Source organism: Sporosalibacterium faouarense (assembly GCF_016765695.1).
GTDB classification, from domain to species: domain Bacteria; phylum Bacillota; class Clostridia; order Tissierellales; family VENL01; genus Sporosalibacterium; species Sporosalibacterium faouarense.
Genome location: NZ_JAETGO010000025.1, coordinates 1 through 57,671, shown reverse-complemented (window position 1 = coordinate 57,671; position 57,671 = coordinate 1). Strand labels below are relative to the sequence as shown.

Below are 57,671 nucleotides of genomic sequence, written 5' to 3'. Positions count from 1 at the left end.
GTATAATTAAAATATAACAACAAACTACAACTGAGGTGATTAGATGCTAAAGGACTTACTATGTGATGATTTTCAGGAAAAAGTTTCAGATGTATTAATAAGACACAAAAGTATTTTAGATGTAATTACTAAACTAGGTGAATCAAATGCTCGTATTAATAGAGCAGTAATAAAAGCTTCAACTTCTTGTGGGTGTATTTCAATAAATTCTGAAAAGCAAGAGTATAATAAAGAAACCCTTGCAGAAGTCAAAGACTCTCTCAAAAGCCATGTTAGTGGCGAACTCTGTGATGTTTGTAAGGAAAAGATTGAAGAAGAAATCGGGGATCATTTATTTTATATAGCTTCCCTTTGTAATGCCTTAGATTTAAATCTATATGATATTTTAATTAAAGAATACAAAGAGCTAGACACATTAGGAGTATATAGCTTGTTATAATGCTACTAAAATAAATAGCGGCCCTTTGGCCGCTATAAATGTCTATCTAATAATGATTGTTCTTGTAGCCTTCTAAGCCCCTCTTTGATAGTTCTCGCCCTGATTTCTCCAATTCCTTCGACAGAATCTAATTGAGATATTGACGCTTTCAAAATTCCTTGAAATGAACCAAATTTTTCTATTACATTCTCGAGAACATTTGATGGTAATCTAGGTATTTTATTTAACACTCTATAACCCTTTGAGGAAACATTAATATCAAGTGAATTAATACCTTCATCATATCCAAGAGTACTAGAAATATTTATTAAATCAAGTAAGTCTTCAGACGAAAGATTCTTAATTTCTTTTTGTATATCTTCAAAGCTATTATTACTAGCCTCACAGCAATAATCTTTTATAACATTTATTCCATCTTCCTCTACATCTCCAGTTAATTCTTCCAACTGCATACTAATTAGCCTACCTTCATTTCCTAGTTCCAAAATATACTTTTCCATTTCAGCAACTACTCTCATTACCATTTCCGTTCTTTGCAAAACCTTAGCAACATCAAAAACTGTAACTAAATCTTCCAGCTCTAAAGCACTGAGATTTGCCATTGCTTGATTTAGAACAACCTTATATTTTTCTAATGTCTGTATAGCTTGATTGGCTTTATTTAATACTTCACTCATGTCTTTAATAACATATTTATAATTACCTTGATATAAGGTTATCACATTTCTTCTCTGAGAAATTGATATAACTAGTTTAGATGTTTGTTTAGCAACACGTTCAGCAGTCCTATGCCTAGTTCCCGTCTCTCTGGAAGAAATAAATGGATCAGGAACTAAATGAGCATTTGCATATAGTATTTTCTTCAAATCAGAACTTAAAATAATAGCACCATCCATTTTTGCCAACTCATACAAATGAGCTGGAGTAAAATCGCTATTTATATTGAAACCACCATCTACTATACTTAGAATTTCATCATCGTCTCCAATCAAAATCAATGCTCCAGTTTTTGCTCTAACAATATTATCTAATGCTTCCCTCAAGGGAGTTCCTGGAGATAACATTTTAATGGATTTATATATTCTTCTATTTTCAACCTTTTCTTCTAACATAATTACCCTCCCAAGATGATGTCTAGGGCCTCTCTCACACTATTCACACCTATTATTTCCATCTCTTCTTCAATATTCAACCCTTTAAGGTTAGCTTTCGGAACAATTGCAGTACTAAATCCTAATTTTGAGGCTTCCTTTATCCTATTCTCAATAAGATTTATAGTTCTAACCTCTCCAGTTAGGCCAACTTCCCCCATAACAACTGTTTTAGAATCAATTATCTTATCTTTGAAACTAGATGCTATAGCACATATAATTCCTAAGTCAACTGCAGGTTCTTTAATTTGAAGTCCTCCAATTATATTTATATAAGCATCACTATTTTGGAGCTGAAGTCCAGCTTTTTTCTCTAGTACAGCTATCATAAGAACTACTCTATTATAGTCTATGCCTGTTGCTACTCTTCTAGGCATACCAAATGCAGTTTGACTAATTAATGCCTGCATCTCTATAAGCATAGGCCTTGTACCCTCTATACTTGGCACTACTACACTACCTGAAGAAGATGTCGGTCTTCCCGATAATAGCATTTCGGATGGATTTTCAACTTCAACTAGTCCAACATCACGCATCTCAAATATGCCAATTTCATTTGTAGAACCAAATCTATTTTTTACTGCTCTTAATACTCTATAGGTATTATGCCTTTCTCCTTCAAAATATAGAACAGTATCTACCATATGTTCTAAAACTCTAGGTCCAGCAATTGAACCTTGCTTAGTTACATGTCCAACAATAAATGTAGCCATTTCTCTAGTTTTAGATAATCTCATTAGTAAAGCAGTTACTTCTCTTACTTGACTCACGCTCCCAGGAGCTGAAGTAATTTCAGGATTATAAACAGTTTGTATTGAATCTACTATCAATACATCAGGATTTAATTCCTCGACAGTTCTTCTGCCAATTTCTATATTAGTTTCAGCTAATATATATAAATCCTCGGACTTCACCTTTAACCTATCAGAACGTAACTTCACCTGCTTAGCTGATTCCTCTCCAGTTATATATAATACCTTTAATCCCCTACTGGCTATATTATGGGCTGTTTGTATTAACAAGGTAGACTTTCCTATCCCTGGATCTCCTCCAACTAAAATTAGGGACCCCTTTACTACTCCTCCCCCTAAAACTCTATCTAATTCATCAATATTAGTTGATTCTCTGTCCTCATCCTCCACTTGAATATCTTTTAGCTTTTGTATTGAACCCTCAGTGAACTCTCTCGAAACAACAGATTTAGATTTTTTTTCATATATCTCTTCTACTAGTGTATTCCATTGATTACAAGATGGACACTTTCCTAGCCATTTTGGTGTTTCATATCCACATTCCTGACATACATATTTACTCTTTAATTTACCCACAAAATACCTCCTAAATATTAGGTACATTTTAATTATTTACTAATATGCCAAATATTATAGTGTATAAAATGAAATATATCAATAATTTATACTATATTAATCATTTGAAAAAATTGCACATTTATCAATCAAAGATATTTTTCAAAGAACTTTAATATGTAATTTCTTCAACTATAATATTTTATTAAACTCTATGAAATCTCATCAATTTCTTCTTTAGTTGCTATACCTTTATCTATTAATAATTTTTCAATAGCTAATAATTTCTTATGTATTTTTGTTAGATAACCTAATTCTTCACTTTCATCATTCATTATATTTTCTTCCACTTCTTCGTACTCAATCAGTTCTAATACATAAATAAATTCTACTGGATCCCCTTTACTTACATCATCCGCAAGGTAATTATAACTAATTTCCCCTTCTCTCCCTATAAATTGAATGTCATCTTCAGGCACACTCACATCAAAGCACTCTTCTACTAATATATCCTTCAGTTTCTCATTATCTTCCCGACCTTTAACCGATATCTCAAATTTAATTCTTATTAATTTTTCGTTTGTATATTCACTTCTTATTAAGTCATGATAAAACTCTTTAGTATTAAATTCCATGTTACTTATAATAATTTTTGTCACCTAAAACCCTCCTATAAACCTCTAGCTTATATTTATCAAATTATACATTTAAAGAAATCACATATTTACAAATTAAGTATAAACTTTTTCACAAAATTTTAATATGAAATCTCCCCATTATGAAAATTATTAATATTTTAAACAATAAAAGTTTATTTAAAACCCTTTAAATAGATACCCCTTTAATTCACAAGATTATTGTTTGCATGAAATATATTTCATCATATGGAAATAATATTACTCCTATCTAATAAAGCTACATAAATATACTTTTCTTTTTTCTCCTATTAATTCCTTTATATAATAAGCACAAAATCAAAAATAGGAATTATTGCTTAAAAAAGACAGCACACCAAAATAATGCGCTGTCTTACAGTTCATTTCTATGTTTTTTACTTAGCAAACTCCTAATTTAGTCTCAAATACAAGCTTTTCTCCTTCATAATTAATTATAACAGTGTCATTCTTCTCAATATTTCCTTTTAGCATTTCTTCAGATAATCTATCTTCAACTAATTTTCTTATAGCTCTTTCCAGAGGTCTTGCACCGAAAGTTGGATCGAATCCTTCCTTTCCAATGTATTCCTTAGCCTTTTCACTTACTTCGATATTGATATTCATTTTCTTTAATCTATCCTCTAAATTTTTAATCATTAGATTTACTATTTCTTTAATGTGTTCTTCATTTAGAGGATGGAATACTATAGTTTCATCTATTCTATTTAAAAATTCAGGTCTGAATGTCTTTCTTAGTTCATCATTTATCATATCCTTCATTTTATCGTATTCAGCCTTTTCCTTTTCTTCTTCTGAAGGAGATGCAAATCCTAAAGTTTTTTGTTTCTTTATTTTCGATGCTCCTACATTTGAGGTCATTATAACTACTGTATTCTTAAAATCAACAATTCTACCCTTTGAATCAGTTAATCTACCATCATCAAGAAGCTGTAATAATATATTAAATACATCAGGATGAGCCTTTTCAATTTCATCAAATAATATAACTGAATATGGCTTTCTTCTTACCTTCTCAGTTAGTTGACCTCCCTCATCAAATCCAACATATCCTGGAGGCGAGCCCACTAGTTTAGACACTGAATGCTTCTCCATATATTCTGACATATCTAATCTAATTACAGCATCTTCATCACCAAATAAAGCTTCTGCTAAAGCCTTTGTTAGATAAGTTTTACCTACTCCTGTAGGACCTACAAATATAAAAGTTCCTATTGGCTTATTAGGATCTTTCAGGCCTACTCTAGCTCTCCTTACTGCACTGGAGATAGCTTTAACTGCTTCTTCTTGTCCTATGACTCTTTTATGGAGAATCTTCTCTAGATTTAATAATCTTTCTGATTCTTCCATAGTCATTTTCTTAACTGGAATTCCAGTCCATTCTGAAACTACATGGGCTATTTCTTCATATCCTACTTCATTCGAGCTAATTTGCTTTTCCTTTTTCCACTGATTTTTCTTATTATCTAATTCCTCTTTAATATTCTTTTCATTATCTCTAATCTTTGCTGCTTTTTCATAGTCTTGAGTACTTATAGCCTCTTCTTTCTCCTGAGATAGCTCTTCCAGTTTATCTTCTAATTCCTTTAATTCTGGTGGAGCTGTAATTACTTGAAGCCTAACCCTAGAAGCAGCTTCATCTATTAAATCTATTGCCTTATCTGGCAAGAATCTATCAGTAATATATCTTTTTGACAACTCGGTAGCAGCATTTAAAGCTTCATCAGTAATTTTCACCCTATGATGAGCCTCATATTTATCTCTTAACCCTTCTAAAATTTTCAAAGTATCTTCTGCTGTTGGTTCTTCAACTGTTATAGGCTGAAACCTTCTCTCTAAAGCAGCATCTTTTTCTATATGCTTTCTATATTCATCAATAGTTGTAGCACCGATAGCCTGTAATTCTCCTCTAGCAAGAGCAGGTTTTAAAATATTTGAAGCGTCGATAGCTCCTTCTGCTGCTCCAGCCCCTATTATGGTATGCATTTCATCAATAAACAGAATTACATCTCCGGATTGTCTTATTTCTTCCATAACCTTTTTTAATCGATCTTCAAACTCTCCTCTATATTTAGCTCCTGCAACCATAGAAGATAGATCAAGGGTTATAACCCTCTTATTTGTCAATAATTCTGGAACCTCTCCATCTGCGATTCGTTGAGCTAATCCTTCTGCTATAGCAGTTTTACCTACACCTGGTTCACCAACTAAACAAGGGTTATTTTTAGTCCTTCTACTTAAAACTTGAATTACTCTTTGTATCTCTTTTTGTCTCCCTATAACTGGGTCGATTTTCCCTTCATCGGCCTGTTTTGTTAAATCTCTTCCATATTTATCTAATGTAGGAGTTTTTCCACCTCTTTTTCCATATTCACTATTGCCACTTGGCTTACCATTATAATTGTTATTAAGCATTTTTATAATTTCTTGCCTAGTTTTCTCTAAATCTAAGCCTAACCTCTTTAATACGACAGAGGCTACCCCTTCTGATTCTTTTAATAGACCTAAAAGAATATGCTCAGTTCCTACATAATTATGATTTAAACTTCTAGCTTCCATAAAACTTAATTCAAAGACCCTCTTTGTTCTTGGTGTAAATCCTAATATTTCTTCTCCTTTATTTCCTTTTCCTACAGTTCCAATAATCTCTTCTTTTATTTTATCTAAACTTACTCCCATTTTTTCAATAGCTTTTGCTGCTACACCCTCTCCTTCTTTTACCAATCCTAAAAGAAGATGTTCAGTACCCACATAGTTATGGCTCAGTTCTTTTGCTGATTCTTGAGCTAGTAATACAGCCTTTTGAGCCCTTTCAGTAAACCTTCCAAACATTGCCATATTTATTCCTCCAATCTTTATAATTTTTCTCTTATTAATTCTGCTCTTTTAACATCTCTTTCTTGGGAACTCAATTCACTTTTAGCATATTTCTGAATATTAGCAGGTTGTGTTGTAATCATGAGATTATTAACAACATCAATATTTACATCCTTAATAATCCCCATATCAATTCCCATTCTTACAAACGATAGTAAATCCATTGCTTCTTTAGAAGTGATTATTCTAGAATTTCTTAAAATTCCCAATGATCTATATATTTTATCCTCTATACGAATACCTTGATTATTAAATAAACTCTCCCTAGAAGCTCTTTCCTTATCAATTATTTGCATCACTATATTTTTTAGTTTTTCAATTATCTCTTCTTCAGTTTTTCCCAAAGTAGTTTGATTAGATATCTGGAACAAGTTTCCCATGACATCTGTTCCCTCTCCATATAATCCCCTTACTGTAAGTCCTATTTGACTTACCGCCTGGAGTATTTTATTTATATAATTAGTTAAAACTAGAGCTGGTAAATGAAGCATAACTGATGCTCTTAATCCTGTACCTACATTGGTAGGACATGCTGTTATATATCCAAACTTATCATCAAAAGCATATTTAAGATTTTCATCTAATAAGTCATCAATTTTACTGCATAAATCCCAGCTTTCTTCAAGGCTCAATCCAGGATTTAAAACTTGTATTCTTACATGATCTTCTTCATTCATCATAACAGTGACCTTTTCGTCCTTGCTTATCAGAAATGCACTCTTATCAGGTTTCTCTAAAAGTCCAGGACTTATTATATGTTTTTCAACTAATATCCTTCTATTCAACAGATCAATATTCTCTATATTGAAATAGTTAAAATCTTTAGATATTACACTATTTCCATTTAATATTGCATCTTTAACTTGTTGTTTTACTACATTAGCTTCTTCATCATTCATTCTTTGAGAAAAGCTAGTATTTTCTAGATTCCTTGCAAGCCTAACTCTACTACTTATAACGATATCACTGTCAGGACCTTTGCCTTTTAACCACTTAGCCACGATATCACCTCTATTTCATTTCAATTTCTTTCTCAAGGTCTTTTATCTTGTCTCTAAGCCTTGCTGCTTCTTCAAATTCTTCCTCTCTAACTGCTATACTTAAATTCTTTCTTAGATCTTCGATATCTTTTTTAATTCTAATAATGCCACCAGCTCTCTTTGGTACTTTGCCTGTATGATTGTCATGACCATGAATACGTTTAAAAAGCGGTATTAGTTTATCCTTAAAGGAATTATAACACTCATTACATCCTAGTCTTCCTGACTGTCTAAATTTACTATAGGTCATCCCACAATTGTCACACTGAATTTTAGCTGATTGCCCCAAAGAAAGAGTACTATCATCTGTATTATCTAATAATCCTGCAAAAAAATCATGTATTGAAAATGTAGAATCAAAGTCTAACGTTTTATGTTTTTTAGCACATTCTTCGCATAAATGTACTTTGTTAACCTTTCCATTTATAATCTTGGTTAAATGCACTGTAGATTGGTTTTTTCCACATTCTTCGCAAAGCATATAATCACTCCTATACTATTTATTTGAAATAATCAGAAGCATATCCTTAAGAATTCTTGCTCTAATTTGATTCTTATATCCCGATGCCATATTCAAGGCTCTATCACTTAAAGCCGTTTTCATTAGCATACCTTCCCTGGCTGTTATTAATCCCTTTTCTATACAATTTTCAATAACATTGTAGGCTCTAGCTTTTGTAATAGATTCTTCTATATTATTATTTATAATATTACTTAGATATTTATTATTGTTTAAATCAACTCTAATTATTTTTACATAACCACCTCCACCTCTTCGACTTTCAATATAAAAACCATTACTAGTATTAAATCTTGTTTTCAATACATAATTTATCTGTGAAGGAGCACAATTAAAATAATCGGCTAATTCATTCCTCTTTATTTCTAATATACCATTATTTGTCTCTTTTAAAAGTGATTTTATAAATTCTTCAATTATATCACTTATTCTAGACATATAAACACCTCTCAATACAATACTTGCACAAATTAGACTTTGACTTTCTTTGACCTTAATTATATTAAAAAATATTAATTGCTATTTTGCAAGCCTTAATAATTATGATTATTAATTATTTTAACTTATTAGTGTTTATTATTATAATTTATCGATGTTTTTCTCATAATTTAACTATTTCTCTCAAGTATCCAGGCCAATCCAATGGATTGGCCCTTCATCTACATTAGTTATTTCATTGACATTAATAATTTATTCTTTCTTAAGGTGAGCTACTATAGATATTTGATTTCCACTATTAATTCCTTTGTTCAAATGGTCAAAGCCATTATTATCTAAAAACCTTGTGGCACCTTCTATCTTTCTATGATTATCAGCTGCTACATTTACTATAAGCTCATCGTCATATTGAATATTTTCTATTACATCCTTTAGCTTTTCATTAGGCCTTTTTTGTCCTTGAAAGTCTAAGTTAATATAATAGTCTGTCAATGATGTTCCTCCTTTATTAAGGTGGCTTATTTATATTTTCTGTTTATAGCAAACTTATTATTCTACCATTGGTCATAACAAAAATTAATTTAATATATAAAAATCATTTCTCTATCAACCTATAGGCGAATGAAAAAAATAGAGTTACTATAATTAATATTCCTACTTTTCATTCAAATTAATAATAAGAATTTTGGTTTCATCTTTAGTCGTACTCCTTGCAATATAGTGTAGATTTTCTATCGTTCTTCCAAGTACATAGGATCCTTCATTGGAGTCTAATTCTTTAGTTAAATTTGATAACTTCATCGTCTTTATATCTAATACTAATATATCCTTTGTATTCCAATCATTTATAAGTAATTTGTCTGATATCAAATCCATTGAAAATAATTTAATATTAAATTGCTCTGTATTAAATTTCATAGTCCTTTTAGTTTTATGTTCATATATGTACACATTGCAATTGTAGAAATTATCTTTCCACACTGTATAGTCACCATTGGAGTAAATAGACAGAGTATTTTGAGACATTCTTTCTATTTGAGTTTTTTCAGTATCTATAAGATTATCTACAACTAAAAAGTACTTTGAATTTTTTTGTGTCATATAAGCAATATTATTATTTCTTATATACGCCCTATCATAAGCAGAATGCATATAAACATCATGCTCTATATTCATAAAACTATCAGTTTCTTCATTATATATCATAAGTACATTCTTTTTAGTTCCATCATTTCCTTGAACTTCTTCATACCATGAAACAAAGATATTTGCAACGTCTAAAGATGGCGTGAAAGAAGAGTTGTTATTGGATCTTAATTCTTTTATTTCTTGATCTGCAAAATCATAACGTAGAATCTTCCATTCATTGTTTGGTGTATAGAACACCCAATATAAACCTGATGTTGTGCTTCTTAATTCATTTATGTAAAAAGGACTGCTTAAATTTCCTGTATCGTATATAATTCTTGTTTCAGAAGTATCTAAATCCTGCTCTATAATTTGAACTTGAAAAGTATAATCACTCATAGGTATAGGGTAAACCAAAACATAATATAACATTCCATCCCTATAAGCAATATCACCAACTACAGCTTTAGTAGGAACTTTTACTCTAAGTTCGGAAACAGTAAAATTATTTTTTTTATTCAAATTAACTTTTACTATTTTTTCTGAAATATCAACTACTTGACTTGAAAGACTTTGATTTTCATCTGAGTCTTTTTTCGATACTTGTTCATTGTTATTATCTATTTTACTAATATTTTCTTTTTCAGTATCATTGAATATAATTTCATTAATGTTTGAACTGCTTTCAAGACTTGAATTACAGCTTGCTAAAAATAGGCATAAACATGATATGAAAAATATTATAATTTTTTTTAATTCTATCTTCATTTTATTCCCCTTTCCCGACAATGTTTGCAAAAAAATACTTCTAATTAATTGTAATATTTTCCATTTTAATTGTCAATAAGAGCAATTCGTGGAAATATATGGACTATCCAAATAATATTCAAGTAATTAGCTAATTATATGTGTTTGTACTTGTTATAAAACTAACTAGTTTTTTGGAACTATTTTACATATTTATCAACATAGTCTTTCAAGGCAATAAGAATAATAAATATACAATTTTCTAAACTAATAAATTTTATTTTTTGTTAAATACTATAGATATTCAATATAGTTATTTATTTTATGCAATATTAGAGGTGAGAAATATGGACTACCTTTATCCACCATTTTGGATTCTATTAATAATTTTAATAATCTTAGGGTGTATATCCATAGGATTTCATAAGTTAAGCTTTGCTGATATCCAAATTATTATTATGACTACTGCACTAGGATTTGCATCTGATATGCTTTTATGTAAACAATTTGGCCAATATTATTTTGTGGCTAAAAACTATAGAGGCTGGTATAGTTTTTGGGCATGTGTAGGGATGAATCCAGCTTTAGCCCTCATATACATAAAACTATTACCAAAGAAGAGGATTCGTCTAATTTTCTACATTGGACTATGGTCATTAGCCTTAACTTTATTAGAGTTATTTATAGCTTTACCCTATGGTATAGTCCATTATCCACGTTGGCGTATCCTTCCATGGTCTCCTATATTATATATAGTAGTTTTTATTTGGGAATATATATATTATAAATGGCTAAAAAAGAATCTTAACTACTGAAATTAAGCATATTATAAGGGAGTACAGTTCTAACTGTACTCCCTTATCTAGCAATTATATATCAAATCTTCACTTACTCTCCTGCATTAGCTGTAGCTATGACTTTTTCTGCTATTTGTCCAGGAACTTCATCATATCTTGCAAATTCCATGGTAAAGCTTCCTCTTGCTTGAGTCATTGATTTTAAATCTATAGCATACTTAAACATTTCTGCTTGTGGTGCCTCTGCTTTTACTAATTGCATTCCACCTTTTTGTGGCTCCATACCTAATATTCTTCCTCTTCTTTTATTCATGTCTCCCATTATATCTCCCATATAATCATCTGGGATTAATATTTCAACATTCATTATAGGCTCAAGAAGTGCTGGTTTCGCTTCTTTCAATCCCTTCTTAAAGGCAACAGATGCTGCTATTTTAAATGCCATTTCACTTGAATCAACAGGATGATAAGAACCATCATGTAAAGTAGCCTTTAGTTTTACAACTGGGAACCCAGCTAAGACACCTTTTTCAATACTTTCTCTAAGTCCCTTTTCTACTGCTGGAATATATTGCTTAGGAACTGATCCTCCAAATATTTCTTCACCAAATTCAAAGTCTTCAGTTGAAGGCTCAAATCTAATATGAACATCACCATATTGTCCTGCTCCACCAGATTGTTTCTTATGCTTACCTTGTACATCTGCTCTACCTTTAATAGTTTCTCTATAAGCTATCTTAGGATCAAACAGCTCTACTTCTACACCGAAAGCATTTTTAAGCTTATCCTTTATAATAGTTAATTGCATATTTCCTTGACCACCAATTAACAATTGCTTAGTTTCACTATTTCTTTCAGTAGTAAAAGTAGGATCTTCATCTACTAATTTATGGAGAGAAGTACCTATCTTTTCTTCATCTCCTCTTGATTTCGGTTCAATAGCCATATATAAACATGGCTTTGGATATTTAATTCCTTCATACTGGATTGGATTATCCATATCGCATAAGGTATCTCCAGTTTCAGTATATTGTAGTTTAGCAGTAGCTCCTACATCTCCGGCTACTATTTTACCTACTTCAACCTGTTCTTTTCCTCTTAACAAGAATAGATTGCTTATTTTTTCAGTTTCATCTTTATTAGGATTTAACACTTCTAAGTCCTTCGACATAGAACCTGAGCAAACTTTAAATAAAGATAACTTTCCAACAAATGGGTCAACAATTGTTTTAAATACTAGAGCTGAGAAAGGTTCATTTTCATCAGCTTTTCTTATAATTTTTTCCTCTGTTTCAGGATTAATTCCTTCAAAATCACCCATATCTTTAGGTGTTGGAAGATAATCAAACACCATGTCAAGTAACGATTGAATACCAACTCCCTTAGTTGCAGAACCAACTAATACAGGAACAACTTCATTATTTACAACTCCTTTTCTTAATCCTTCATGGATTTCTTCAGTTGTAAATTCTTCTCCTTCAAAATATTTCTCTAATAACTTTTCATCACTTTCAGCAACTGACTCAATAAGCATTTCTCTTATTGGCTCAATAGTATGTTCTAATTCTTCTGGAACTGATACATCAACACATTCTTTTCCATTAAATTCTCTTCCCTTTAAATCTACTACATTTACAAATCCTTTAAAGTCATCAGCTACTCCCATAGGTATACAGAATGGAGCTATTTTCTTACCAAATTTATCTCTCAATTGATTTATTATTTTGTCAAAGTTAACGTTTTCCTTATCCATTTTGTTCACAAAAATGATTTTAGGGATATTTCTTTCTTCCGTATAATTCCATGCCTTTTCTGTTCCAACTTCTACCCCTGAACTTGCATCAACAAGTATAATAGCTCCCCCAGCTATTCTTAATGCACTAAAAGCTTCACCTACAAAATCAAAATATCCCGGTGTATCTATCATATTATATTTTGATTTATTCCACTCTACAGGAATATTTGTAGCTCTAATTGAAAATTGATGAGCTATTTCCTCTTTATCAAAATCTGATACTGTGCTTCCCGATTCCACTTTGCCCATTCTTTTGGTTACGCCTGTTAGAAATAGCATGGCCTCTGTTAAAGTTGTCTTTCCTGATCCACCATGACCTAAAAGTGCAACATTTCTTATTTGATCAGTACCATAGTTTTTCATTAACACACCTACCCCCTTGGTTCGTATAATTTTCTGACTATTAATAATATTCTACAATATTTCGAATATTCCTTGCAACTTTTAAAGATATTTTTTTATTATTTTTCATTTTTTTGTTATTTTACTTTATTATTCCATTTTTAAGATAAAATATTATTTTATTTTCCTAAATTTTTATTTTATTTTGAATTTTTTATAAAAGACAATAACAATAATGTTCTACCATCTAAATATATGTTATAATTGCATTAAATAGACTTTTACTTTTTTAAGGGGGATGATTAAGTGGCAATACAATTTAGAGAAGAACTAAAAGAGTTGTCAGCATATAAACCTGGTAAACCAATCGAGGATGTTAAAAGAGAGTATGGATTAAATGAAGTTATCAAGCTTGCCTCAAACGAAAATCCTTTAGGATGTTCTCCTAAAGCTACTGAGGCCATTAAGAAAGCTGCTGATAATCTAGCTATATATCCCGACGGTAACTGCACTTTACTTAAAGAAGCTTTGGCAAATAAAACTGGATTAAAACCAAGTCAAATTCTTCCTAGCAGTGGCTCCGATGAAATGCTGGATCAGTTAGCAAAAACCTTTGTAAATCCTGGTGATGAAGCTATTATGGCTGACATTACATTCTCAAGATACATAGCTACTACAAAAATGATGGGTGGAAAACCTGTTATTGTACCTTTAAAGGAATGGACATATGATATTGATGGAATGTTAGAAGCAATTACTGATAAAACTCGTCTCATATGGTTATGTAATCCAAATAACCCTACAGGTACTATGTTTACAGAAGACAAATTAAATGATTTTTTAGCAAAGGTTCCAAAAAATATTATTGTTGTTTATGATGAAGCATACAATGAATATGTAACTAGAGATGATTTTCCTAAAAACAGCTTAGACCTTTTAAATGATTATTCCAATTTAATTGTTTTAAGAACGTTTTCGAAGATATATGGATTAGCCGCATTAAGGGTAGGTTATACAATGGCAAGTGAGGAAATTATTAGTAACATTAATAAAATCCGTGGGCCTTTTAATGTAAATACATTAGCCCAAGTCGCTGCAGTAGCTGCATTAGGAGATGATGATTTTATAAAGAAAAGCTATGAGGTTAACAAAGAGGGTAAAAATTTCCTTTATAAAGCATTTGATGAAATGGGATTGGAGTATGCCCCTTCTGAAACAAATCATATTTTTGTTAATGTTGAGAAGGATGCAAATGAAATTTTCGTAAATCTCCAGAAAAAAGGAATGATTATTAGACCTATTACAGGAACCTGGATTAGAGTTTCAATAGGTACAGCAGAGCAGAACAAGAAATTTATTGACTTATTAAAGGAAGTATTGTAAGTAATTGAAATATGGGATTATATAGGACTATAAGCCTATTTTTGTAAATTTTAATAGGCTTATAGTCCTATTTTTTTGTATTACTTTACGTTTTTATTACCATAATTTTCTTGTTTGTAGTATAATAATTATTGTGATTGTTTGTAGAAATTCCAAGTATATTGTAATATTTTGTAATATATGTTTTGTTATTACAAAATAATCATGCAGTTATAAAGTATTTAGGAGGGATTTATATGACAAATTGTAAAAAGAATGCTGGTATTTTAGGTGTAGGTCTTTATATGCCTGAAGAAATACGTACTAACGATTATTGGAATGATAAGGAATTTTTAAATCTTCCACCAAGTAAATCTAAAAAGGATTGTTTTTTGGGAATAGATGAAAGACGAGTTTTTCCAAAAAATATGCTTCCTTCAGAAGCAGAAATTAAAGCAGGAGAAGCTGCATTAAAGAATGCAAATATAAGTAAGGAGGAAATCGATCTTGTTTTAGTTCATTCTATGGTACCTAATGAAACTGTTCCTGGTAATGCTAGTTTAGTTCAATATGAGCTAGGACTTAAAAATGCTGCTGCTTGGAACATAGATACATGCTGCTCAAGTTTTGTCACTATGTTTATCAATGCTTCAGCTTTAATAAAAAGTGGAATGTTCAAGAAAATATTAGTTATTACATCAATTTTTCATTCAAAAATAATTGACGAAAATGATTATTTGACTCCTTATGTTGGCGATGGTTCTAGTGCTGTTGTTGTTGGAGAAGTTCCTGAAGAATATGGCTACATAACATCTCACTGTACTTCTAATGGCTATTATCATGATGCCTTCACCGTAAGAGAAAGATTACCTTTAGCATCAAAATACAGGTCCCATTTTGAAAAATCACCACTTCAAAATTTAATGACTTCAAATACTAAAAAAGCTAGAGAAATGGGAAAAAAATCTTTAGATTACATGAGTGAAGTACTATTTGAAACCTTAAATAAATCTGATTATTCGAAGTCTGATTTAGACTTTTTCCTATCCCATCAACCTTGTCATTGGGCTCATGATGCCTGGAGGGATCTATTAGAACTATCAGAGGATAAATCTTATCAAACATTTAATATTTATGGTAATATAGCCTCTACTTCAATACCTGCTAGTATGTATCATGCTTTAGAGAATAATAGAATTAAAAAGGGAGACACAATACTAATTGCATCATCAGGTGCAGGAGAAAATCACGCTGCTGCTCTTTTTAAATGGGCAATATAATTAGATTAGCTAAAGTATAGATATAAAACTAAAGGAGAGAAATAACATGATTAAAAAAATTCTCACTGGTAATCAAGCTATAGGTATAGCAGCCATTGAATGTGGTCTAAATCTAGCTACTGGTTACCCTGGAACTCCATCAACTGAAATTTTAGAAACTGTATTTGAAAATTCTGCCGATGATACTTATGTTGAATGGTCTGTAAATGAAAAAGTTGCTTTAGAAGTTGGAGGAGGAGCGGCCATCGCAGGAGCGAGGGTTTTAACAACTATGAAGCAAGTTGGTCTTAATGTTGCAGCAGACCCATTCATGGGTCTAACATATTTAGGAGTACAAGGAGCCTTAGTAATTGCCATAGCCGATGACCCAGGACCACACGCTTCTCAAACAGAACAGGATACCAGAATGTTCGCAAAATACTCAAATGTTCCTATTTTTGATCCTAGTTCTCCCCAAGAAGCATATTCTATGACTAAAGCTGCATTTTTATTATCAGAAACTACGAAACTTCCAGTTATAATTAGACCAACAACTCGAGTTTGTCATGGAAGTGGCATAGTTGAAATTACTAATGAAATTACCCCTTATAAACCAAAGGGCTTTTATAAAAGCTCTAAGTGGGTAATTTTTCCTAAGCTGTCTTATCAAAATCATATTAAGCTTGAGGAACAGCAAAAAGAAATTAGCAAAATTCATTCAGATAATGAATTTAATTATATTAAAGGTAATGGTAAATTAGGTATTGCTACGGGAGGAATAACTGCAACATATGTTGATGAATTAACTAAGGATTATTTAGATGATATTTGTATTCTAAAAGTTGGTAACCCTTATCCATTCCCAGATGAGCTTGGGAAAAAATTTTTAGAACAAGTAGATAGGGTTTTGGTGCTAGAAGAATTAGACCCAGTTATCGAGGAAGCCCTTATCGAATTATCTTTTAAAAATAAAAAAGTTGATATCTTAGGTAAGAAAAGCAACCATATACATTACGCCGGAGAACTTAAAATAAATTATGTGAAGTCTGTCTTAGAAGATTATTTTTGCAATCTTAATGATATTTCATTAAAAGAAGTTAGTGCTACTTCTGAAAATAGTATGAAATATCGTGATAGTGATATAAATGAAATAGATACTATTGATTTACCCCATAGACAGCCTACCTTATGTGCAGGTTGCCCCCATAGAGCTTCCTTCTATGCTGTAAAGGAAGCAACAAAGAAATTAGACGTTGTATATAGTGGCGATATAGGTTGCTACACCTTAGGTAATGCCAAGCCTCTTGAGGTTATTGATACATGTTTATGTATGGGAGCTGGTATTACAATGGCCCAAGGTTTGCATCATATTAATCCAGATACCAAAAATATTTCCTTTATTGGAGATTCAACTTATTTCCACACTGGTATCCCTGGCATAATCAATGCTACATATAATGACGTAGATATGACTATAATTGTACTAGACAATAAAACTACAGCTATGACAGGAAATCAATATCATCCTGGTATTGAAGCAACTATTAAAGGGCAGAAGAAAAAAATGTTGGATATTGGAAAGATTGCTAGTGCATGTGGAGTTGAACATATATCATATGGTAACCCATATGACATAGAAGATAGTATCAAGAAGGTACAAGAAGCTGTGAATTATAAAGGTACTTCTCTAGTTATTTTTAGAAGTCCATGTGTGAGTAAACTCAATACAAAGTCATACTATACTATAGATAATGAACTATGTAAAAACTGTAATAAGTGTATAGATGACCTAGGTTGTCCTGCTTTATATAATGATGGACTCCCTCATATAGATAAAACGATGTGTACTGGATGTGGAATATGTAAATTTACTTGCAAATTCGGTGCAATAAGGGAGGGGGAGTATTAATGAATATTATTGTTGTAGGTGTAGGAGGACAAGGTGCAATATTTACATCTAAATTATTAACTCAATGTGCATTGAAGAGTAATTTAAAAGTAAAAACTGCTGAAGTCTTCGGAATGGCCCAAAGAGGTGGATCTGTTACAAGTGAAATTAGAATTGGAGATGAAGTTATCAGTCCTATGATACCAGAAAAAAGTGTAGATTTACTTATAGGTTTTGAAATGATTGAAACCGCTAGATATCTTGATAGAGTAAAAAAGACTGGTACAGTTGTTACCAATGATTTTTTCATAAGACCCTACACAACTAAGAATGCAAGGGTCAATGAAAAAAAAGTTAGAGAATACATAAAAAACAATACTAATCATCTGATCACATTAAATGGAACAGAGATTGCTAAAAATTTAGGCAATGTAAGGGTATTGAATACTGTTTTAGTTGGTGCATGCTCATCCCTAAACTTATTACCTTTTACCTCTAAAGATATCGAAAACGCAATGAAAACCATTCTGCCAAGACGTCATATAGATATTAACCTTAAAGCTTTTAATGAGGGTCTTAAAGAAAATTTTAGCGACAAATAATGACATTTTTCTATTTTTTTCTTAATTTTCTTTAATTTTTATGATATGATTAATTATGGGATATCTTAAATATTTTTCATTATATTACTTAATTTTTAAGGAGGGATTTAAATGTATAATGTAACTTATGACAGAAGTAAAAACAGAATTAAAGGGGTAGTATCGGGGTTTATGAAGGTTGATGAAGTAAGTAAGTACAATGACGAGTTAAAAAAAGTCATCGACCAAGCAAAATCAAATTTCACTGCACTTTTTGACATCAGTGAGTTTAAGCCAGCTACACAAGAAGTAGCTAAAGTTTTAGCTGAAGGAAAAGATTATGCAGTCAAAAAAGGGCTTAGAAAATCTGCATTAGTAGCAACAAGTGCTATAGTGAAAATGCAATCTAAGAGGAATTTTAAAGATGTAGGGGATTCCCCAGAAGAATACTTCGCCTCTATAGAAAAGGCTGAAGAATTCTTAGATAGTTAATACATACCATATTGTAAAAACTTTTAAATTTAAAAAACTAAAAGGAATAAATGCAGTTTTATGGCATTTATTCCTTTTAGTTTGAAAGATAAATTTCTTTATCTAGCCTGATGGTTAAATTTAAAACCTAAAAACATATTCTTTTAGGGTATAATACATTAACAGAATTTACTCAAATCCTTAATCTCTATCCAATATGGCTAGATTTTCTAGATTCATAGCTTCATTTAATCCTTCTACAGCGACTCTAACTGCATCATCATCACATATTATGTTTATCCTATCTGGAGTGTTTTTTCCCTTTTCTCCTTTGTTTTTATTAGAACCATATTCTATTATCAATGCGGATTCACTCACTATCCTAGTTACTTCTTTAATTCCTAAACTTCCTTGACGAGGCCCCCCTAACAAAGGTATTTCCATAGATTTAGCATTTAATTCTATAGCCTTTTCAAATATTACGGGAAATATCTCTCCAATCCTCTCAATTGTTAATTCCGATAATTTTCCTCGACCAGCTATTAATATTTTATTTGGTTTTTTTTGTCTAGGTAATACGAAGCCATAAATTTCTTTATATTTTCCAGTAAATTTATTAACTTTAATTATGTGTTCAATTACTCCCTTTATATCTTTATCTAACCCATTATACTTTTTAATAATATCCTCATCTTCGAAAAAAGCAATTAATTTTAAATCCGAGGTGTTTCGATAACATTTATTAGATACCACTTCTATTATCACAGTATCCCCCCTTGTTATTTGTGACTTATTCCTAGTATCTAATTTATTATTTTCTTCTCTTTTTCCGAAAATCCTTTTCTTTTATATAAAGTTTTACATAATATATTTTATCTATAATTTCAAAACTGTGCTTTTCATAATCTATTTCAAAATTTACAATCGATGAATATAAATCGATGTTTCTCAACAAATGGACTGTGACTATATTATTATTTTCTAAAGTAGTAAATCTAAACATAATATTCTTTACCATTGAAAATTGCATTCTTGATTTAAAATACTCTGGACAACCATGAAAAAATAAATTGATTGGTCTATCTTCAGTGGGTATTATTATATCTATATCTACTCCATCATCTCTTATAGTTCTAATAGTTAAATCACTTTTAAGTAAAATTTGTCCATTTTTAAATTCCATAACAATAACTCACCATCCTTCTTGTTCTAAAACGGAGGCATTATACTACCTTAGTTTCAGCAACAACAACCTTCTTTCTTTTTTTCTTTCCAGGTCTTTTCCAGTTTGATGCTGTGACTGCAACTATTATTAATACTCCTCCTATAGCTTTATTAATAGTTATTTTCTCATCTAATATTAGAAAACTAGCCACAACAGTAACTAATGGTATTACATTTAAGTATATTGATGATATAGATACCCCTAAGTATTCCATACCATAAACATAAGTTATATAAGCAAGAGCTGAGCAAAATATACCAAGATATAAAACATTTAATACCATGCTACCTGTTACATTACTCCAATTTGTCTTTTCAAAAAATATAAAAGGAATGAATAGAATTGTTCCAAATAGACTTTGATAGTATACAATAAATAGTTGAGAGTATTTTCCAAACAATGGTTTAGTAATTAATGTATAGGCTACCCAAGAAAGAACTGCTCCAAACATCATAATATATCCTAATCCAGTATCAGAGCTTAATAACTGTCTTATATTACCTCCAACTATGAAATATACTCCAATAAAAGAGAAGAAAACTCCTAATATCTTTAGCTTCGTCATTTTCTCTTTATATATTATAGTATCAAATATTAAAGTAAAGATAGGAATAGATGCAACTATTAGAGATGCAGTCGACGCATTAAGTAACTTAATACCGTTATTTTCAAAGAAAAAATATAATGTTACTCCAACAAATCCAGCTAATCCCATAAGTGGAATATCCTTTTTATCAATCTTACTTTTTGGCTCCTTTATTTTAACTATTACCGTAAGCAATATTGACGCAATAAAAAATCTTAAAAACCCTAGAGTCATTGGAGAAATTGTGTGTACGACTAAATCAATACTTAAGAAAGATAATCCCCATAAAACTACTGTAAAGATCATTGCAACAACTGGTATAATATTTTGATTTTTCAATCCACATATCCCCTTTACATTTATTTATCATGAGTATTGTACCATATATTTTCTACTGAAACTATGCTTTAAATAAAATAGCGGCGAAAAAATTCGCCGCTCCTTCTATAGCTTACTATTCACCAGCTTTATTCTCCAAAGTTACTATTAACTAAATTCTTTATTGCCTCTATTGCCTCGCTTTCATCTGTACCTTTAGCTTGAAAGGTAATACTATCTCCCTTTGCTGCACCCATACTTAATATTCCCATAATACTCTTTGCATTGTACTCTTTCTCTTCCTTGATTATTTTAATTTCTGATTTAAATTTTCCTGCTTCTTTAACAAGTAAACTTGCTGGTCTTGCATGCATTCCTGATTTATTTTTTAATCTTATACTTAAGCTTACCATAATATGCCTCCTATTTTATCCTATTCTTAACAGTTATATCCCAAATTTCATTTTAACTATTATATGAGTTATTTGTAACCACAGTAATAGGCATAATATCTTGTTATATTTCTTTGTATGCTTGCATAATGTTAGCAACCATTTTGTCTACAAAGATTTTCAAAAGCTTTTGTCCTTTTTCTTTTGTTGCCTTGGTAGAGTTTCCAAAAACACCACTTTTACTTATATTTCCCAATGACATGCTTGACTTTCCATATAGATTATCTTTAGTAGGATATTCTTTTACCGCCTTGTCCATGTCTACTAGATCAGGCTTTACCGCCAACATTAGTGATGTCTCGAATTCACAAGCATGTATCATACCATGCCATGTTGGTGTCTCCATCAACTCATCTAGAACTTCATCCATTTCTGGATAAAACAGATAAATAACCTTTAAGTCTGACTCATCAACTAATTCTCTTACTGCATATTTCATTGAAGCCTTATTTGCATCATGTCCATTGATTACGACTAATAATTTTATACCATATCGCTCTACACTATGGGCTACATCTTTAATAATCATTTCTACATGATGTTGTTGCAAAGATATAGTTCCAGCTATATCTCTCCATACCCATGAATATCCAAATGGCATAGGCGGTAATACCAATGCTCCAGTTTTATCTGCTACCTTTTTACTTAGCTCATGTGCCAGTATAGTATCTACCCCTAATGGCATATGATGCCCATGTTGCTCCGTTGCTCCCAATGGCAATATTGCAACAGGAAATTCAGTAATTCGTTCTTGTACATCATCTCTTGTCATATATAGTATTTCATTAGTTTGTTTCAATTGAATCATTCCTTTTACTCATTATCTTCATATAAGTCTGAGCACTTTTTCTTATATTCTCTAAGTCCTTTTTCTTAGCATTACGAGGAACAAGATCGCTACCAATTGCGACAGTTTTAAATCCATAATCTAAGTATTCTTCAATATTTCTTCTTTTCACACCACCAACTGCGAGAAAATCCATTTTAGGAAAAGGTCCCTTTAAACTTTTAATATAGCTAGACTTCAAATCATTAGCTGGAAATAGCTTACATAGCTTAATACCTTCGCTTTGGGCTTGCATCACATCAGAAGGAGAAAATACACCAGGTATAACTAGTACATTTTTACTATTTATATATCTTATAAGCTCCTTATCCCATCCTGGAGTTATGATATAGCTTGCACCTAGCGATAATACTCTATCGACTTGTTCGTTATTAGTAACCGTACCGGCTCCTAGTTTAATCTCATTTTTAGAAAACTTTTTTGATAATTTATCTATGCACTCTAGTCCTATCTTCTCATCACTAATAGATACTTCAATCCATTTTATTCCTTCATCTATTAATACTTCTGCAATAGATTCTATGAATTCTGGATTAACACCTCTAATTATAGATACTATATCTCTATTTGTTAATGTCTCCATATCAATCACCGCCTAAAATTGTCCTAGCCATCTACCTGGGTTTACAATAAAAATAATATCTATATACTCTTGACTAATTCCTTCATCAATTAATCTAGGTATAAATTTTTGTTTTATAAATCTAAATCCTGGTCCTCCTCCATAGGCTTCGAGATATGATTGCCTTCCCATATCTCCAGATATTAATAATTGCTTTACATATCCGTTATCAATAATATTTTTAATTAATTTAACCCTTGTGCTATCAGGATAGTACTTAACCTTACCTGGTCCATCAAATTGTATATATGCTCCTCTTTCAGCAAGCTTTAAATGATAGTAAGGATCAGCATTGCGATCAGAATGTCCAATAGCTGTTTTAGTTAAATCTGCTCCTTCTTCTTCCAAAATATCAAGCATCTCAAGTCCCATAGTTCCTACTTCAGTATGAACCCATATAGGGGCTCCAGTTTCTTTATGGGCTCTAGCAACTGCTCTAGTAACTTTCTCCTCCAATGGATGAATTAAATTATACCAAGATCCAGTTTTTAAGAATCCTGCTTTTGCCTTAGTTCCATCCATTCCTTTTGTGATATCTTTTATGAAGATATCTTTTATCTCATCAATACTTTTCTGTTCTACCCATTCAGGATAGTAAATGTGTTTATTAAAGCCTGTTGTTGCTACTACATTTACTTTAGATTCATCAGACATTTGCAACATAAGAGCGGCATTACGCCCATAATCTAAAGTAGAAGCTTCAACTAATGTGTTTCCTCCTATTTCTTTAAATATTTTTAGTTCCCTTAGTGATTTGTTATAATCGCTCAATTCTAAATCTCTGTCTTTTTGAGAAGCTGGCGGTACTGCAATTAAATGTTCATGACTATAAGTAAATCCTAAATCTTTTTTTTCAATATCTCCTAATAAGGTTCTTACCTTTCCCATTGTATCAGCTCCTTTAATTTATAAACATATTCTATACTCCAAATATCGATCCAATTAACCTCATAATTACTACAACTATAATTGCATCAGGTGATGCAAACCACAATCCTTGTATGCCATAACCTGTGACATCAACTAGTGGATAAGCTAAAGCAATTAATAGAGAGCTAGTAAATCCTAAGAAAAATCCACCTATAATAGCTCCTCTTCTTCCTCCAGCAGCATTCCCAAATACACCAGCAGCACCTCCCATGAAAAATAGACCAATTACGCTTGGTAACACAACAACAGGAAGCCATTGTGAAATAAAAGTAACCAATAACCCACCAACCATAGCTGATAGAAAACCTATCGTTACTCCTACAGGTGCGTATGCGTAGAAAATAGGTACATCTAATGCTGGTTTAGCTCCTGGAACTATTTTCTGACCAATTCCTTTAAATGCTGGTACTATTTCACCAAGGAACATTCTAACTCCTTGTAATAGAACTAGAATTCCTGCGACAAAGGTTAATGCCTGTACAATGCTATATAAAACTACATTTTGTCCTCCAGATAAATTTACAACTACTTCATTCCCCGCAACTAATCCAGTTACTAAATATACTACTATCATTACTATTCCCATTAAAATTGACATATCTTTTAAAAAATCTAAACTACTAGGAACTTTAACATCCTCAGATGATTTTTCTTTATTTCCAAGTAATCCGCCAACATATCCTGATAATGTAATCCATGAACTCCCCCAAAAACCAAATGCTACATTATCACCATTTATAACTTTTCTTACAAATGGTTGAGAAATTGCTGGGAATAGTACCATTGATACACCTTGTACTAAAGCTCCAATTAAAATTAAAGGCACTCCACTAAATCCCATTTGATCAAGTACAATAGCCATAGTTCCTGCAAAACTAAACATCATGTGTCCAGTTAAGAATATATACTTCCAAGGTGTTATCCTTGCTAGAATGACATTTATAATAAAAGCAAATACCATTATCAAAGCAGTTTCTTTACCTAAAAATTGTTGAACAGCTGCAACCAACGAATTGTCTTCCGCAACTATACCACTTAAATTAAAGGCTTCTGTGAACATTTGACTGAATGGTATCAGTGCATTAACAATGATATCAGCACCTGCATTTAAAATAAGGAAACCTAAAATTGTTTTCAAAGTTCCTTTGATTATATCTGATGACGATTTTTTCAAAGCAACTAATCCAACCAACGCAATAATACCCAGTATAAAAGCTGGATTACTTAATATAGATACAATAATATCTAACACTTTAATTTCCCCCTTTTGTTATTTTATTAATTTTCAGTATCATACTTTTTTTCATTGCTCATATTTAATAGTTAGCCTATTTATTCAATTCCTTTAAAATAGGTAAAATTTTTTCTTCTATTTCATTATTATCAAGTAGATTATTTATACCTATTACTGGTGCTTTTTCATCCTTCAACTCTTTTGCAATTTCACTTGACGCAACGATTAAATCAAAATCTCTTCCTTTAGCAGAACCAAGATCTGTAGCTTCTCCGTCAACCTTTATCCCATATTTTTCACCTATTTCTTGAATATTCATCAAAAGCATGAGACTCGTACCAAAACCCATCCCACATACGGCTAAAACTCTCATTGTTATCCTCCTTAATCAATTATTTTTAAGAATTCTTCATAGCTTTTTATATTCATTAGCTTATTTAACTTCTCAGAGTTACTTAAAACCATACTTAATTGCTGTAACATACCTATATGACTACTATGATCTACTCCCCCTAGAGCAAATACTAGTTTAACAGGGTCATTAGTAGGATGACCAAATTCAATAGGTTCTTTAAGCTGAATAAAACTTATAGCCGTTTCCTTTACATCTTCTGAAGGCTTTGAATGTGGCATAGCTATCCCTGGTGCTAATACTATATATGGACCAAGTTCTTTATAGGTCTTAATCATATCCTCGACATAATTGCCCTTTATCTTTCCTTCCTTTACAAGTATATTACCCGCTTCTCTTATAGCTTCTTCTGGGGTTTTAGCATTCACACTTAGCTTGATTGAATTACTGGAAAAATACTTTTTTAGCACTATATTACCCCCTTATAACATTACTTCAATCCCTGTCTCCCATATAAATTTACTTTATATTTGTATCTGTCTCCTCTTGTAGTAACACTTGTATACTCTACAGGGATATTCTCACCTGTATATGATATTCTTGAAAGATACAGTACTGGTGACCAAGGGTTAATGTTTAATATTTCAGCTTCTAGCTCAGTTGCCTCCCTTGCTTCAACAGTTTCTTCAGCTCTTTGAAGTACTATATTATATCTTTTTTCTAACTCTTTATATAATGACTCTCCCTTAAGCCCCTTCTCCAAGAAACCAGGCACTAGCTTTTTTCTTAAGTAATTTATCATGATTGTAAACGGCTCATTATTTACATTTCTTATTCTTTTAATCCTAACCACTTTTTCATCTGGAGATAATCTTAGCATGTCACGTATTCTTAAAGTAGGAACCATTTCATCTATACTAATAGAAACTGTTTCCAATGGCATGTTTCTATCTGCCATTTCTTCAGTTAAACTAGTAATTCTTTCAACGTTGTGAATTATTTTTTGGTCTTTTACAAAAGTTCCTTTTCCTTGTTGCTTGTATACTAACCCTTCAAGTACTAATTCATCAATTGCTCTTCTCACAGTCATTCTACTAACTTGATATAATTCTTCAATTTCTGGTTCTGTAGGTAAAGCATCCCCTGACTTCATATCATATTCAATCTTATTTTGTAGCATTTCTTTAAGTTGTTGATATAACGGCACCGCTGAATTTTTGTCTAACATATTATGTTTCTCCTTTCATTAATTAGATAAACCTATATTTTATAACATTATAATGTTTACATAGGAAATAGAATATTCTATTATAAGATTATAACATCATAATGAATATGTCAATATAATGTTTATACTTTTTTATATTTTAACACTATACATTAAGTGTTTCCTTGGTTATGCTACTTTGTTTATCCATTATTATAATACAAATAAAAACTACTTCAGTAAAATTCATTATAATGTTTAATTGGTTTACATTACCAATATTATAAACGTCTACAGAATATCTTTAAAACTTTTTAGTTAAGTGAATAGACAATACTAATATAAACTATATATGATAGGTACACGAAAAAAGCTAAGGTAAATATTTACCTCAGCCAATTCTATATTATTTTTAATTTTACTAATTCATTAATATCGTCGGATTGTTTATTATCTTCAGCTATTATATTAACTCTTTTTGTCCCACATTTTTCGCATATGTGAATTATTTGCATTCCCTTCTTTTTGTGAATCTTAATCCCAATTGGCTTCAATATTCCTCCACACTTACTCATCCTATCTCCTGGAAATATATCTACATGCTTAGAATGTAAGCAAAAAGGACAATGATTTCTAAAGCTGCCATTACTTAGTGGCAGTACCTCTCTTCCACAATACACACATAAAAATCCTGTATTTTCACTTTTTCTACTCATACCTACCCTCCATGACTTAGTTATTACTAAATCAAGGAGTTCGGGTTCCGTATTTTCTTTATTAAAGTTCCTAGGCTTGATAAGAATAGTGACAAATTCACCGCTATTCCTTTAGGGTTAGCGATTACTTCCAGTTCCATCTTCATCAAGGCATATTTCATCCAAGAATCCGGACCAAGACTGATTTTATTATTCTGTATCAGCCACTGTAAGACGGGACTCCCTAATTCTTCCCACCTTCCACTGGTAGGTGTAATTCAGATCTCACTAGCTTTGGCTTCGCCCCCGGCTTAAGTATGAGTAAGTACCACTGTAAAGTATTTAAAATTCATTATCTTCAACTCCTGAATCAAAATTCTATAATAACATTTTGAATTAAATGTTATTAGGAAATGCATAAATTTATGCATTTCCTAAAATTAATAATCACTATCTTAAAGCATCCCTCTGACATTCTTAACAACATTTTCTACTGTAAATCCAAACTCTTTCATAAGAACATTGCCAGGTGCTGATGCTCCAAATCCATCTATTCCAATAGTTACACCTTCGCTACCAACATATTTTCTCCAACCTATAGTTGTTCCAGCTTCACAAGAAAGTCTTTTAGTTATAGCTTTTGGTAATACTTCATTCTTATACTCCCCAGACTGTTGGTCAAATAGTTCCCAAGATAGCATACTAACTACCCTTGTATCTATTCCTTCTTTCTTCAACTTATCATGAGCTTCCACGAGCAGAGATACTTCTGAGCCAGATCCAATAAGTATAGCATCAGGTGTATCCTTCTCTTCTTTAACTAATACATATCCACCTTTATGGGCATCTTCTTTAATTTCATCTAGCGTTGGAAGTCCCTGCCTACTGAATACTAGTACACTAGGTCCGTCAGTTCTTTTTAAAGCTTCTGTCCATGCCACAGCACTTTCCTTAGCATCTGCTGGTCTAAAAACAGTTACGTTTGGAATTGATCTAAGCATTAATAGATGCTCGATTGGTTGATGGGTTGGTCCATCTTCTCCTAACCCAATACTATCGTGGGTAAATATATAAGTAACAGGTTGCTTCATAAGACCTGACAATCTTATAGCTGGCTTCATATAATCTGAGAAAACCAAGAATGTAGATCCAAATACCCTTAATCCACCATGTAGAGACATTCCATTTAGTATTGCACCCATCCCATGCTCTCTAACACCAAAGTTAACATTGTTGCCAGTAGGGTCTTCTGCTTGGAAATCACCTTTACCTTTTAAATATGTTTTAGTAGATGCATTTAAGTCTGCAGAACCTCCCATCAAATTAGGAATATTCTTTGCTAATACATTCATTACCTGACCACCTGCAGCTCTTGTAGCAAGCTTCTCATCAAATTCAAACAATTCTTCATCTTCGAATGCTTCAGCAGGTACATTTTCTGAATGCCATATATCCCATGCTCTAGCCTTTTCTGGATATTTACTTCTATATTCTTTAAACCTCTTTTCCCAAACTTGTCTTTCTTCTTCTTTTTCTACAATTATCTTATCCATATATTCTCTTACATCTTGTGGTACATAAAAATCTTCATCAGTGTTCCAACCAAGACCTTCTTTAGTAAGATTAACCTCATCTTTTCCTAATGGAGACCCATGAGCACTTGACTTACCTGCCTTATTAGGACTACCAAATCCAATAGTAGTAGGAACCTTTATTAAAGTTGGCTTTGAAGTATTTTTCTTAGCCCTTGCTATAGCCGCTTCAAGCTCATCAATATCATTACTATCCTTTACAGATATTACTTCCCAACCATAGGCTTCAAATCTCTGTCCTACATCTTCTGTAAAACTTATTTTAGTAGTACCATCAATAGTAATATTATTATCATCATACATTACTATAAGTTTCCCTAATTTCAAATGTCCTGCTAATGAAGCTGCCTCAGATGAAACACCTTCCATTAAATCACCGTCTCCAGCTATTACATATGTATAGTGATCTACAATACTAAAATCTTCAGTATTAAACTCTGCTGCTACTCTTCTTTCTGCCAAAGCCATACCTACTGCAGTTGAAATACCTTGACCTAATGGTCCTGTTGTTGTTTCAACTCCAGGAGTGTGACCATACTCAGGATGACCTGGCGTTTTACTTCCCCATTGTCTAAAGTTTTTAAGATCATCCATGTTTACATCATATTCATATAAATGTAATAATGAGTAAATTAACATAGAACCATGTCCTGCTGATAAAACAAACCTATCTCTATCAGCCCAGTTTGGATCTTTTCCACTACCCTTTAAGAATTTGCTCCAAAGTGTATGTGCCATAGGTGCTGCTCCCATTGGCATACCTGGATGTCCTGAATTTGCTTTTTCTACACCGTCTACCGCCAAAAATCTTATGGTATCAACGACTTTTTGTTCTACTTTTTCCATTAAAACACCTCCATATATATTTAAAAAATATTACTAAGCTCAAATTACACAATTTATATTACTTTCTTCCACTTAAGTTATTCACGAAAATTTTATAATCCAATTTTTTCAGCTTCATTAATTAAGTAATAAATAATATAAATCTCCCTATCTAAAGTATTATAAACTGATAATACTTTATAAACAATAGTATTTATTAATACTTTTGATTTATTCTCTGTAAAAGGGCAATTTAATATTACCATAACTCTACTATATTTTCTATTAATTAATGCAAATTTATTAGCTTAATATGAAATATACCCTCATTATTTATCAATATAGTCGTATATAACCAAAACTTGCTATAAAAAACTAAATTATGTTGATATAATGTACGATATGAATTTATTTAGATTTTCTAAAGCATATAATTATATATGGGAAATCTACCTACCTTTGAACTTTTTAAATATTTAAAAAGGAGTTACGTATAAAAAATACGCTACTCCTTTTTATTTTCTAATTCTACAAAAACTAGCTTCCAACTATAATATTTTCAAGTTCTTCATACTTTTCATGGGTAATTAAAGCATCCATGTCTGTTCCTTTAAATTTAACTATATATGTCCATCTACCATAGGGCTCTATTTTATTTATCTTGGAAATATTTATAATATATGATCTATGACTTCTAAAGAATATCCTTTCTTCTAGTCGCTCTTCTAAATGTCCTAAACCTTCAGATGTCACATATCTATTATTTAAGGTATATATTACTGTACTACGATTTTCCCTTTGTACCAACACTATATCATCTTTATCAATGAAGCTCATTCCTTCTTTATTTTTTATAATAAGCTTTTCAACTGATTTTTCACTACTTTCTCGTATATTTCGTATATCATATTCCTTCTCTAAATTTAGATTTTTTATCTTTCTCAGAGTTTTGTATACTCTATCTATTTTAAAAGGCTTGATTAAATAATCAAAGGCATATAGTTCAAATGCATCAGACATAAATTGTTCATGGGCTGTTGCAAATATTATAGATGCTTTTGGATTAATATCTACTATTTTCTTAGCACACTCTATGCCAGACACCTCTGGCATTTCAATATCTAAAAATATCACATCTGGATTATAATCTTCCACAAGCTTTAATGCGACCTTACCATTTTCAGCTTCACCTACTAGTTTAAAATTCTCTTGTTTGTCAATTATTTTTTTTATTATAAGCCTCATACCCTTATCATCATCTGCTATTAAAACTTTCAACGGTTGAATATGATATCACTCCCTCTTATAATATCAGTTTATTTATCTATCTTTCTCACAACCAACCTACGTCCCTTAACCTTAATCACTTTAACTTTACTTCCTTTTTGAATATATTCTCCATCAGTAAGAGCATCTAATTTAACTCCATCAAAATCTACTGAGCCTGCTGGTCGTAGCATTGTTAATGCCAATCCTTCTTTTCCTAAGAAATAATCCATATCTTCAGTACCAACACCGACATATCCCTTATCTCTAGTCATTGAAGTAGATAATATTACTCCCCTAGCTACACCACCCTTATTCGCAGATTTTAATATTATTGTAAGCAATATCCCTAATATTATAAGAACCATTATAATTAGAATAAATGCTTCTAAAACTGTATTTGCTGTTAAGACAATTGCCACAATTAATAGCACTGAACCAGATATTCCCGGAGCTCCAAAACCAGGAACAAACATTTCAATTATTACAAGTCCAAACCCTATTATAAAGCATACAACAGAAATTATATCTAAGTTGGATATTATTGCTGTAATTATTTCCATCTTTACCCCTCCTTTAATCGCCTATAATTAGGCATTTAAATATACCTTTTATTATAAAACACTCATTATCTTTTTCTTGTTATTAAAATAATACATCTATCTAGTCTATTAATAAATACCTTTCTTATAAAATATACACTTGGAGTCCTAAACCGTCATTACAATCATATAACAGATATTAATATGGAATTGTAATAGTAAATGATGTCCAATGATCGTCACTTTCAAGTCCTATTTTTCCATCATATTCACTTACAACTTCTTTTACGATTGCAAGTCCCATACCTTCTCCTTCATTTCCTTTAGTCGTAAATCCAGCGTCAAAAATCTTTTCTTGTAACTCGACTGGAATTGACTCTCCAGTGTTGACAATTCTAAATACATATCCTAACATTTCCTCATAAATTTCTATCGTTATCTTTTTGTCTTCAGTATGATCTAAAGCATAAATTGCATTATCAATCAAATTTCCCAATACTCTACACATTTCCCACGAAGGTATCCTTAATTCTTCTAGATGGGATGATATTTTCAAAGTGACTTGTACTCCTGAATTTTCACACTCTTGTATTTTTGCTTGTAGCAGGGCATTTATTGCCACATTTGATGTTTTAAGTATTCTGCTAACTTTGTTTATATCCTTATATATTTCCTGAATATATTCTCTTGCTTCATTATATTCATCCATTTCAATAAGTCCATGAACTACCTGTAAATGATTTAGGAAGTCATGTCTTTGGCCCCTTAATCTCTTATTCAAACTTTCTATTTCATGGACTGTTTTTTCAAGTACATTATTTTTTGACCTCATATTTGACAATAAATAGATATCCTTAATTGACCTGATACTATTAAAAATTATTATTATTAATACTACAGATATAACTAGATTAATATTACTATCTATTTCTAAATTTGACCTATCTATTATAAAGTAAGCATAGATTATAATTGCAAAAAGAACTGCAATTTGAATAGCATTAATAAGAATAAGTGTCCCTACCGTCTTATTAACATTTAGCTGTTTTGTAACCTTTTTCATTTATGTCAACTCCCATATATACTAAAATTCCCTCAAAGTTAAGATTATTGTACTTTAACCCTATAATAAATTATAAATTTTGCTATAGCTGTTCTTTAACATTATACATTTTTTCCTTTATCTCAATATATATATTCAACAATCAAATAGATAATCCTCTAACATATAATTTTTCTTCCAACTGTATAACATTAAGTTAAAGAATTAAATTTCACTATATCTTCTCTCATAAATCCAACAATAAAATAATTCAGTATTTAAGAAAAAAACTCCCTTTATGATATAATCAGATTTTTATTACTCAATCCACTTATCATAAAAGGAGTATATTATTTTTTCAAATTAATAATTAGTTATTACTTTACTCTTTCTACTTTGATTTCAGTATCATGTCCATTCAAGTCATGAGTTTCAAATCCCTCGTCTTGAGCTTCTTCTATACTTACCGCAAGAGTTTCTTCCATAATATAATCCTTATGGATATTAACTGCATTAGTTATTTCTTCATCACCATTGAAGAATATTTTGATATTATCCATCATTTCGTATTCATTATTCTTTCTCATTTGCTGAATCTTAGATATAAATTCTCTAGCAAATCCTTCATTGATTAATTCTTCAGTAAGAGTAGTATCTAGAATAACAAATTGATTATCTTCCATAGATACTGTGAATCCTTCCTTAGCTTCGATTCTTACATCAACTAACTCATTTGTTAATTCAAAATTTTCACCATCTAAGTCTATAGTAACACTCTCACCTTTATCAATTTTTGGTGCTATTTCTGAACCGTCTAGTTGAGCTAAAGCTTTTCCAAATGCCTTTACCTTTGGTCCAAGCTTAGGTCCTGCCACTCTAAAGTTTGGTTTCAAGTTAAAGTCCATATATTCATTCAAGCTCTTAGCAAAAATAACCTCTTTTACGTTTAACTCTTCCTTTATCAATGGTACAAGGTCAGAGATTAGCTCTTCATGCTTTCCATCTATTAGTACTTTTTGAACTGGCTGACGAACCTTTATTTGAACAGACTCTCTAGAAGCTCTTCCAAGGGTTACTAAAGTTCTAACTAAGTCCATTCTCTCTTCAATCTTCTTGTCTATATGAGACTCATTAGCAACTGGGTAAGTACTTAAATGTACAGAAGCTTCTCCAGTTAAGTTTCTAAATATCTCTTCTGATAAATAAGGTGCAAATGGTGCTATCATTTGCGATATACCAACTAGTACCTCATAAGTTGTGCTATACACCGCTTTCTTATCCTGAGTTAATTCAGTAGCCCAGAAACGTCTTCTTGAACGTCTGATATACCAGTTAGATAAGTCTTCGTTTACGAATTCTTGTATCTTTCTAACTGCCTTAGTTAGGTCAAATACTTTTAAATCTTCCCCAACAAGCTTTGCTAATGTATTGAACTTAGATAATAACCATTTATCAAGCTCTGATCTTTCTTCATAATCTAAAGTAAACTCTCTTGGATCTATTCCATCTGTATTTGCATATAGAGTGAAGAAGTTATACACATTCTTTATTGTTGTAAAGAACTTACTATTTATCTCTTTTAATCCATCTTCATCAAATCTAGTTGGAGTCCAAGCTGGAGATACATAATATAGGTACCACCTAAGAACGTCAGCTCCATATTTATCGAACATCTCAAATGGATCAACCGTATTTCCTCTAGACTTAGACATTTTCTTCCCATCCTTATCTAGTAAAAGGTCATTTACAAGTACTCTCTTATACGGTGATTTACCAGTGACAAAAGTTGATATAGCTAGTAATGAGTAGAACCATCCTCTAGTTTGATCTATACCTTCACAGATAAAATCTGCTGGGAATACTCCATCAAAGCTTTCTTTGTTTTCAAATGGATAATGATGTTGGGCAAATGGCATAGACCCACTATCGAACCAACAGTCTATAACATCTTTAACCCTAGTCATAGTCTCTCCACATTTCTCACATTTTAGATGAATATCATCTACATATGGTCTATGAAGCTCTACACTTTCGTCTATATCCTCTATAGCTTTTTCTACAAGCTCTTTTCTTGAACCTACACTCTCGATATGGTCACATTCATCACATACCCAAAGATTCAGTGGAGTTCCCCAATATCTACTTCTTGATATTGCCCAATCGTTTAGATTTTCTAACCAGTTACCAAATCTCTTCTCTCCTACATAATCTGGATACCATTCAACATTATTGTTATTTTCAATTAATTTATCTTTAAGTTTAGTAATTTCAATATACCAGCTTGGCTTAGCGTAATATAGTAGTGGAGTATCACATCTCCAGCAATGTGGATAATTATGCTCCATTTTTTGTTTCTTGTATAATTTATTTTCGTTATATAACCACTTGATTATATCTACACTAAGATCTTCATCTATTACAAATCTACCTTCCCAAGGAGTAGTTGTATATTTACCATTTTCATTTACAGGCTGTAATACTGGAAGGTTATATTTTACTCCAAGATTATAGTCATCTTCACCAAATGCAGGTGCAGTGTGAACTATACCAGTACCATCTTCTGTAGTAACATAGTCTCCTAATGTAACAAAGAAAGCTTTTTTATCTGTTTGAACAAATGGCATGAGCTGTTCATATTCTATATATTCTAAGTCCTTACCTTTCATCTCTTCAAGAACTTCATACTCACCTTCTATTACCTCATCAGCTAATGCTTTAGCAACGTAGTAAACTTCATCACTAGATTTCACTTTAACATAATCTATTTCTGGTCCTACCGTAAGACAAACGTTAGCTGCTAATGTCCAAGGAGTTGTTGTCCAAACTAAGAAATATTCATCTGCATCTTTTCTTTTAAATTTAGCTATAACAGTATTACTCTTTATTTCCTTGTATCCTTGTGCAACTTCATGGGATGCTAATCCTGTACCACATCTTGAACAGTAAGGCAGTATCTTATGACCTTCATAGATATATCCTTCTTTATTGAATTTATCTAATATCCACCATACGGACTCGATATAATCATTATCTAATGTTATATAAGGGTCATCCATATCTACTAGATAAGCCATACGCTTAGTCATTTCTCTAAATAATCCCTCATACTTAAATACTGATTCTCTACATTTTTCATTGAACTTATCTATTCCATATTCTTCGATTTCTTGCTTACTATTTAGATTCAATTCCTTTTCTACACCAATTTCAACTGGTAGTCCGTGGGTATCCCATCCAGCTTTTCTCTTTACTTGATACCCTTGCATAGTTTTGTATCTACATACACTATCCTTTAATGCCCTTGCAAGCACATGGTGAATTCCTGGTTTACCATTAGCAGTTGGAGGTCCTTCATAAAATACAAAAGGTTCTTTTCCTTCTCTTGTTTCAACACTTTGCTTTAAAAGATCAATCTCATCCCAGTATTTAGATACATCTTGTTCAACATTCTTTACTGGTTGTTGAGATAACTCATTAAATTTCTTCATCATTTTCACCCTTTCAAATTTAGTTAAATAAAAAATCCCTAAGTCACTTGACTTAGGGACGAATTACCGTGGTACCACCCAAATTATAAGATAGCTTCAATTTAGCTATGTAGTAAATACTTAAATAGCATTATCACTATCCTATCACTCTTAATAATTTAACGCATTAGTACGGAATATCCTACTATTAATTCAAATATTCAGCTCAAAGGTGATCTTCATAAAGATATTCACTCATAATCTCTCACCAAATGATTATGTCTCTAAAAGCTACTATTCTTTATTACTCTCCTCATCACAGCTATTTATACTTATATTTTGGTTAATGATACATCAAACTACTTCCATTGTCAAGATTATATTAAAATTTTTAACATCTTTTTCAATATATATACTATTATATCCTCTATTCCTCATTAACTGCAGGCTTATAAAGCCTTCTATTATTAAGAACCCAAACTCTATCTGAAAATTGCTTTGGCTCTATACCTTCTAAAGCTTTTTCCATATCATACATTCTTGCATCTATCATATCTATGTAATGTAATAATTCTGCTTCGGGTATCATAGGTCTCTTTGGACTACCAAATTCAGGCTCATTATGATGGGATAAAATCATATGCTGAAGTAACATGGAGACTTCTCTATCTATTCCTAACTTCTCGCCTTCCTTATCTATTATTTTTATGCCTTGAATAATATGACCTAAAAGCTGCCCTTCATTAGTATAATCCGATACTATTCCTAGCTCATTTGAGTCCATCTCATAAATCTTAGCTACATCATGTAATATAACCCCAGCAAAGAGAAAATCCTTGTTTATATTTAAATAAACCTCGCTCAGTTTTTCAGCTGTCATCAACATTCTTTTAATGTGATATAGTAATCCTGAACGTATGGCATGGTGATTCGATTTTGCAGCTGGATAATATAAAAGCTTATCCTTGTTTTCTTTAAATACATGACTAGTTATCTTATTAATGTCAGGATTTTTTATTTTATCAATGTACTTTAATATTTCTCCATACATAAACTTAGGGTCCTCTGGAGCAGCTTGCACATATTCTTCTATATTAATATCATCTTCATCATTTGCTAATCTTATTCTATCTATTTTAAATTGATTATTCCCTTGCCACTCAGTAACATTTCCTCTTATTTTAATCATACAATTGTCTTTATATTTTGATTCATCTTCTTCTGTGCAGTCCCACATTTTTGCATTTATTTCCCCTGTCTTATCACTTAAAGTTATATCTAGATACTTTTTGTTATTATTTGTAGTCTTAATATTTACTGATTTAATTAAGAAAAAACCTTCTATGTAATCCCCTACAACAAATTCATTTATCTTTTTAACTTCCATTTTAGTAACTCCTTTCTCAACTCTTAACATTATTGCCTTAAGAAATTTTATTATTAAAAGCCTTATAGCTATGATAATTTGTAAATACTCAATTCTCTCATCTATATATTTAAATTTTCAGTTTCCTGAATCTATATTTTTATATTGTATAAAGACTCTGAGTTTACATGATTATATAGATTTCCACTACGCTTTTATATAATACTAAAAAGATATATCCTCTTATATTGATTATAGTCTTTATATACCTTTAAAATCAAGTTTTAGTAAAAATAAAGACTCAATGCTAATAAAGAGCACCAAGTCTTCCATATATCAAAAATTACTATATTCTTAAAGCTTTCCATTTACCACTCTTAAATCTAAAGAAATACAGTGTTCCTCTAATTATTAAATCAATACTCATTGCTATCCAAGCTCCTATAAGACCCCATTTGAAAACATATACAAATAATAGTGCCATAGATACCCTTATTCCCCAGATTCCTATTATAGTAATTATTAACACCCACTTTGTATCTCCAGCTCCCCGTAAACCTCCAGCAAACCCCATGGTTGCTGCAAGGAAAGGCTGAGATAACGCTACTATTCTTAAACACCATCTGGCATTATCTAATATCTCCTTATCTCTAGTAAATATCTTAAGAAATATATCTGGCCAAACAAAGAAAAATATACCAAAAGCACTCATAACTATAGCTGCCATTTTAACTGCTGTAAATCCACTTTTTTCAGATAAATCAGGTTTTTCAGCTCCTAAGTACTGTCCAACCAAAGTAGTAGCTGCTAAAGCAAATCCAAATCCAGGCATAAAAGATACTGATTCAGCTATTAATGTAATTCTATGGGCTGCAAACATCACAGTTCCTAAGCTTGAAATTATTCTACCAAATATCAGCTGTCCAAATCTCATAAAGAATTGTTCTATGGCAGCAGGAATACCTATATTAAATATTCTTTTAATTATAACAATATCCACTTTTAATTTTTCTTTAATATTTATTTTAATAACTCCCCTATTACTCATAAGAATAAGTAATATAACAATACCACTTAAGCTTCTTGCCAAAGTAGTAGATATTGCAGCGCCAGCAACTCCCATACCAGCACCAGGAATAAATATAGATATATGCTTATTTATTAGAGGAATAGTAAACTCCACTATTCTACTATCAAATATCATAAAAAAGTTACCCACTATATTCACTACATTCGACAAGCCATTTATATACATAGGCGTCTTTGTGTCCCCACTTCCCCTTAAAACACCACTCATTATCATAGCTATAATCATGAATGGTAGTCCTAAGCTTACAGTTTTAAAGTATACTGTTGATAATGGAACAACATCTTGTTCTGCCCCCATTAACTTAACTATTGGCTCAGCTAGTGAAAAGGCTAAAGTTGTAAATATTAAAGACATAGCAAAACTTATAATTAATGACTGTTTCGCCACATTATTAGCATCTTCTTGTCTCTTTGCCCCTATGGACCTGGCAACTAATGCAGTAGTACCTACACTTACTGCTGCAAACACTGACATGGCAGTCGACATTGGCATATCACTTAATCCTATTGCAGTAATTGCTGCTGCTCCTAAACTTCCAACCATTGCCATATCTGCAAACCCTAGTAATGTTTGCATCATCATTTCACCAATTGCAGGCAAAGCCAATTTAAATGTTGATTTAGTTAAATTTGCTTCAGCCTTATTAACTATTGAATATTCTGACTTTGTTAATTCTGCCTTTTCAGCCATCTGCCTTCCCCCTTATGAAGTTACACAATATTTTATTTCGACTCACTAAATAATTTAGTCTCACAATATTCTACCACTGTTATATTCATACAGTCAATAAGAAAATTTTATTATTTTTTTAGAAAATACATTTCATCTTATTGGCTAATTTAAGGAATTTTTATAGATAGCTATACAATAAAAAAAGTCATAAAAATCCCCATGAATTTTCATGGGGAAAATAGTTAATTACAATTATATTTACTTCAATCTGATAATCAATTCACCAGACTTAACCTGGTCTCCTTCATTCTTTAGAATACTTTCCACTATTCCTGAAACTTTTGATTTTATGCTAGTTTCCATCTTCATTGCCTCAACTGTAGCTAAAGTCTGATTTGCTTTTACAGTATCCCCTTCTTCTACCAATAATTTAGCAATGGTACCAGGTATACTTACTCCGATTTCATATTCATTTGATGGATCTGCTATTTTTAATTGTTCTACTTTGGAGTTTACTTTGCTACCCTTATCATGTATCTTAATTTCTCTTCTATTTCCGTTTACTTCAAATATCAATGTTCTTTTTCCTTCATCATTTATTTCACCTATATCTAATAGCTTAACAATCAATGTTTTACCCTTTTCAATTGTTACTTCACAGGTTTCTCCCTCATATAATCCATGGAAGTACACATCACTACCCATCCTACTTAAATCTCCATATTCTTTAATATATTTCAAATAATCTTCAAATACTTTTGGATATAGAGAATAACTTATCAAATCCTCATCAACGGCGTTTATATCAAATTCTTTATATAGATATTTCTTCATATCATCAAAATTCTCAGCCTCTAACAACTCACCAGGTCTGCATGTAATAGACTCTTCGTCCTTCAACACTAGATTTTGCAATTTCTCAGGAAAACCGCCCATAGGCTGACCCATCATGCCTTTAAAATATGAAACTACAGAATCTGGAAAAGCCATATCTTTAGCATTATCATATATATTTTCTGGTGTTAGATTGTTCTGTACCATAAAAATGGCTAAATCTCCTACTACCTTGGATGAAGGTGTAACTTTAATTATATCTCCCAGCATACCATTTACAGTTTTATACATATCTTTTACTTCATCAAATCTATACCCTAAACCAAAACTCTCGACTTGAGGCTTAAGATTTGAATACTGTCCCCCTGGAAGTTCATACTTATATATCTCAGCTGTACTGGATTTCAAATCAGATTCGAATTGACTATATACAGGTCTAACAATTCTCCAATAATTAGATATTTTCTGAATATCACCCGTATTGAACCCAGTATCCCTTGATGTATTTTTTAAAGCTGCTACCACCGAGTTTAGAGCAGGTTGACTTGTTAATCCTGACATACTATTAAATGCAGTGTCCACTATATCTACTCCAGCCTCTGTCGCCATAAGGACTGTTGCAACCCCATTTCCACTGGTATCATGAGTGTGTAAATGAATAGGTATATCTACCTCATCCTTTAATATCCTGATAAGCTCATAGGCTGCATGGGGCTTAATAAGAGCCGCCATATCTTTAATCCCTAGTATATGAGCCCCTGATTTTTCAATTTCTTTAGCCATATTCACATAATATTCTAAGGTATATTTAGTTTTTCTCTTATCTAGGATATCCCCTGTATAACACATACATACTTCTGCGATTTTTTCATTCTTTAAGACTTCATCTATAGATACCTTCATGCCTTCTAACCAGTTTAATGAGTCAAATATTCTAAATACATCTATTCCATTAGTTGACGCTTTCTTAATTAATCCCCTTATTACATTATCTGGATAATTCTTATATCCCACACCATTTGAACCTCTTAAAAGCATCTGAAATAGAATGTTTGGTATTCTCTTTCTTAATTCAGCCAGTCTATCCCAAGGACTTTCCTTGAGAAATCTATAGGCGACATCAAAGGTTGCTCCTCCCCACATTTCTAATGAAAAAAGATCCTTAGCTAATACAGAAGTGGACTTTGCAATCTTTATCATATCTTTAGTTCTCATCCTTGTAGCCATAAGTGATTGCTGAGCATCCCTCATAGTAGTATCCGTCAACAAGAGCTTCTGATTATTCTTAATCCAATCTACAACTCCTTTTGGCCCTGTTTCATCAAGAATTTGTTTTGTACCTCTTAAATCTTCACTCCACTCTACTCTTGGAACAACAGGAACATCAAAATTCACCTTATTACCTTTGGTTTCATTAACTACTTTTTCTCCAATATATTTTAATATTCTTAACTCTCCGTCTGCCTTTGGAGTTATCTCAAATAATTCTGGATTATCATGTATAAATCTAGTATGACATTTTCCTTCAATAAAAGTCTGATGATTTAATATATTTATTAAAAACGCACAATTAGTCTTAACTCCACTTATTTTAAATTCTTTAATAGATCTAACATTCTTTCTCACAGCATCCTTAAAAGTTCTCGCCCAAGATGTGTTTTTCACAAGTAAGCTATCATAGTATGGACTTATGACTGAACCTGTAAAACCATTACCACCATCAAGTCTAATTCCAAATCCTGAACCACTCCTATAAATATCAATCTTTCCTGTATCTGGTGCAAAATTATTCGAAGGGTCTTCAGTCGTTATTCTACATTGAATTGAATATCCTCTTAATTTTATATCTTCTTGTGAATATATTCCTATTTCATCTGAATCTAATGAATAGCCTTGAGCTATCAAAACTTGACTCTGAACAATATCTACTCCAGTTACCATTTCAGTCACTGTATGCTCAACTTGTATTCTAGGATTCATTTCAATAAAATAATGATTCATATCCATATCTACTAAGAATTCTATCGTTCCAGCACCTCTATAATTTACAGCCTTAGCTATTTTTAAGGCATCTTCACATATTTGCTTTCTTTTTTCCGCCGAAAGAGAAAATGCAGGAGTAAATTCAATCAACTTTTGATGTCTTCTTTGAATAGAACAATCCCTTTCATAGAGATGTACTATATTACCATATTTATCTCCCAACACTTGTACCTCAATATGCTTTGGACTTTTAAGATATTTTTCAATAAAAATTTCATCTGATCCAAATGCTTTCTTTGCTTCATTTCTAGCACTGTGAAATTGCTTGATTAAATCATTCTCATCAGTCACTAGTCTCATTCCTCTACCTCCACCACCGGCAGAAGCTTTCAATAATACAGGATATCCACAATCTCTAGCAAATTTTATTGCATCTTCTTCACTATAAATAGGTTTTTTTGTCCCTGGAATTGTTGGAACACCTACTTCTTTTGCTAATAGTTTTGATTTTATCTTATCGCCTAACCTTTCCATCATCTCACAAGTTGGACCTATAAACTCAATACCTGCTTCTTGACATTTTCTTGCAAACTCTGAATTTTCAGCTAAGAAACCATATCCAGGGTGAATAGCATCAACCCCTTTCTTAAGTGCAAGATTGATAATTTCTTCTATATCCAAATATGTTTCTATTGGTCCTTTGTTTTTTCCTATTAAATAAGATTCATCAGCTTTAGTTCTAAATAGAGAGCATTTGTCTTCTTCAGAATATATAGCAACGGTCCTTATGCCTAGTTCATGACATGCTCTAAAAATCCTAATTGCAATTTCTCCTCTATTTGCAACTAAAACTCTTTTAAATTTTTTCATATCTTACTTTCCTCCATTCATCCTTTATTATATTGTAACAATTTTATTACGTTTTGTTAATACATTTTTTTCTGTCATAGCTTGTATTTTTTGTTAACAGAACTAAATCTAAAAAAGATAACCCCTTCTAAATGAAAATAGAAGGGGTATTTATTAGCCTTTTCTCCACCAAATATGATTAGCTTCTTCATTATAAATTTCAAATCCATTCTTGATTAGTACATTTTGAGAGGCTTTATTATAGTCAACAGTACAAGCTATTACAAACTTAATCTTATGCTTAGTTTGACCAAACGCCCAATTTACTAAGCCTTGTAACGCTTCTGTCATATATCCATTGCCTTGGAATTCTTCTTCAATCCCATATCCAATTTCAATTTCTTCTTTTTCGTTGGGAATGCCCTTAATCCCCATAGATCCAACTTCATGATTTTTTTCTTTATCAACTATTATCCAATTAGTATAAAATAAATAATTATTGGGATCTTCTTTTATTCTTTTAATTGATACCTTATATACCCTCTTCATTATTTCATCTAACTTATTGCTACATATACCTATACTTATTTCTTTAGCTAGACTAGCTCTATCATTTAAGCTAATTTTTAATTGCCTCAGATCAAGTGGTATGATTTTTAATCGTTTTGTTTCTATAACTAACATTATACTCTCCCCCTTATTTAAAACAAAAAAATTACATAATTACCATCCAAATATACCATTTACTCTTTATGAAGATACTTCTTCTGTAGTTACTCTCTTTGTTTGCTTCGCAGAAAATAAGTATAGTAGTATTACAGGTGATAATATGATTCCTGCTATTACTATGGCAACAGATATAGAGTATTTTACTGCAATATATCCAATAATAGGACCCCCTATTATTTGGCCAAAAGCATCTATTTGACCATATGTTGAAAGCACTGTAGCCCTTACCTTTGCCTTTATATTCTGGTTCAGCCACGCTCTATATAAAGGACCATTAGTAGTTCGCATAATGTATAGAGTTAAATAGGTAGCAAATCCAAAAGCAAAATTTCCTGCTAGTCCAAATATAATTATAGCTCCAACTAGTACTCCATTAATTCCCAATAACAGCCAAACTTTTTCTAACCTACCAGTTTTATTCATTTTTCTTTTGATAAACTCTACCACAATAATACTTAAAATCATTGCCACAGCATTTATTATTCCAAACCAGATTACAGGTTTTAGATTTACTGCAGTTGGGAATTTTATATTTTCTATAAAGTGAGCATTCCAAAGACGATCGATCCCTTCACTAAACAATCCATGTAATAGTGTGATAAAAAGTATAACTATTAATATAGACTTTTCTTTAATAGAATATATACCTTCACTAAAGGTTTTTATCATGTTACTCCACGTGTTTCTTTCATTTTTAGGCATTGGAGTAAATTTGGTTTCGGGCATAAATGCCATTAGAAATAGTGCTAACATTATAAAAAGAAACCCACTGACTAACATAGGTAAATTAATCATTACTGCTCCGACTGCTGTGCTTAATAATATGCCTATAAGAGAGAAAACTTGACCTATTTGTGCTCCCTTTAGAAATAGTCTATCTAGTTCCCTTTCCCCTACTTCATCGGCAATCCAAGCTTCATTAGCTCCACTTAAAAAGGTATGTCCCACTCCCCATAAAACTTGGGATGCTAAAATAGCTATATAGATGGGAAATGAACCTTCTAAAAGAAATCCTCCGCCAATTAATATCAATCCGATAATAACTGATAGTTTCCTACTATATATATCTGCTACAACTCCTGTTGGAATTTCAAATAAAAAGCAAGCTGCCTCAAGAACGGTTCCTACTAAGACCAATTGCAATGGATTTAAGCCTGCAACTTCAATTCTATATATTTGACTAACTGTAAAAAATAAAGAGAAGAGTAGTGCTGTTCCTCCTGCGAATATTAAGTAAATTCTATAAGCTGACATTTTTTTATTCAAATTTATCACCTTTCCTTTTCATAGTTGTTTTTCATATTTTATAATAATAAAAAAGCTACTAATGAATATAAAAACAATTCATAAGCAGCCGTGATTTCAAATTAATACTTAATATCATAGATATGGATATATGGCATAAATAAATATATCTCTATACTCTTTAAAATTGGGCATAAAAATATCGCGCTGACAAGCACGTAATCCCATTAATATTATTCTTTTGCTTTCAATTGATATCTAAGGCAATTATGCTTATGGTGTAATTATTAAGAGCTTTAAAAATGGATTCCTTAAAGAAGCCTTGCTAGCAAGACTTTTTAGATTAAATCTATAATTCATAATTAAAGCTAGAATATTTAATTCGATTAGTTAAATTTCACCATTGTTTTTTGCATATTCATACCCCTTTACCTATATCCATAATATGATTATAATTTAATTTGTTCTTTTTTTCAATAGTGTAATATTTCTTACACTATATTTGATTGAGAAAATTGCATACTAAGTCTATAAATGTATGCTTTCTCAACTATATAATTTATTTAAAATTAGATTATTCTGTAAAAAAACAAATGAATAATGTAAAATATAACTATACTAAAGCAAAGGAGGTGTAGCATGAAATATATAAAAGGCTTCTTCTTAACCTTTGTTATCTTCTCATTTATACTAGTTTTAATCCTTTCACAGCTATTATTTGCATTTAATTCTACATTTTTATCATCAAAATATTTTAATAATTCATTTGAGAAGAATAACATCTCTACTTCTATCAAAGATATTTTTATTAATAGACTTGAAGCTAATAGAATTAATGCTAATGAGTTAGCGAGCCCGCCCCTAAATAAATTCGAGGAAAATAACTTAGCCTCTGTTGATTTGGGAAGAATTATACTAGAACACCTAGACCAGAATTGGGTTGAAGAACAGATCTCTCTATTAATTAAAGAAAGCTTTGCTTTTGTCTTTGATGATTCTAACGCCCTACCTATAATTGATATTAAAATAGCTAAGGATAATTTCTTTAAGGGATTAATTACTGAAGCAATGAAACAAGCCAGTACAAATAAGGATATTGAAACTATAGGCGAGGTTATTAAGCTCCTAGACAATAAATATATGGCTCTTCTAATAGACAATGATACAACTGATGAGATTGTTAATCAAATCCTAAACTTAGAAATAGTAAAAGCTTCAAATCTTGACAGAGATATGATATTGACAATAATTAAAGTTTATAGGGAGAATAGATCTGACAATATAGATGAAATAAGTCATTCTTTAGTAAGCGAAATGTTTAATTCCAAGATTGATATTAATAATTATAAAGATTATTTTGATCTTAATTTATTCCTTGAAAAATCTTTTGATGAAGTCGAAAATCCTTTTTATAGTTTGAAGATTTTAATCTCATCAATAAGATCAATTACTCTACGAACTATTCTCTTACTACTATTAGTACTTATTATTATAGTTATAATAGCCAACTTTAGCATTAAAGGAACTATAAAATGGCTATCCAATGGCTTAATTATTGCAGGATTGAGTAGTATACTAATAGGATTATTAAAATTTTTCCCCTTTATATCAAAGATATTATATTATAATACCTTCTACAAAATCCAGTCAGCACAAAGTACTGAAAGTATCCACAATTTTCAATATTGGATTCAATCATTTGTTGATAAGTTCTTCACTATGTTGATAATTCAAGGAATTATATTAACAGCCCTAGCTATATTAGCATTAGTCGCTATTAGATTCACTACATATAATTACACTTCTAACTATGATGATAGTGACGATTTAGTCATTAGTGATGGAACTGCAGTAAAGACCCCTGTTAAATCCTTTGGTATCAGTTCTCCAATATTATTAACAGCTATTCGTGTTATAATAATATCAATATTAATTATACTAATACCTGTTATTTCTTTATGGGGGACTAGAGGACTTAAATATAATTTCCATAATTACAAAGCCTCTACAGCGCTAAGTTTAGAACACTTTAATAATAAAAACATGTTAGAAATTATGAAGAATGTCCTAGAGAAAAAATAGAATAAATAATAATAAATGATATAATTATATATATTATCTATAAGGATATAATTACATTTTACTATTTATCCTTTCAGAATTGGGTAAAAGTATAATAAATCAAATCATTACGGAGGTGTATTATGGCTAAGAAAGTAGTAATATATACATTTGAAACTTGTCCATTTTGTAAAAGAGCTAAAAGATTACTTAATAATAAAGGAATTGATTTTAAAGAAATTGAAATTTCTGATGATGATGCAAAACTAGATGAATTGGAACAACAAACTGGTTGCTCAACTGTTCCTCAAATATTTGTAAATGATAAATTTATCGGTGGATGTGATGATATAATTCAGTTATATAAAGATGGGAAGTTTGATGAAGTTTTTAAATAAGTAGAAATAAGTTTAAGATAGAAATAGCTGACTAGGTTTAGTCAGCTATTTTTTTATTAAGTACTTTTTTATAAAAAGCTATCTACATATACAATTTAGTATATAATAGTAATGATATTACCTAGGTTTTTCCAAAGGAGTTGAGTATATGTACCGTATAATGGTCGTTGAAGATAATAATACACTTTGTAAAGAAATATCATTAGGTTTAGAAAAATGGGGATTTAGTGTGATAATGAATATAGACTTTAATAATCTACTAAAAGATTTCTCTAAGCATGACCCCCATCTAGTTATTATGGACGTTAATTTACCTTACTTAGATGGATTTACTTGGTGCAAAAAAATTAGAGAAATCTCAAAGGTTCCAATCATCTTTCTGTCTTCTAGAGATACAAATATGGATATTGTTATGGCTATCAACATGGGGGGCGACGATTATATCACTAAACCCTTTTCTATGGATGTACTTTTAGCCAAGATAAATGGATTATTAAGAAGAACTTATTCCTATGGTGATGATACCCATGAAGTAATAGAACACAATAACTTAATTCTAAACGTGTATGATAATTCAATTTTATATGACGATAAAAAGTGCAGTTTAACTAAAAATGAATTTAGAATACTATATCTGCTTATGAATGAAAATGGAAAAATTATTTCTAGAGATAAAATCATGAGAGCTTTATGGAATGATGAAAGTTTTATTGATGACAATACTTTAACTGTTAACATTAATAGATTAAGAAAAAAGCTAAATGACTTAGGTTTAAATAACTTTATTACTACCAAAAAAGGTCAGGGATACGTGATACTATGAATCTAATAAAATATTTAATAAATTCTAGATGGAAAATTGTATATTTTATAATGATACTTTTAATTATTGACACTATATTAGCTGTTAGCAGCACATTAAATCAATCCATAAATGACATACTTTATTTAGACCTACTCCTATTTATTTTCTCATTAATATTTTTCTTTTGGGGATACTTATCTTGGAAAAATAGCTATAAGGATTATGTTAAAGCTATTGAAAAAAATCATAATCTAGAGCATATAATTCCTAGTGGTAACTCATTTGAGATTCAACTTATAAAAGATTTAATTGAATTTAAAAATAAAGAACTTGAAAAAGAAACTAAAGGCTTACAGTATTCCTTAAAGGAAATCAATGAGTATATAACTATGTGGGTTCATGAAATAAAGATTCCAATATCAGTATGTGAGCTGATATCCGATAGATTACAAGACGGTATTCCATCAGATGAAGTGTCTTCTACTTCAAGAGATATACAGATGGAGCTTGAACGAATAAAATTTCTTATTGACCAAATATTATATGCCAGTAGAGCCTCAAATTACTCTGAAGACTTATTTATTGAAGAGATTAATCTTGAGAACATAATAAAACCAACCATTAAAAAAAATGCTTCTTTTTTTATTTCTAAAAATATTTCAATAGATATACATAATACCAACTTTCATGTCATGACAGATAAAAAGTGGATTTCGTATATTTTACAGCAGTTATTTAATAACTCATATAAATACTTACATAATAATGGGAAAATAGAAGTATACGCTAAAGAAGATGATAAATCAATTAAATTAATGATCAAAGATAATGGCATAGGTATACAGAGGAAGGATATTAATAGAATCTTCGATAAAGGGTTTACTGGAGATAATGGACGACATCATGCTAAATCAACAGGAATGGGGCTTTATTATAGTAAAACAATGATAGATAAATTAGGTCATGAAATATTTGTAAACTCTGTTCCTAACTCATTTACAGAGTTTACAATAGTTTTCTATAAACTGTCTGATTACCTCAATGTGACAGAAATGTAAGTTTGGTCTTAATAATGTAATGTAATTCTATGGTAGTCACCTATTAAAGCCCGTATAATGAAATTAAAGAAATACAAAGGAGGCTTATTTATGAGCACTATTATAGAAACTAAGAATTTAAAAAAGGTATATGGTACAAAGGGTGTTTCCTTTAATGCCCTTGATGGTATAGACCTAAAGGTAGAAAAAGGAGATTTTTTAGGAATTATGGGTCCTTCTGGAGCAGGGAAAACTACACTCTTAAATCTTATATCTACGATTGATAAACCGACCTCTGGTGAAATTTTTCTTGAAGGTAAGGAACTAAACAATTTAAAGGATAGAGAATTAGCTAAGCTTAGAAGAAATAGCATAGGATTTATTTTTCAAGATTTTAACCTTTTAGATAATATGACTGTGGAAGATAATATTGCCCTTCCTCTAGCCTTAGAAAGAAAACACCATAAAAATATACTTAATAAAGTTGACGAAATCAGCTCCTTCTTTGGAATAAAGGATCATATCAAAAAATATCCTTATCAGCTTTCAGGTGGACAGAAACAGAGGACAGCTGCTGCTAGGGCCTTAATAACTTCACCATCAGTTATATTTGCTGACGAGCCAACTGGAGCTCTTGATTCTAAGTCTTCAGCTGAATTGCTCCAAAGTATGCTTAAGATGAATGAAGAATTCCATACCACAGTGATGATGGTGACCCATGATGCATTTGCTGCTAGCTACTGCAAGAGAATTCTATTCTTAAAGGATGGAAAGATCTATGCTAGGCTTGATAAGAATGAATCTAGGAAAGAGTTTTTCCATAGAATTCTAGACCTGCTGTCATCCTTCGGAGGTGGCTCTCATGAACACTTTTAGCATAGCATATAAAAATTATAAAAGTAATTTAAAGGTATATCGATTGCATCTAGCGGCAATGATATTTTCAGTTATTGCCTATTATAATTTCGTTTCTTTGAAACATAATCCTGAGGTATTAAAAGCTCAAGTTAACACTAGAGAAATAGCTGGAACAGCTAATGTAACTCAAATAGTACTACTATTATTTTTAGTGTTTTTTATCTGGTATTCTACCTCCTTCTTTCTTAATCAGCGAAAAAAGGAAATTGGAATATATACTTTTATGGGCGTACAAAAATCTAAGATTGGAGCCATATTTGCTATAGAGAGCTTATTCCTTGGTCTTACTTCCATAATAGTAGGCTTAGCTTTGGGAGTTCTATTGGGTAAGCTATTTTTAATGATGTTAGCCAAAGTGGCTCTTCTAAATGTTCAAGTTGATTTCTTTGTATCCTCTGGAGGATTGATAGAAACATCAATAACCTTTTTCATAGTTTTCTTTTTAACTTCTCTTCAAGGATATATAAGCATTGTTAGAAGCAAGCTAATTGATTTGTTTAATGCTTCTAAAAAGGAAGAGCAAATTCCTAAGGTTAGTTATGTTAAAGGAGTTCTTTCAATTGCTATTTTAGGTTTAGGGTATTATGTGAGCATAAAAGCCCTCATTCTTGGCTTCTTTACAGGAATACTGATTACGTTGATATTAGTAGTATGGGGGACATATTGGCTTTTTGGATCATTCTTTACGATAGTTGCAAGGTATTTAACAAATAGAAAGAGTTTATTATATAAGGGCACAAATTTAGTAAGTATATCAAATCAGATTTTTAAAATAAGAAAAAACTATAGAACACTGGCTACTATAGCAGTGCTAATAGCAACCACCATAACTGCTTTTGGTACAGTTAGTTCATTAAAATATTTTGTCAATAAAAACTATGAAACAGAAGTGCCTTATACATTTAGCTATGTGGCTGAATCTGAAGATATAGATAATTCAATAAAAACAGTTATTGACAATTCAAATCATAATTTAGAGTTATGGAAAAAGTCAAAGATATTATTTGTTGATAAATTTTCTACTAATTATAATCTATACAATAGAAGCTTTGCAGTAATGAGTCTGACTGATTTTAAAGAAATCGTTAAAGACCTTGACCCCGAGAGCTATGAAAAAAATTATAGTGATATCACTCTAGATGATAGTCAAGAGGTAAGTCAAGTAATATATGTTGAGAGCCCAGGAGTTATGATGTCTATACTAAAGAAATATGATGGCACTATTAATATAAATGATTCCGATTTTCAAATAAAAGAACAAATTAAAACTCCCTTACTAGGAGGAGGAGTTCCAAGTTCAGTTCTTATAGTTTCTGATAAAGATTACACCAAATTAAGTGAAAGCTTCAAAGAGTACTACTTTGATGGAATAATTGTTGATAATGATGAAAACACCGAAAAATTAATTAATTCAATTAGAGAAGCAATTCCTAAAAACGTTGGTCTATATAGTAAAATGCAAGCTCATAAAGGAAAATATGATATATTTGGTGTTGTATATTTCCTAGGAGCCTTTATGTCCTTAGTATTTATAGTAGCTACAGGTAGTATAATATATTTTAAATTGATAAGTGATGCTCTAGACGATAAAGAAAAATATGTAATGCTTAGAAAGATAGGTATGACTCAAAAAGAAATTACCAATTCAATTTCACAGCAAGTAGGTATTTCATTTTTAATACCTCTGATAATAGGTTCTATACACAGTATCTTTGCCATTAGAGTGTTAATGGATTTAATGAACTATGACCTAACAATACCTACAGTAATTAGTATAGCAGCTTTTACAGTTATATATGGCGTCTTCTGTTTTGGCACTATAAGAAAGTCTTTAAGTATTATTGGGGTAAAATAGCACGACATCAGTTATATAAATACTTAAAAAGCAATTATACTTAAGTTAGTTTAAGTATAATTGCTTTTTTTGTTTTATAACTAGTTAGTTTTATAAAGTAAGTATTCTTCTCATATTAATATTCATATTTTTATTACGAGTATGTAAATTAATCTGTGCTTTTAGGAATTTTATTCCTATCTGACAATAATTATTAAATTGAAGAATTTAGTATAATTTGGTACTAAATTCGATTATAGAGTTGCCAAAACTATAGAAATATATTCATAAAATTATATAGTTTTGGCAATAATTTTTATAATGAAGAAGATATTATTTTCAAAGGATTATAAGACATGGAGCTCTATCCTATCTTTAAAGAATATCATTAGTTGATTAAGGACTAAGTCCCAGTTCTTATAGTTCCTGGTCCACTTCTTCATTATATTCTGACTAGCTAAGTAAAGCATTTTTTCTAGGGACTGATCAGAAGGAAATACAGACTTCGTCTTAGTTACTTTTCTAAATTGACGATGTAAACTTTTGATGACATTAGTTGTATACATAATCCTTCTGATATCCTTAGGAAACTTGAAAAATGGAGATAATATATCCCAATTTGCTTCCCAACTCTTAATGGCAAAAGGATACTTATTATCCCATTTTTCTTTTACCTTAAAAAGATTTTCTAAAGCTTCTTCTTCATTTATAGCTGTATAAACAGCTTTGAAATCCTTAACAAATTCTTTTCTATCTTTATAAGTTACATATTTAAAGGAATTTCTAAGTTGATGAATAATACATCTTTGGATTTCAGCTTTAGGATAAGCTGCTTCAATAGCTTCCTTAAGTCCCGTTAAACCATCTACACTAAATATTAAGACATCTTCTAAACCCCTATTTTTCAGTTCATTCAGTACTGCCAACCAAAACTTTGAAGACTCACTTTCACCAATCCAAATTCCTAAGACATCCTTAAATCCATCTAAATCTATACCTAAAACAACATAGGCAGCTTTACTTTTAATGCGTCCTTCTTCTCTAACTTTATAGTGAATAGCGTCCATAAAAACAAATGGATGTATAGGTTTCAAGACTCTATTTTGCCATTCTTTAATACGAGGTAATATCTTATCAGTAATCTTACTAACCATCTCTGCCGAGAGCTCTATTCCATAAATATCGTTCAATTGATCATGAATATCTCTAGTGGACATACCTCTGGCGTATAAGGATATTACTTGTTCTTCTATAGCTGATATATTTCTTACATTCTTAGGCACAGCTATGGGTTCAAAGTCGCCATTTCTGTCTCTAGGCACCTGTATTTCCATTTCACCAAACTTTGTCTTTAGATTCTTTGGTGTGTGTCCATTTCTACGATTATCGGTCTTCTTATTCTTTCTCTCACCTTTATCATATCCAAGCTCCATATCTAACTCTGCTTCAAGCATTTCCTGTAGAGCATCCTTAAACATATCTTTAAGGAATGAATGTAAATCCTCTGATGTTTTTAAATTACCCTCTGTAATCATATCTCTTAAAACTTCCTTTGGTAATGTACTCATAACAAAACTCCTCCCTGATTTAATTATTATTGGTAATTATCGCCAGAAAGGAGCCATTCAATTCATTTAGACACAAAGTTTTTTACATTACCTATTATTTACATAACTACAGAAAGGCAGATCACTAAAGTGACCTGCCCCTTCCACAATATTTTCAAAATTTTAGCTTGTTTAACAAGTTTTCTAATACTTTATTCGTATTATTTTATATCCTCTATAGGATATGTTGACCGATTAGCTTATCTAATTTACGAATATCAATTCCTTTTTTAAGATTTAATTTCATTCTTCCAGCTCTAGTCCAAAGCTCTAGTTCTGCATTAAAGTCTAATATTCCCTTAGCATTCTCACTTGAATACATAACTATAGATTTGAATGGTATAGTGTAAACCTCTACTTTTTTACCTGTAATACCTTGCTTATCAGCAATTATGATTCTTTTATTAGTTATAACTGCTACATCCCGAACTGTTTTATAAGCTGCCTCTGGAACCTCACCTTCTACTAAAACATCATATACATCCTGTGGAATTTCAGCCTCTCTTACAAATGTCCAAGATAAAATTTCACTTACATTAGCCATTACCCCTACCTCCTAGTTTTTTATCATTATTTTAAACTTATTAGTTTGATTGAAGTACTATGCCGATGTAACTGCTTATTTTATAAATCTAAACTTCTTTAAATAATATATTTTTACAAGTTCAATATAACGTATACTATATCTTTCTTTATGAAGATAATAATTCCCTTTATTTTCCGGGAAATATTACATATTATAAGGAAAAGGGTAGAAATCTCTTTATGATTCGACTTCTACCCTTGTTACACATCAACCTTTATTATTGTTTTTATCTTTTATTATCTTATTGGACAAACTCCTGCAGCACATTCTTCATCACCAAGATCAAATTCAGTTTCATTCTTTTCATATTTACTTATTAGTGATGGTATGAAAGGTTTCATTTCCTCTACCCTGCTATTATATTCCTCTTCATCTATTGATTCATAAGGCAGCAATTTATAGAAGCTATCATCTAATGATAAGAATGATAATGCAACAACTTCATCCCAATTTTTCCAAACCCATTCTTCAACTTCTTTCCATTCTTCATCTCTCACATGAACTGTTATAGAGCAGTTATGGTCTACGTAGTTTTCCATAAACATCTTATAGTTCTCAAGCTGGTCTATAGCAGATATATCATATTTTGTTTTTCCTTCAGGTGCCTTTACAGGAAATTCAATAACCTTAGTAACACATGTATCCCATTCTTGACCAACCTCTGGATATACAGGATAACCTAATTCCTCACAAACCTTCGCTAGTGGATCATCACTACTTATTCTTACTCTCCTAACAAAGTATGGTGAATGTGAGTAATGTACTCCACTTGAAACAGTAGGCAACTGACTTAATGTTCCCTCTGGTTTAACTGTAGTTACTAACAATGGTGCTTCCTGTCCTATCTCCTTAGCATATGCATCAGCAGCGTCGTTAGCAGCCTTTCTTAATTTTCCTAATAAGGATGCTTGTTCTTCTCTATTCAAGTCAGTAGCGTTAACCATATCTTGCCATCCTGTCAATGAGCAACCTATTAGTTTATCTCTTTGTTGTACTGAATCCCATTTAGGTAATTCTAGTTCTACACATGTCATCCTATATCCTGCTCTTGCTGATAGTCTTTGTGCTGCTAATAAGCCATCAACATCTAATGTTCCATCTTCTTGCACAAATGAATATACATTTATTGTAGTTAAATTACACAACCCTTTATTATCAAGCAATATTTCTCCACAAGGATTAACTCCATTCATATTAGACCTACGTTTTCTTCCTGCAACTTCATTAACCCAACCTGGTTCACCTGAGTAGCGCATTTGCTCTAAATGCCAGTGAAGTTTTTCACGACTAGGCTTCTTTCTATAATATATTGAGTTATTGCTCATTTGTCTATGGGCTATATCTTTATCAACTATCCACTGTCCATCTATTTGCTTATATAGATTAGATTTTGCTTCAATACACTCTTCATCATCTGAGTCTATTAATACAATTTCAGCAGTACGTCTTACTCCACCAACAACTACATTTTCTCCGATTATATTAGCTATATCCATACATTGTATTGGATTTAACTTAATTCTTCTCTTTCCTTGGATTAAACCAGTTTTCTTTATTGTATTATCTATTTTATGGAACATAGCCTTTAAACTAGTATGCCCACTTGCTGTTCCACCAAAAGTCCTTAGTTTTTCTCCTTTTGGTCTTACATGATCATAATTTATTATTACTGTTTTAATTTTTCTATACTCATTGCTATATATTATCTTAAAGAAGTAATAAAGAGATTGAACCCAACCTTCTTTGCTATCTCCCACCTTTATCTTAACTGTATTATTATGTACAAATTCAAGACTAGTATTATCCTCTCTTTCATCCTTAGGCGTAGGACTATAATCTTCATGTATTACTTTATAGTCAGTTCTGACCTTAGGCATCTTCTCAACATCTTCTTTTAATATTCTGACTCCAACTCCAGAACCTACCATAAGGAGATAGAACAGGTCACGGAAGGATTCAAAGCTATCTATTATTTCAAAAGCGCAATTATAGTTTGCCATTGGATAAAAATTTGCTACATCCGTATTTCCAACCCAGAAGGTCCTACCTGATAAGAATTGTCTCAAATTATATATATTATCATAAAGATTTTCTGCTTCTTCTTTTGTTGTAGGAACTAAACTGCAGTTATACTCGACAGCCCTTCTAACTGTTTCCCACCAATATTCTCTCCTTCTCTCTTCAGGTAACCATCTAGAATATGTTCTATAATATACAAAGTTGCCTAACTGCTTCATAGGAGATGGTTTATGCTTATATTTACTTATAAATTCATCAGTTAATACTCTACCATCTATTCGTTTATTTCTCGCATCACGAGTTTTATCTCTTTCATATCTATATAGTATATATCGCTTTGCAACATCTTTCCTAGGACTTGACATTAATAAATCTTCTACTAAGTCTTGAATTTGTTCAACTTTAATTAAGTCAACTCTATTCTTTATTTTTTCTTCAATATCATCTACTATTTTTTCAATTAATTGCAAGTCAACGCCTTCTTTAGTTTCTGTCATAGCTCTTTGAATTGCATTTATGATTTTCGATGCTTCAAACTCTACCATAGCACCGTCACGCTTAACTACTTTTGTCATATAATACCCCCTATTTATATTGAAATTTTATTAATAGCCTTTACTAAAATAACTTAATCCATTAACCTCATTTTCTTCAGAGAATACATATAATAAGAATTTTTTTTACCTTAACCATAGATACAATTTAGCTATAGATTTTACGATACTCTTAATAACAATATATGATAATCCCTGTTTGTCCAAGTACTATATATTGTAGCATTGTATCTAATACATGTCAAAATACACTATATATAGTTAATGTCATTTATCTATATTTTTATTTGTTTTCCTTCATTATTTTAAGTATTTCATTATTTCAACTTACGTAAAAAAAGTACTAGAGAATGTATCCCTAGTACTTATACTCATCAGTTTAAATCTCAAATATACATTATTAATTATAATTCCTCTTTAAATAATTACTTTTTTACCTACAGTTTAAATAGGAACTAAATAACTTTCTTAATTTATATTTTCTTAAGGATTAGTTTGTGTAGTTTCATCTGAGTCCGTATTTGTATCTTCTGTATTGTTCACCTCTGTACCAGTTTCTGTATCGGTAGTCCCTTGAGAGTCATTCTGATTAGTGGTTGATTCTACTGTATTATCAGTATCTTCTTCACCTTTAATTTCTTGACCTTCTCCATTCTCTAAACTACCTTGATTATCTTGTTGAGTTGTTTCTTCTTCTTTTGTTTCATTTTGACTACTACCTTCGCCAGATATACTTTCCTCAGATTCACTACCTTTAGGATCATTTACTTCAGTGCCATTCTCTTGAGAATCATTTTTCTCGCTTCCATTATTTATTGAATTATCTTGTTGATTATCATTTTTTTCCTTATCTTCTCTCCTAAAAGGATCATTTTCGATATCACTCTGTTGTGTATCATTATTTTGCTTACTTTCTTCTTGTACACTATCTTGATCTTCTATATTCTTATCATCATTATTTTTTGTACTACTATCATCCTCTATACTATCTGCTGATTTATCCTCTTCTTGTTTAGTATCTTCTTGTTTAGTATCTTCTTGTTTAGTATCTTCTTGTTTAGTATCT

Annotated in this window: 49 protein-coding genes and 2 other annotated features; of the genes, 13 read left to right on the top strand and 36 right to left on the bottom strand. The window is 31.1% G+C overall.

All coding sequences use genetic code 11. The features are described from left to right. The first annotated feature begins 43 nt into the window (after positions 1-43). On the top strand, positions 44-439 hold the full coding sequence (locus JMO20_RS04040; protein ID WP_202708253.1) for a nucleoside triphosphate pyrophosphohydrolase family protein: 396 nt from the start codon (positions 44-46) through the stop codon (positions 437-439). A gap of 32 nt (positions 440-471) precedes the next feature. On the opposite strand, the gene disA is transcribed toward JMO20_RS04040, so the two are convergent. The 9 genes from disA to JMO20_RS03995 form a co-directional block, all read right to left on the bottom strand. Further along, positions 472-1,551: a DNA integrity scanning diadenylate cyclase DisA gene (gene disA, locus JMO20_RS04035; protein WP_202708252.1), complete on the bottom strand. Its 1,080-nt coding sequence runs from the start codon at positions 1,549-1,551 to the stop codon at positions 472-474. Between the two features lie 2 nt (positions 1,552-1,553). Beyond that, positions 1,554-2,918 (bottom strand): DNA repair protein RadA, encoded by a 1,365-nt coding sequence (gene radA, locus JMO20_RS04030; RefSeq protein ID WP_202708251.1) that lies wholly within the window; start codon positions 2,916-2,918, stop codon positions 1,554-1,556. 191 nt (positions 2,919-3,109) lie between these two features. After that, positions 3,110-3,556: a hypothetical protein gene (locus JMO20_RS04025; protein WP_202708250.1), complete on the bottom strand. Its 447-nt coding sequence runs from the start codon at positions 3,554-3,556 to the stop codon at positions 3,110-3,112. Positions 3,557-3,952: 396 nt separating this feature from the next. Continuing rightward, on the bottom strand, positions 3,953-6,409 hold the full coding sequence (locus tag JMO20_RS04020; RefSeq protein WP_279380048.1) for an ATP-dependent Clp protease ATP-binding subunit: 2,457 nt from the start codon (positions 6,407-6,409) through the stop codon (positions 3,953-3,955). 17 nt (positions 6,410-6,426) lie between these two features. Next, positions 6,427-7,449, bottom strand: coding sequence for a protein arginine kinase (locus tag JMO20_RS04015; protein WP_202708249.1), 1,023 nt, complete (start codon positions 7,447-7,449; stop codon positions 6,427-6,429). Positions 7,450-7,459: 10 nt separating this feature from the next. Next, on the bottom strand, positions 7,460-7,969 hold the full coding sequence (locus JMO20_RS04010) for a UvrB/UvrC motif-containing protein (RefSeq protein ID WP_202708248.1): 510 nt from the start codon (positions 7,967-7,969) through the stop codon (positions 7,460-7,462). 15 nt (positions 7,970-7,984) lie between these two features. Next, positions 7,985-8,446 (bottom strand): CtsR family transcriptional regulator, encoded by a 462-nt coding sequence (locus tag JMO20_RS04005; protein WP_202708247.1) that lies wholly within the window; start codon positions 8,444-8,446, stop codon positions 7,985-7,987. Positions 8,447-8,698: 252 nt separating this feature from the next. Beyond that, positions 8,699-8,938, bottom strand: a complete 240-nt coding sequence (locus tag JMO20_RS04000; protein ID WP_202708246.1) for a hypothetical protein — start codon at positions 8,936-8,938, stop codon at positions 8,699-8,701. 162 nt (positions 8,939-9,100) lie between these two features. Then, positions 9,101-10,342: a hypothetical protein gene (locus JMO20_RS03995; protein WP_202708245.1), complete on the bottom strand. Its 1,242-nt coding sequence runs from the start codon at positions 10,340-10,342 to the stop codon at positions 9,101-9,103. 326 nt (positions 10,343-10,668) lie between these two features. Here JMO20_RS03995 and JMO20_RS03990 point away from each other — a divergent pair, with 326 nt between their 5' ends. Beyond that, a complete protein-coding gene (locus JMO20_RS03990) occupies positions 10,669-11,136 on the top strand; it encodes a hypothetical protein (protein WP_202708244.1) in 468 nt (155 codons plus the stop codon). 73 nt (positions 11,137-11,209) lie between these two features. Here JMO20_RS03990 and fusA read toward each other — a convergent pair whose 3' ends face one another. Continuing rightward, a complete protein-coding gene (gene fusA / locus JMO20_RS03985; RefSeq protein ID WP_202708243.1) occupies positions 11,210-13,276 on the bottom strand; it encodes an elongation factor G in 2,067 nt (688 codons plus the stop codon). A 285-nt stretch (positions 13,277-13,561) separates the two neighbouring features. On the opposite strand from fusA, the gene hisC reads away from it, so the two are divergent. From hisC to JMO20_RS03960, 5 genes are all read left to right on the top strand, one after another. Then, positions 13,562-14,638 carry a histidinol-phosphate transaminase gene (gene hisC, locus JMO20_RS03980; protein ID WP_202708242.1) on the top strand — a complete coding sequence of 359 codons (1,077 nt, stop codon included), beginning with the start codon at positions 13,562-13,564 and terminating at the stop codon, positions 14,636-14,638. A 236-nt stretch (positions 14,639-14,874) separates the two neighbouring features. After that, on the top strand, positions 14,875-15,897 hold the full coding sequence (locus JMO20_RS03975; RefSeq protein ID WP_202708241.1) for a 3-oxoacyl-ACP synthase III family protein: 1,023 nt from the start codon (positions 14,875-14,877) through the stop codon (positions 15,895-15,897). A gap of 46 nt (positions 15,898-15,943) precedes the next feature. After that, positions 15,944-17,785 carry an indolepyruvate ferredoxin oxidoreductase subunit alpha gene (iorA, locus tag JMO20_RS03970; protein ID WP_202708240.1) on the top strand — a complete coding sequence of 614 codons (1,842 nt, stop codon included), beginning with the start codon at positions 15,944-15,946 and terminating at the stop codon, positions 17,783-17,785. Further along, positions 17,785-18,366: an indolepyruvate oxidoreductase subunit beta gene (locus JMO20_RS03965; RefSeq protein ID WP_202708239.1), complete on the top strand. Its 582-nt coding sequence runs from the start codon at positions 17,785-17,787 to the stop codon at positions 18,364-18,366. The genes iorA and JMO20_RS03965 overlap by 1 nt, the downstream gene beginning before the upstream one ends. A gap of 111 nt (positions 18,367-18,477) precedes the next feature. Next, positions 18,478-18,837 (top strand): hypothetical protein, encoded by a 360-nt coding sequence (locus JMO20_RS03960; RefSeq protein WP_202708238.1) that lies wholly within the window; start codon positions 18,478-18,480, stop codon positions 18,835-18,837. Between the two features lie 180 nt (positions 18,838-19,017). Here the strand turns inward: JMO20_RS03960 and JMO20_RS03955 are convergent, their stop codons facing one another. The 22 genes from JMO20_RS03955 to JMO20_RS03850 form a co-directional block, all read right to left on the bottom strand. Then, the gene (locus JMO20_RS03955; RefSeq protein WP_202708237.1) at positions 19,018-19,581 is read right to left on the bottom strand and encodes a M17 family peptidase N-terminal domain-containing protein; all 564 of its coding nucleotides are present in this window, start codon (positions 19,579-19,581) and stop codon (positions 19,018-19,020) included. A 46-nt stretch (positions 19,582-19,627) separates the two neighbouring features. Next, entirely contained in the window at positions 19,628-19,999 is a 372-nt protein-coding gene (locus JMO20_RS03950) for a hypothetical protein (protein WP_202708236.1), read from the bottom strand. Positions 20,000-20,039: 40 nt separating this feature from the next. Then, positions 20,040-20,966, bottom strand: coding sequence for a DMT family transporter (locus JMO20_RS03945; RefSeq protein ID WP_202708235.1), 927 nt, complete (start codon positions 20,964-20,966; stop codon positions 20,040-20,042). A 128-nt stretch (positions 20,967-21,094) separates the two neighbouring features. After that, entirely contained in the window at positions 21,095-21,358 is a 264-nt protein-coding gene (locus JMO20_RS03940; protein ID WP_202708234.1) for an HPr family phosphocarrier protein, read from the bottom strand. 103 nt (positions 21,359-21,461) lie between these two features. Then, on the bottom strand, positions 21,462-22,196 hold the full coding sequence (locus JMO20_RS03935) for a creatininase family protein (RefSeq protein ID WP_243414624.1): 735 nt from the start codon (positions 22,194-22,196) through the stop codon (positions 21,462-21,464). Next, positions 22,183-22,827, bottom strand: coding sequence for a bifunctional 4-hydroxy-2-oxoglutarate aldolase/2-dehydro-3-deoxy-phosphogluconate aldolase (locus JMO20_RS03930; RefSeq protein ID WP_202708232.1), 645 nt, complete (start codon positions 22,825-22,827; stop codon positions 22,183-22,185). The genes JMO20_RS03935 and JMO20_RS03930 overlap by 14 nt, the downstream gene beginning before the upstream one ends. A 12-nt stretch (positions 22,828-22,839) precedes the next feature. Next, positions 22,840-23,754 carry a phosphotriesterase family protein gene (locus JMO20_RS03925; RefSeq protein ID WP_202708231.1) on the bottom strand — a complete coding sequence of 305 codons (915 nt, stop codon included), beginning with the start codon at positions 23,752-23,754 and terminating at the stop codon, positions 22,840-22,842. 31 nt (positions 23,755-23,785) lie between these two features. After that, positions 23,786-25,048 carry a PTS sugar transporter subunit IIC gene (locus JMO20_RS03920; RefSeq protein WP_202708230.1) on the bottom strand — a complete coding sequence of 421 codons (1,263 nt, stop codon included), beginning with the start codon at positions 25,046-25,048 and terminating at the stop codon, positions 23,786-23,788. A gap of 76 nt (positions 25,049-25,124) precedes the next feature. Further along, the gene (locus JMO20_RS03915) at positions 25,125-25,403 is read right to left on the bottom strand and encodes a PTS sugar transporter subunit IIB (protein ID WP_202708229.1); all 279 of its coding nucleotides are present in this window, start codon (positions 25,401-25,403) and stop codon (positions 25,125-25,127) included. A gap of 11 nt (positions 25,404-25,414) precedes the next feature. Beyond that, positions 25,415-25,852, bottom strand: a complete 438-nt coding sequence (locus JMO20_RS03910; RefSeq protein WP_341533976.1) for a PTS sugar transporter subunit IIA — start codon at positions 25,850-25,852, stop codon at positions 25,415-25,417. Positions 25,853-25,872: 20 nt separating this feature from the next. Beyond that, positions 25,873-26,610 (bottom strand): GntR family transcriptional regulator, encoded by a 738-nt coding sequence (locus JMO20_RS03905; RefSeq protein WP_202708228.1) that lies wholly within the window; start codon positions 26,608-26,610, stop codon positions 25,873-25,875. Between the two features lie 380 nt (positions 26,611-26,990). Further along, on the bottom strand, positions 26,991-27,305 hold the full coding sequence (locus tag JMO20_RS03900) for an RNHCP domain-containing protein (protein ID WP_202708227.1): 315 nt from the start codon (positions 27,303-27,305) through the stop codon (positions 26,991-26,993). A gap of 92 nt (positions 27,306-27,397) precedes the next feature. Next, positions 27,398-27,555: a sequence feature (16S ribosomal RNA rRNA prediction is too short), on the bottom strand. A 184-nt stretch (positions 27,556-27,739) separates the two neighbouring features. After that, on the bottom strand, positions 27,740-29,722 hold the full coding sequence (gene tkt, locus JMO20_RS03895) for a transketolase (RefSeq protein WP_202708226.1): 1,983 nt from the start codon (positions 29,720-29,722) through the stop codon (positions 27,740-27,742). Positions 29,723-30,238: 516 nt separating this feature from the next. Continuing rightward, positions 30,239-30,979 (bottom strand): LytR/AlgR family response regulator transcription factor, encoded by a 741-nt coding sequence (locus JMO20_RS03890; RefSeq protein WP_279380047.1) that lies wholly within the window; start codon positions 30,977-30,979, stop codon positions 30,239-30,241. Between the two features lie 38 nt (positions 30,980-31,017). Beyond that, positions 31,018-31,530, bottom strand: a complete 513-nt coding sequence (locus tag JMO20_RS03885) for an NfeD family protein (RefSeq protein WP_202708225.1) — start codon at positions 31,528-31,530, stop codon at positions 31,018-31,020. 178 nt (positions 31,531-31,708) lie between these two features. Then, positions 31,709-32,572 (bottom strand): sensor histidine kinase, encoded by an 864-nt coding sequence (locus JMO20_RS03880; protein ID WP_202708224.1) that lies wholly within the window; start codon positions 32,570-32,572, stop codon positions 31,709-31,711. Between the two features lie 356 nt (positions 32,573-32,928). Further along, positions 32,929-36,039, bottom strand: coding sequence for an isoleucine--tRNA ligase (gene ileS, locus JMO20_RS03875; protein ID WP_202708223.1), 3,111 nt, complete (start codon positions 36,037-36,039; stop codon positions 32,929-32,931). A gap of 51 nt (positions 36,040-36,090) precedes the next feature. Continuing rightward, positions 36,091-36,347, bottom strand: a binding site (T-box leader). A 98-nt stretch (positions 36,348-36,445) separates the two neighbouring features. Next, positions 36,446-37,405 (bottom strand): 3'-5' exoribonuclease YhaM family protein, encoded by a 960-nt coding sequence (locus JMO20_RS03870; protein WP_202708222.1) that lies wholly within the window; start codon positions 37,403-37,405, stop codon positions 36,446-36,448. Between the two features lie 325 nt (positions 37,406-37,730). Beyond that, on the bottom strand, positions 37,731-39,164 hold the full coding sequence (locus JMO20_RS03865; protein ID WP_202708221.1) for an MATE family efflux transporter: 1,434 nt from the start codon (positions 39,162-39,164) through the stop codon (positions 37,731-37,733). A gap of 240 nt (positions 39,165-39,404) precedes the next feature. Beyond that, on the bottom strand, positions 39,405-42,833 hold the full coding sequence (locus JMO20_RS03860) for a pyruvate carboxylase (RefSeq protein WP_202708220.1): 3,429 nt from the start codon (positions 42,831-42,833) through the stop codon (positions 39,405-39,407). 153 nt (positions 42,834-42,986) lie between these two features. Then, positions 42,987-43,496 carry a GNAT family N-acetyltransferase gene (locus JMO20_RS03855; protein WP_202708219.1) on the bottom strand — a complete coding sequence of 170 codons (510 nt, stop codon included), beginning with the start codon at positions 43,494-43,496 and terminating at the stop codon, positions 42,987-42,989. 66 nt (positions 43,497-43,562) lie between these two features. Next, a complete protein-coding gene (locus tag JMO20_RS03850; protein WP_207753428.1) occupies positions 43,563-44,807 on the bottom strand; it encodes an MFS transporter in 1,245 nt (414 codons plus the stop codon). Between the two features lie 618 nt (positions 44,808-45,425). Here JMO20_RS03850 and JMO20_RS03845 point away from each other — a divergent pair. The 6 genes from JMO20_RS03845 (at position 45,426) to JMO20_RS03820 (ending at position 51,860) form a co-directional block, all read left to right on the top strand. Next, positions 45,426-46,868 carry a hypothetical protein gene (locus JMO20_RS03845; protein WP_202708217.1) on the top strand — a complete coding sequence of 481 codons (1,443 nt, stop codon included), beginning with the start codon at positions 45,426-45,428 and terminating at the stop codon, positions 46,866-46,868. A 122-nt stretch (positions 46,869-46,990) separates the two neighbouring features. Beyond that, entirely contained in the window at positions 46,991-47,245 is a 255-nt protein-coding gene (gene grxC, locus JMO20_RS03840; RefSeq protein WP_202708216.1) for a glutaredoxin 3, read from the top strand. Positions 47,246-47,393: 148 nt separating this feature from the next. Then, complete coding sequence (locus JMO20_RS03835) at positions 47,394-48,068, top strand: response regulator transcription factor (RefSeq protein WP_202708215.1); 675 nt, start codon at positions 47,394-47,396, stop codon at positions 48,066-48,068. Then, positions 48,065-49,108 carry a sensor histidine kinase gene (locus JMO20_RS03830; protein ID WP_202708214.1) on the top strand — a complete coding sequence of 348 codons (1,044 nt, stop codon included), beginning with the start codon at positions 48,065-48,067 and terminating at the stop codon, positions 49,106-49,108. Before JMO20_RS03835 ends, JMO20_RS03830 begins: the two co-directional genes overlap by 4 nt. A gap of 90 nt (positions 49,109-49,198) precedes the next feature. Then, positions 49,199-49,963, top strand: coding sequence for an ABC transporter ATP-binding protein (locus tag JMO20_RS03825; protein WP_202708213.1), 765 nt, complete (start codon positions 49,199-49,201; stop codon positions 49,961-49,963). Further along, positions 49,950-51,860: an ABC transporter permease gene (locus tag JMO20_RS03820; protein ID WP_202708212.1), complete on the top strand. Its 1,911-nt coding sequence runs from the start codon at positions 49,950-49,952 to the stop codon at positions 51,858-51,860. The genes JMO20_RS03825 and JMO20_RS03820 overlap by 14 nt, the downstream gene beginning before the upstream one ends. A 326-nt stretch (positions 51,861-52,186) precedes the next feature. Here JMO20_RS03820 and JMO20_RS03815 read toward each other — a convergent pair whose 3' ends face one another. The 4 genes from JMO20_RS03815 to JMO20_RS03800 form a co-directional block, all read right to left on the bottom strand. Beyond that, positions 52,187-53,407, bottom strand: a complete 1,221-nt coding sequence (locus JMO20_RS03815) for an IS256 family transposase (protein ID WP_202708211.1) — start codon at positions 53,405-53,407, stop codon at positions 52,187-52,189. A 214-nt stretch (positions 53,408-53,621) separates the two neighbouring features. Beyond that, complete coding sequence (locus JMO20_RS03810) at positions 53,622-53,990, bottom strand: PH domain-containing protein (protein WP_202708210.1); 369 nt, start codon at positions 53,988-53,990, stop codon at positions 53,622-53,624. Between the two features lie 278 nt (positions 53,991-54,268). Then, complete coding sequence (nrdJ, locus tag JMO20_RS03805; protein WP_202708209.1) at positions 54,269-56,626, bottom strand: ribonucleoside-triphosphate reductase, adenosylcobalamin-dependent; 2,358 nt, start codon at positions 56,624-56,626, stop codon at positions 54,269-54,271. 462 nt (positions 56,627-57,088) lie between these two features. Further along, on the bottom strand, positions 57,089-57,671 hold a 583-nt coding region (locus JMO20_RS03800), incomplete at its 5' end, for a hypothetical protein (protein WP_202708208.1).

Coding starts and splice junctions, on each gene's coding strand:
- JMO20_RS04040 (WP_202708253.1), top strand. CDS start 44: ATGCTAAAGGACTTACTATGTGATGATTTTCAGGAAAAAGTTTCAGAT.
- disA (WP_202708252.1), bottom strand. CDS start 1,551: ATGTTAGAAGAAAAGGTTGAAAATAGAAGAATATATAAATCCATTAAA.
- JMO20_RS04020 (WP_279380048.1), bottom strand. CDS start 6,409: ATGGCAATGTTTGGAAGGTTTACTGAAAGGGCTCAAAAGGCTGTATTA.
- JMO20_RS04010 (WP_202708248.1), bottom strand. CDS start 7,969: ATGCTTTGCGAAGAATGTGGAAAAAACCAATCTACAGTGCATTTAACC.
- JMO20_RS04005 (WP_202708247.1), bottom strand. CDS start 8,446: ATGTCTAGAATAAGTGATATAATTGAAGAATTTATAAAATCACTTTTA.
- JMO20_RS03995 (WP_202708245.1), bottom strand. CDS start 10,342: ATGAAGATAGAATTAAAAAAAATTATAATATTTTTCATATCATGTTTA.
- JMO20_RS03990 (WP_202708244.1), top strand. CDS start 10,669: ATGGACTACCTTTATCCACCATTTTGGATTCTATTAATAATTTTAATA.
- fusA (WP_202708243.1), bottom strand. CDS start 13,276: ATGAAAAACTATGGTACTGATCAAATAAGAAATGTTGCACTTTTAGGT.
- JMO20_RS03975 (WP_202708241.1), top strand. CDS start 14,875: ATGACAAATTGTAAAAAGAATGCTGGTATTTTAGGTGTAGGTCTTTAT.
- iorA (WP_202708240.1), top strand. CDS start 15,944: ATGATTAAAAAAATTCTCACTGGTAATCAAGCTATAGGTATAGCAGCC.
- JMO20_RS03965 (WP_202708239.1), top strand. CDS start 17,785: ATGAATATTATTGTTGTAGGTGTAGGAGGACAAGGTGCAATATTTACA.
- JMO20_RS03960 (WP_202708238.1), top strand. CDS start 18,478: ATGTATAATGTAACTTATGACAGAAGTAAAAACAGAATTAAAGGGGTA.
- JMO20_RS03950 (WP_202708236.1), bottom strand. CDS start 19,999: ATGGAATTTAAAAATGGACAAATTTTACTTAAAAGTGATTTAACTATT.
- JMO20_RS03940 (WP_202708234.1), bottom strand. CDS start 21,358: ATGGTAAGCTTAAGTATAAGATTAAAAAATAAATCAGGAATGCATGCA.
- JMO20_RS03930 (WP_202708232.1), bottom strand. CDS start 22,827: ATGGAGACATTAACAAATAGAGATATAGTATCTATAATTAGAGGTGTT.
- JMO20_RS03925 (WP_202708231.1), bottom strand. CDS start 23,754: ATGGGAAAGGTAAGAACCTTATTAGGAGATATTGAAAAAAAAGATTTA.
- JMO20_RS03915 (WP_202708229.1), bottom strand. CDS start 25,403: ATGAGAGTTTTAGCCGTATGTGGGATGGGTTTTGGTACGAGTCTCATG.
- JMO20_RS03905 (WP_202708228.1), bottom strand. CDS start 26,610: ATGTTAGACAAAAATTCAGCGGTGCCGTTATATCAACAACTTAAAGAA.
- JMO20_RS03900 (WP_202708227.1), bottom strand. CDS start 27,305: ATGAGTAGAAAAAGTGAAAATACAGGATTTTTATGTGTGTATTGTGGA.
- tkt (WP_202708226.1), bottom strand. CDS start 29,722: ATGGAAAAAGTAGAACAAAAAGTCGTTGATACCATAAGATTTTTGGCG.
- JMO20_RS03885 (WP_202708225.1), bottom strand. CDS start 31,530: ATGGAAATAATTACAGCAATAATATCCAACTTAGATATAATTTCTGTT.
- JMO20_RS03880 (WP_202708224.1), bottom strand. CDS start 32,572: ATGAAAAAGGTTACAAAACAGCTAAATGTTAATAAGACGGTAGGGACA.
- ileS (WP_202708223.1), bottom strand. CDS start 36,039: ATGAAGAAATTTAATGAGTTATCTCAACAACCAGTAAAGAATGTTGAA.
- JMO20_RS03870 (WP_202708222.1), bottom strand. CDS start 37,405: ATGGAAGTTAAAAAGATAAATGAATTTGTTGTAGGGGATTACATAGAA.
- JMO20_RS03865 (WP_202708221.1), bottom strand. CDS start 39,164: ATGGCTGAAAAGGCAGAATTAACAAAGTCAGAATATTCAATAGTTAAT.
- JMO20_RS03860 (WP_202708220.1), bottom strand. CDS start 42,833: ATGAAAAAATTTAAAAGAGTTTTAGTTGCAAATAGAGGAGAAATTGCA.
- JMO20_RS03855 (WP_202708219.1), bottom strand. CDS start 43,496: ATGTTAGTTATAGAAACAAAACGATTAAAAATCATACCACTTGATCTG.
- JMO20_RS03845 (WP_202708217.1), top strand. CDS start 45,426: ATGAAATATATAAAAGGCTTCTTCTTAACCTTTGTTATCTTCTCATTT.
- grxC (WP_202708216.1), top strand. CDS start 46,991: ATGGCTAAGAAAGTAGTAATATATACATTTGAAACTTGTCCATTTTGT.
- JMO20_RS03835 (WP_202708215.1), top strand. CDS start 47,394: ATGTACCGTATAATGGTCGTTGAAGATAATAATACACTTTGTAAAGAA.
- JMO20_RS03830 (WP_202708214.1), top strand. CDS start 48,065: ATGAATCTAATAAAATATTTAATAAATTCTAGATGGAAAATTGTATAT.
- JMO20_RS03825 (WP_202708213.1), top strand. CDS start 49,199: ATGAGCACTATTATAGAAACTAAGAATTTAAAAAAGGTATATGGTACA.
- JMO20_RS03820 (WP_202708212.1), top strand. CDS start 49,950: ATGAACACTTTTAGCATAGCATATAAAAATTATAAAAGTAATTTAAAG.
- JMO20_RS03815 (WP_202708211.1), bottom strand. CDS start 53,407: ATGAGTACATTACCAAAGGAAGTTTTAAGAGATATGATTACAGAGGGT.
- JMO20_RS03810 (WP_202708210.1), bottom strand. CDS start 53,990: ATGGCTAATGTAAGTGAAATTTTATCTTGGACATTTGTAAGAGAGGCT.
- nrdJ (WP_202708209.1), bottom strand. CDS start 56,626: ATGACAAAAGTAGTTAAGCGTGACGGTGCTATGGTAGAGTTTGAAGCA.